The sequence below is a fragment of the Rhodobacter aestuarii genome (assembly GCF_900156655.1).
In the GTDB taxonomy this organism is placed as follows: Bacteria; Pseudomonadota; Alphaproteobacteria; order Rhodobacterales; family Rhodobacteraceae; genus Rhodobacter; species Rhodobacter aestuarii.
In genome coordinates, this window is record NZ_FTOG01000001.1 from 565310 (window position 1) to 620380 (window position 55071).

The 55071-nt window shown below is 60.8% G+C and carries 55 protein-coding genes (1 of these 55 running past the window's edge); 35 read left to right on the plus strand and 20 right to left on the minus strand.

What is annotated here, in order from left to right:
- From aroB to BW967_RS02610, 3 genes are all read left to right on the plus strand, one after another.
- Positions 1-531, plus strand: partial view of a 3-dehydroquinate synthase gene (aroB, locus tag BW967_RS02600; protein WP_076483448.1) — the final stretch only. Its footprint begins 576 nt before the window's first position; only the last 531 of its 1107 coding nucleotides appear in the window; the start codon falls outside the window, past its left edge; its stop codon occupies positions 529-531.
- Positions 532-551: 20 nt separating this feature from the next.
- Positions 552-1535: a tRNA dihydrouridine(20/20a) synthase DusA gene (dusA, locus tag BW967_RS02605; protein ID WP_076483601.1), complete on the plus strand. Its 984-nt coding sequence runs from the start codon at positions 552-554 to the stop codon at positions 1533-1535.
- Positions 1536-1606: 71 nt separating this feature from the next.
- On the plus strand, positions 1607-2410 hold the full coding sequence (locus BW967_RS02610) for a sulfite exporter TauE/SafE family protein (RefSeq protein WP_076483449.1): 804 nt from the start codon (positions 1607-1609) through the stop codon (positions 2408-2410).
- Between the two features lie 33 nt (positions 2411-2443).
- Here BW967_RS02610 and mazG read toward each other — a convergent pair whose 3' ends face one another.
- A complete protein-coding gene (gene mazG, locus BW967_RS02615) occupies positions 2444-3274 on the minus strand; it encodes a nucleoside triphosphate pyrophosphohydrolase (RefSeq protein ID WP_083951866.1) in 831 nt (276 codons plus the stop codon).
- 60 nt (positions 3275-3334) lie between these two features.
- Here mazG and BW967_RS02620 point away from each other — a divergent pair, with 60 nt between their 5' ends.
- The 10 genes from BW967_RS02620 (at position 3335) to BW967_RS02665 (ending at position 10886) form a co-directional block, all read left to right on the plus strand.
- Positions 3335-4498, plus strand: a complete 1164-nt coding sequence (locus BW967_RS02620; protein WP_076483450.1) for a M20 aminoacylase family protein — start codon at positions 3335-3337, stop codon at positions 4496-4498.
- 218 nt (positions 4499-4716) lie between these two features.
- Positions 4717-5055, plus strand: a complete 339-nt coding sequence (yajC, locus tag BW967_RS02625; RefSeq protein ID WP_076483451.1) for a preprotein translocase subunit YajC — start codon at positions 4717-4719, stop codon at positions 5053-5055.
- Positions 5056-5075: 20 nt separating this feature from the next.
- The gene (secD, locus tag BW967_RS02630) at positions 5076-6743 is read left to right on the plus strand and encodes a protein translocase subunit SecD (RefSeq protein WP_076483452.1); all 1668 of its coding nucleotides are present in this window, start codon (positions 5076-5078) and stop codon (positions 6741-6743) included.
- Between the two features lie 10 nt (positions 6744-6753).
- The gene (gene secF / locus BW967_RS02635) at positions 6754-7737 is read left to right on the plus strand and encodes a protein translocase subunit SecF (protein WP_076483453.1); all 984 of its coding nucleotides are present in this window, start codon (positions 6754-6756) and stop codon (positions 7735-7737) included.
- Entirely contained in the window at positions 7724-8098 is a 375-nt protein-coding gene (locus tag BW967_RS02640) for an Mth938-like domain-containing protein (protein ID WP_076483454.1), read from the plus strand. Before secF ends, BW967_RS02640 begins: the two co-directional genes overlap by 14 nt.
- Positions 8095-8739, plus strand: a complete 645-nt coding sequence (ccmA, locus tag BW967_RS02645; protein WP_076483455.1) for a heme ABC exporter ATP-binding protein CcmA — start codon at positions 8095-8097, stop codon at positions 8737-8739. The genes BW967_RS02640 and ccmA overlap by 4 nt, the downstream gene beginning before the upstream one ends.
- The gene (gene ccmB, locus BW967_RS02650; protein WP_076483456.1) at positions 8736-9392 is read left to right on the plus strand and encodes a heme exporter protein CcmB; all 657 of its coding nucleotides are present in this window, start codon (positions 8736-8738) and stop codon (positions 9390-9392) included. The genes ccmA and ccmB overlap by 4 nt, the downstream gene beginning before the upstream one ends.
- 87 nt (positions 9393-9479) lie before the next feature.
- Positions 9480-10208: a heme ABC transporter permease gene (locus BW967_RS02655; RefSeq protein ID WP_076483457.1), complete on the plus strand. Its 729-nt coding sequence runs from the start codon at positions 9480-9482 to the stop codon at positions 10206-10208.
- Positions 10205-10363, plus strand: a complete 159-nt coding sequence (gene ccmD / locus BW967_RS02660; protein ID WP_083951868.1) for a heme exporter protein CcmD — start codon at positions 10205-10207, stop codon at positions 10361-10363. Before BW967_RS02655 ends, ccmD begins: the two co-directional genes overlap by 4 nt.
- Complete coding sequence (locus BW967_RS02665; protein WP_083951870.1) at positions 10356-10886, plus strand: DsbE family thiol:disulfide interchange protein; 531 nt, start codon at positions 10356-10358, stop codon at positions 10884-10886. Before ccmD ends, BW967_RS02665 begins: the two co-directional genes overlap by 8 nt.
- Before the next feature lie 67 nt (positions 10887-10953).
- Here BW967_RS02665 and BW967_RS02670 read toward each other — a convergent pair whose 3' ends face one another.
- Together BW967_RS02670 and hpt are read right to left on the minus strand one after the other, a co-directional pair.
- On the minus strand, positions 10954-11133 hold the full coding sequence (locus BW967_RS02670) for a hypothetical protein (RefSeq protein ID WP_076483459.1): 180 nt from the start codon (positions 11131-11133) through the stop codon (positions 10954-10956).
- Positions 11130-11678, minus strand: a complete 549-nt coding sequence (gene hpt / locus BW967_RS02675) for a hypoxanthine phosphoribosyltransferase (protein WP_076483604.1) — start codon at positions 11676-11678, stop codon at positions 11130-11132. Before hpt ends, BW967_RS02670 begins: the two co-directional genes overlap by 4 nt.
- 90 nt (positions 11679-11768) lie before the next feature.
- Between hpt and BW967_RS02680 the strand changes: the two genes are divergently transcribed.
- Positions 11769-12233 (plus strand): type II toxin-antitoxin system RatA family toxin, encoded by a 465-nt coding sequence (locus BW967_RS02680; RefSeq protein WP_076483460.1) that lies wholly within the window; start codon positions 11769-11771, stop codon positions 12231-12233.
- Positions 12234-12306: 73 nt separating this feature from the next.
- Here the strand turns inward: BW967_RS02680 and BW967_RS02685 are convergent, their stop codons facing one another.
- The 4 genes from BW967_RS02685 to BW967_RS02700 all read right to left on the minus strand — a co-directional run bounded on the left by BW967_RS02685 (position 12307) and on the right by BW967_RS02700 (position 15845).
- Complete coding sequence (locus BW967_RS02685; protein WP_076483461.1) at positions 12307-13485, minus strand: ammonium transporter; 1179 nt, start codon at positions 13483-13485, stop codon at positions 12307-12309.
- A gap of 155 nt (positions 13486-13640) precedes the next feature.
- Positions 13641-14108: a CinA family protein gene (locus tag BW967_RS02690; RefSeq protein ID WP_076483462.1), complete on the minus strand. Its 468-nt coding sequence runs from the start codon at positions 14106-14108 to the stop codon at positions 13641-13643.
- Positions 14105-14704: a phosphatidylglycerophosphatase A family protein gene (locus BW967_RS02695; RefSeq protein ID WP_076483463.1), complete on the minus strand. Its 600-nt coding sequence runs from the start codon at positions 14702-14704 to the stop codon at positions 14105-14107. The genes BW967_RS02690 and BW967_RS02695 overlap by 4 nt, the downstream gene beginning before the upstream one ends.
- A gap of 1 nt (position 14705) precedes the next feature.
- Positions 14706-15845 (minus strand): bifunctional 2-C-methyl-D-erythritol 4-phosphate cytidylyltransferase/2-C-methyl-D-erythritol 2,4-cyclodiphosphate synthase, encoded by a 1140-nt coding sequence (locus BW967_RS02700; RefSeq protein WP_076483464.1) that lies wholly within the window; start codon positions 15843-15845, stop codon positions 14706-14708.
- Between the two features lie 204 nt (positions 15846-16049).
- Between BW967_RS02700 and dusB the strand changes: the two genes are divergently transcribed.
- The 9 genes from dusB to hflX all read left to right on the plus strand — a co-directional run bounded on the left by dusB (position 16050) and on the right by hflX (position 27872).
- Complete coding sequence (gene dusB, locus BW967_RS02705) at positions 16050-17024, plus strand: tRNA dihydrouridine synthase DusB (protein ID WP_076483465.1); 975 nt, start codon at positions 16050-16052, stop codon at positions 17022-17024.
- The gene (locus BW967_RS02710) at positions 17021-18088 is read left to right on the plus strand and encodes a two-component system sensor histidine kinase NtrB (protein ID WP_076483466.1); all 1068 of its coding nucleotides are present in this window, start codon (positions 17021-17023) and stop codon (positions 18086-18088) included. The genes dusB and BW967_RS02710 overlap by 4 nt, the downstream gene beginning before the upstream one ends.
- A gap of 3 nt (positions 18089-18091) precedes the next feature.
- Positions 18092-19465 carry a response regulator gene (locus BW967_RS02715; protein WP_076483467.1) on the plus strand — a complete coding sequence of 458 codons (1374 nt, stop codon included), beginning with the start codon at positions 18092-18094 and terminating at the stop codon, positions 19463-19465.
- 67 nt (positions 19466-19532) lie between these two features.
- Positions 19533-21797, plus strand: a complete 2265-nt coding sequence (locus BW967_RS02720) for a sensor histidine kinase NtrY-like (RefSeq protein ID WP_108188551.1) — start codon at positions 19533-19535, stop codon at positions 21795-21797.
- The gene (gene ntrX, locus BW967_RS02725) at positions 21794-23218 is read left to right on the plus strand and encodes a nitrogen assimilation response regulator NtrX (protein WP_076483468.1); all 1425 of its coding nucleotides are present in this window, start codon (positions 21794-21796) and stop codon (positions 23216-23218) included. The genes BW967_RS02720 and ntrX overlap by 4 nt, the downstream gene beginning before the upstream one ends.
- 75 nt (positions 23219-23293) lie before the next feature.
- Positions 23294-24670, plus strand: coding sequence for a Trk system potassium transporter TrkA (gene trkA, locus BW967_RS02730; protein ID WP_076483469.1), 1377 nt, complete (start codon positions 23294-23296; stop codon positions 24668-24670).
- A gap of 6 nt (positions 24671-24676) precedes the next feature.
- Positions 24677-26203: a potassium transporter TrkG gene (locus BW967_RS02735; protein ID WP_083951872.1), complete on the plus strand. Its 1527-nt coding sequence runs from the start codon at positions 24677-24679 to the stop codon at positions 26201-26203.
- A 155-nt stretch (positions 26204-26358) separates the two neighbouring features.
- Positions 26359-26592, plus strand: a complete 234-nt coding sequence (gene hfq, locus BW967_RS02740; protein WP_013067525.1) for an RNA chaperone Hfq — start codon at positions 26359-26361, stop codon at positions 26590-26592.
- Positions 26589-27872, plus strand: coding sequence for a GTPase HflX (gene hflX / locus BW967_RS02745; protein WP_076483470.1), 1284 nt, complete (start codon positions 26589-26591; stop codon positions 27870-27872). Before hfq ends, hflX begins: the two co-directional genes overlap by 4 nt.
- Before the next feature lie 53 nt (positions 27873-27925).
- Here the strand turns inward: hflX and BW967_RS02750 are convergent, their stop codons facing one another.
- Positions 27926-30400: a penicillin acylase family protein gene (locus BW967_RS02750; protein ID WP_076483471.1), complete on the minus strand. Its 2475-nt coding sequence runs from the start codon at positions 30398-30400 to the stop codon at positions 27926-27928.
- A gap of 101 nt (positions 30401-30501) precedes the next feature.
- Between BW967_RS02750 and BW967_RS02755 the strand changes: the two genes are divergently transcribed.
- The gene (locus BW967_RS02755) at positions 30502-31374 is read left to right on the plus strand and encodes an NAD(P)-dependent oxidoreductase (protein WP_076483472.1); all 873 of its coding nucleotides are present in this window, start codon (positions 30502-30504) and stop codon (positions 31372-31374) included.
- Positions 31375-31436: 62 nt separating this feature from the next.
- Here BW967_RS02755 and ssb read toward each other — a convergent pair whose 3' ends face one another.
- Positions 31437-31964 carry a single-stranded DNA-binding protein gene (gene ssb, locus BW967_RS02760; RefSeq protein ID WP_076483473.1) on the minus strand — a complete coding sequence of 176 codons (528 nt, stop codon included), beginning with the start codon at positions 31962-31964 and terminating at the stop codon, positions 31437-31439.
- A gap of 172 nt (positions 31965-32136) precedes the next feature.
- On the opposite strand from ssb, the gene BW967_RS02765 reads away from it, so the two are divergent.
- The gene (locus tag BW967_RS02765; RefSeq protein WP_076483474.1) at positions 32137-32754 is read left to right on the plus strand and encodes a lytic transglycosylase domain-containing protein; all 618 of its coding nucleotides are present in this window, start codon (positions 32137-32139) and stop codon (positions 32752-32754) included.
- 81 nt (positions 32755-32835) lie between these two features.
- Here BW967_RS02765 and BW967_RS02770 read toward each other — a convergent pair whose 3' ends face one another.
- Positions 32836-33393, minus strand: a complete 558-nt coding sequence (locus BW967_RS02770; RefSeq protein ID WP_076483475.1) for a lipid-binding SYLF domain-containing protein — start codon at positions 33391-33393, stop codon at positions 32836-32838.
- 106 nt (positions 33394-33499) lie between these two features.
- Positions 33500-34498, minus strand: a complete 999-nt coding sequence (gene hemB, locus BW967_RS02775) for a porphobilinogen synthase (protein ID WP_076483476.1) — start codon at positions 34496-34498, stop codon at positions 33500-33502.
- Between hemB and BW967_RS02780 the strand changes: the two genes are divergently transcribed.
- From BW967_RS02780 to BW967_RS02810, 6 genes are all read left to right on the plus strand, one after another.
- Positions 34488-35162 carry a component of SufBCD complex gene (locus tag BW967_RS02780; protein ID WP_308811414.1) on the plus strand — a complete coding sequence of 225 codons (675 nt, stop codon included), beginning with the start codon at positions 34488-34490 and terminating at the stop codon, positions 35160-35162. The genes hemB and BW967_RS02780 overlap by 11 nt on opposite strands.
- Before the next feature lie 53 nt (positions 35163-35215).
- Entirely contained in the window at positions 35216-38653 is a 3438-nt protein-coding gene (gene mfd / locus BW967_RS02785; RefSeq protein WP_076483477.1) for a transcription-repair coupling factor, read from the plus strand.
- Between the two features lie 273 nt (positions 38654-38926).
- The gene (locus tag BW967_RS02795; RefSeq protein WP_076483479.1) at positions 38927-39928 is read left to right on the plus strand and encodes an ABC transporter substrate-binding protein; all 1002 of its coding nucleotides are present in this window, start codon (positions 38927-38929) and stop codon (positions 39926-39928) included.
- Positions 39929-40005: 77 nt separating this feature from the next.
- Positions 40006-40917, plus strand: coding sequence for an ABC transporter permease (locus BW967_RS02800; RefSeq protein ID WP_076483480.1), 912 nt, complete (start codon positions 40006-40008; stop codon positions 40915-40917).
- The gene (locus BW967_RS02805) at positions 40910-42010 is read left to right on the plus strand and encodes a quaternary amine ABC transporter ATP-binding protein (protein ID WP_076483481.1); all 1101 of its coding nucleotides are present in this window, start codon (positions 40910-40912) and stop codon (positions 42008-42010) included. Before BW967_RS02800 ends, BW967_RS02805 begins: the two co-directional genes overlap by 8 nt.
- A 3-nt stretch (positions 42011-42013) precedes the next feature.
- Positions 42014-42391, plus strand: a complete 378-nt coding sequence (locus BW967_RS02810; RefSeq protein ID WP_076483482.1) for a helix-turn-helix domain-containing protein — start codon at positions 42014-42016, stop codon at positions 42389-42391.
- 83 nt (positions 42392-42474) lie between these two features.
- Here BW967_RS02810 and BW967_RS02815 read toward each other — a convergent pair whose 3' ends face one another.
- Genes BW967_RS02815 through BW967_RS02825 form a run of 3 tightly spaced genes read right to left on the minus strand, consistent with a single transcriptional unit; the run spans position 42475 to position 45886 of the window.
- Positions 42475-43698: a multidrug effflux MFS transporter gene (locus BW967_RS02815; RefSeq protein WP_076483483.1), complete on the minus strand. Its 1224-nt coding sequence runs from the start codon at positions 43696-43698 to the stop codon at positions 42475-42477.
- Positions 43699-43727: 29 nt separating this feature from the next.
- Positions 43728-44354 carry a DsbA family oxidoreductase gene (locus tag BW967_RS02820; RefSeq protein WP_076483484.1) on the minus strand — a complete coding sequence of 209 codons (627 nt, stop codon included), beginning with the start codon at positions 44352-44354 and terminating at the stop codon, positions 43728-43730.
- On the minus strand, positions 44351-45886 hold the full coding sequence (locus tag BW967_RS02825) for a class I adenylate-forming enzyme family protein (RefSeq protein WP_076483485.1): 1536 nt from the start codon (positions 45884-45886) through the stop codon (positions 44351-44353). The genes BW967_RS02820 and BW967_RS02825 overlap by 4 nt, the downstream gene beginning before the upstream one ends.
- A 46-nt stretch (positions 45887-45932) precedes the next feature.
- Here BW967_RS02825 and BW967_RS02830 point away from each other — a divergent pair, with 46 nt between their 5' ends.
- Positions 45933-46556 (plus strand): helix-turn-helix domain-containing protein, encoded by a 624-nt coding sequence (locus tag BW967_RS02830; RefSeq protein WP_076483608.1) that lies wholly within the window; start codon positions 45933-45935, stop codon positions 46554-46556.
- Between the two features lie 43 nt (positions 46557-46599).
- Here BW967_RS02830 and BW967_RS02835 read toward each other — a convergent pair whose 3' ends face one another.
- The 3 genes from BW967_RS02835 to BW967_RS02845 form a co-directional block, all read right to left on the minus strand.
- Complete coding sequence (locus BW967_RS02835; protein WP_076483486.1) at positions 46600-46917, minus strand: hypothetical protein; 318 nt, start codon at positions 46915-46917, stop codon at positions 46600-46602.
- 95 nt (positions 46918-47012) lie between these two features.
- On the minus strand, positions 47013-47129 hold the full coding sequence (locus tag BW967_RS02840) for a lipoprotein (protein ID WP_076483487.1): 117 nt from the start codon (positions 47127-47129) through the stop codon (positions 47013-47015).
- Positions 47126-48976 (minus strand): extracellular solute-binding protein, encoded by a 1851-nt coding sequence (locus BW967_RS02845; protein WP_175610410.1) that lies wholly within the window; start codon positions 48974-48976, stop codon positions 47126-47128. The genes BW967_RS02840 and BW967_RS02845 overlap by 4 nt, the downstream gene beginning before the upstream one ends.
- Before the next feature lie 269 nt (positions 48977-49245).
- Here BW967_RS02845 and BW967_RS02850 point away from each other — a divergent pair, with 269 nt between their 5' ends.
- Entirely contained in the window at positions 49246-50019 is a 774-nt protein-coding gene (locus BW967_RS02850) for a 3-hydroxybutyrate dehydrogenase (RefSeq protein WP_076483489.1), read from the plus strand.
- Positions 50020-50073: 54 nt separating this feature from the next.
- On the opposite strand, the gene BW967_RS02855 is transcribed toward BW967_RS02850, so the two are convergent.
- The 3 genes from BW967_RS02855 to BW967_RS02865 all read right to left on the minus strand — a co-directional run bounded on the left by BW967_RS02855 (position 50074) and on the right by BW967_RS02865 (position 52703).
- Complete coding sequence (locus tag BW967_RS02855; RefSeq protein ID WP_083951874.1) at positions 50074-50823, minus strand: DUF502 domain-containing protein; 750 nt, start codon at positions 50821-50823, stop codon at positions 50074-50076.
- 66 nt (positions 50824-50889) lie between these two features.
- A complete protein-coding gene (locus BW967_RS02860; RefSeq protein WP_076483490.1) occupies positions 50890-51810 on the minus strand; it encodes a pseudouridine-5'-phosphate glycosidase in 921 nt (306 codons plus the stop codon).
- Entirely contained in the window at positions 51807-52703 is an 897-nt protein-coding gene (locus BW967_RS02865) for a PfkB family carbohydrate kinase (RefSeq protein ID WP_076483609.1), read from the minus strand. Before BW967_RS02865 ends, BW967_RS02860 begins: the two co-directional genes overlap by 4 nt.
- 285 nt (positions 52704-52988) lie before the next feature.
- Between BW967_RS02865 and rpsB the strand changes: the two genes are divergently transcribed.
- Positions 52989-53750 (plus strand): 30S ribosomal protein S2, encoded by a 762-nt coding sequence (gene rpsB / locus BW967_RS02870; RefSeq protein ID WP_076483491.1) that lies wholly within the window; start codon positions 52989-52991, stop codon positions 53748-53750.
- A gap of 97 nt (positions 53751-53847) precedes the next feature.
- The gene (gene tsf, locus BW967_RS02875; protein WP_076483492.1) at positions 53848-54756 is read left to right on the plus strand and encodes a translation elongation factor Ts; all 909 of its coding nucleotides are present in this window, start codon (positions 53848-53850) and stop codon (positions 54754-54756) included.
- The last annotated feature ends 315 nt before the right edge of the window (positions 54757-55071 follow it).

Here is a 55071-nt window from a genome sequence, read left to right on the forward strand (position 1 = left end):
GATGCCGCTTTCTTTGAATGGCTGGAAGAAAACGGGCCCAAGCTTGCCGCAGGCGATAAAGCCGCGCGGCTCTATGCGGTGAAACGCTCGGTCGAGATGAAGGCCGAGATCGTCGCGCGCGATGAAACCGAAGAAGGCGACCGCGCGCTGTTGAACCTTGGCCACACGTTTTGCCACGCGCTTGAAGCCGCCACGGGCTATGGCCAACGGCTTTTGCATGGCGAGGGCGTGGCGATTGGCTGTGCGCTGGCCTTTGAGCTTTCGCAACGGCTGGGGCTATGCAGCCAAGAGGCCCCCTCGCGCGTGCGCGCCCATTTGCGCAACATGAAGATGAAGGTCGATCTTGCTGATATCGAAGGCGAATTGCCCGATGCGGATGGGCTGATTGACTTGATGGCACAAGACAAAAAAGTGCTGGATGGCAAGCTGCGCTTCATCTTGGCGCGGGGCATTGGTGCGGCCTTTGTCATCGCCGAAGTGCCGCGCGACGTGCTGCATAAAGTGCTGTCCGAAGCACTCGCCCAGCGCTGAACCAGCTTAAGGACGCGATGATGAGCACCGATCTGCGCGAAAGTGCCCGCCTCTCTGTGGCGCCGATGATGGATTGGACGGATCGGCATTGCCGGATGTTTCATCGCACCATTTCGCGCCAAGCGCTTCTTTATACCGAAATGGTCACGGCGCCGGCGGTGATCCATGGTAAGCGCGCGCAGCTTTTGGACTATAGCCCCGAAGAACATCCCGTTGCGCTGCAACTTGGTGGCTCGGACCCGGCAGAATTGGGCGAAGCGACGCGGATTGCCGCCGATTGGGGCTATGATGAGATCAACCTCAATGTCGGCTGCCCGTCGGACCGCGTGCAATCGGGGGCCTTTGGCGCGGTTTTGATGAAAACGCCCGATCTGGTGGCGCGCTGCGTGGAAGAAATGATCAAGGCCTCCCCGGTGGAGGTCACGGTGAAATGCCGCATCGCGGTGGATGACCAAGTGGCCGAAGAGGTTCTGCCCGCGTTTTTACGCAAAGTCTCTGCCGTGGGGGTGACGCGCTTCACGCTGCATGCGCGCAAAGCTTGGTTGCAGGGGCTGAGCCCCAAGGAAAACCGCGAAATTCCCCCGCTTGATTACCCGCTAGTGCATGCGATGAAGCGGGAGTTTCCGCATCTGCACCTCAGCCTCAATGGCGGGGTCGCCAATCTGGCACAGGTGCAAGAGCATCTGGCCGCGGGCATGGATGGGGTGATGGTGGGCCGCGCCGCTTATGGCGAGCCGATGGATGTTTTGGGCGGGGCCGATGCCGCGCTTTGGGGGCAGGGCGCGGAGCGCTCGCCTTTTGACGTGGCTGAAGAGATGAAACCTTATATCGCGGCGCATCTTGCGCGCGGCGGGCGGCTGCATCAAATCACCCGGCATATGCTGGGGCTGTTCCACGGTCGCCCCGGTGCGCGCGGCTGGCGGCGTGTTTTGTCGGAAGGGGCAACCCGCGACGGGGCCGGTTTGGCGCTTTACGATCAGGCCTTGGCGCAGCTTCAGCGCTAAGATGCTGCGTTGAGATACGGCGCGCCGGGGCAGAGGAGGCCAAGGCGCGGCGGCAGGAGGGGGAGACCGGAATGACGCTTGCGTTTCTGGGGCTGGTGCTGGTTGCGGTCGGCGCCTTTGCCGGGTTGATGGCCGGGCTTTTGGGGGTTGGCGGCGGCATCGTGCTGGTGCCCGCGTTCTTTTACCTGTTTGAGGGGCTGGGTTACGGTGGGGACAACCTGATGCAGGTTTGTCTCGCCACCTCGCTTGCGACCATCATCCTGACCTCGGTGCGCTCGGTGCTGGCGCATCACCGCCGCGGCGCGGTGGATATGCAGATCCTGCGCGATTGGGCGCCGCCAATTGCACTTGGGGCCGTGGTGGGCGTGGGGGTGGTGGATCACCTCTCCACTCACAGCCTGCAAGTGATCTTTGGGGTGATGGTGCTCGCCATTGCGGGCTATATGGGCTTTGGCAAGCCCGATTGGCGGCTCTCGGATAAGCTCCCGGGCTGCCGGTTTCGGCTCAGTTTCGGGCCGCTGATGGGCTTTGTCTCGGTGCTGTTGGGGATTGGCGGCGGCTCAATCGGTACGCCGATGCTCACCTTGCATGGCGTGCCCATTCACCGTGCCGTCGCCACTTCGGCGGGCTTTGGGGCGACCATCGCGCTGCCCTCTGCGGTGGCGTTTTTGTTCACCCCCGTGCCCGATGCGCCCCCCTACACGGTGGGGGCGATCAACCTGCCTGCCTTTGGCATCGTGATTGTGATGACGCTGATCACCGCGCCGATGGGGGCCGCTTTGGCGCATCGGCTTGACCCCAAAAAACTGCGCGCGGTCTTTGTGGGGTTCTTGGCGCTGGTGGCGCTCAATATGCTGCGCAAGGCCTTGTTTTAAAAGGGCCGGGCGCCTTGCCCGGACCAAGAGGCGTTACAGCCCCGCGCGTTTGGACGCGTTCCAAAGCCCATCCATCTCTTCCAGATCGCTTTGATCGGGGCTCTTGCCCGCTTTTGCCAGTTCCGCCTCGATAAACTCAAACCGGCGGGTGAATTTGGCATTGGCGGCGCGCAAGCAGGCTTCAGCATCCAGCCCCAAATGGCGGCCCAAATTCACCATCACAAAGAGCAGATCGCCATATTCCTCGGCGGTTTCCTCGGGGCCCAATTCGTCGCGCGCTTCCACCAGTTCATGCGCCTCTTCAACGATCTTTTCGACCACTTCCTTGGTGGAGGGCCAATCGAACCCGACCCGCGCCGCGCGCTTTTGCAATTTCAACGCACGGGTGAGCGCGGGCAGGCCCATCGCTACGCCATCCAGCACACCTTTTTCGGCCTTGGCTGCGCGTTCGGCAGATTTGATTTTCTCCCAATCTTCCGTCTGTTGCGCGGCGCTCTTGTCGCGGGTGTCATCCCCAAACACATGCGGATGACGCGCGATCATTTTGGCCGAAATGGCCCGCAAGACGCCGCCCAGATCGAAATGCCCCGCCTCTTCGGCCATTTGCGCGTGGTAGACGACTTGCAGGGCCAAATCGCCCAATTCGCCCTCCAACTCGCCCCAAGCGCCGCGTTCAATCGCATCGGCGACCTCATAGGCCTCTTCAATCGTATAGGGCGCGATCGAGGCGAAATCTTGCTCGATATCCCAAGGGCAGCCGGTGTCGCGGTCGCGCAGGCAGGCCATGATCGCCGCCAAGCGGCGCATTTGGTCGCCCAAGTCACCACGGTCATCAAACAGGATCGGATCGGTCGGTTTCACCATTGCCTCTTGCCTCTTTCAGGGTCATCTACTCCTAACCCTCACAACAAACCCGAGTCCACTATGCCCGTGATCAACCGCATTGCCGCTCTTGCCCCCGAAATGAAAGAATGGCGGCATTGGCTGCACCGCCACCCCGAATTGGAGTTTGACCTGCCGCAAACCGCCGCCTTCGTGGCAGAGCGTCTGCGCGCGATGGGGGTGGATGAAATCCATGAAGGGATTGCGACCTCTGGCATCGTGGCGCTGATCAAAGGGCGGCAAGACGGCCCCACCATCGGGCTGCGCGCCGATATGGATGCCCTGCCGATCACCGAGGCGACCGGGGTCGATTATGCCTCTGAACATGAAGGCAAAATGCACGCCTGCGGCCATGATGGCCACACCACCATGCTCTTGGGCGCGGCGAAATACTTGGCCGAGACGCGCAATTTTGCGGGCACGGTCGCGCTGCTCTTTCAACCCGCCGAAGAAGATGGCGGCGGTGGCGAGGTGATGGTGCAAGAAGGCGTGATGGAGCGCTTTGCCATCAAAGAGGTTTACGGCATCCACAATGCGCCGAACCTGCCCTTGGGCCATTTCCACACCACGCAAGGCCCGCTGATGGCGGCGGTGGATACCGCTTGGGTGACTGTGACGGGGCTCGGGGGCCATGGGGCTACGCCGCATGAATGCGTCGACCCGATTCCGGCGATCACCGCGATGGTGGGATCGCTGCAAACCATCGTGTCGCGTAACCTGTTCCCGCTTGATGAATTGGTTGTGTCGGTGACGCAAATCCATGTTGGCTCGGCCAACAATATCATCCCCGAAAGCGGCTGGTTCTGCGCCACGATCCGTTCTTTCACCCCCGAAGTGCGCGCGATGGTGGAAAAACGCTTTCATGAGATCGTCGAGGGCACGGCGGCGGCCTTTGGCGTGAAGGTCGAGATCACCTATGACAAGGGCTATCCGCCCACTGTGAACGATGCCGAACGTGCCCGCTTTGCCGCCGACGTGGCGCGGGAAATCTCGGGCCCCGATGCGGTGCTCGACGATGCGGGCCGTGAAATGGGGGCAGAGGACTTCTCTTATATGCTCGAGGCGCGTCCCGGCGCTTACCTCTTCATGGGCACTGGCCCCGGCGCCGGGCTGCATCACCCGGCCTTTGATTTCAACGATGAAGCCGCGCCGGTGGGGGCGAGCTTCTTTGCGCGGCTTGTGGAGCGCGCGCTGCCAGCAAGCTAAGGCTAAGGCTCAAGCTAAGGCGAGCAAGCTGAGGTCAATGCGCTGACGAGGAAGGGGGGCGGTGCCCCCCTTTTTCTTTCTCTCTGACACCCCCGTGATCTGGCGGCAGCGCGGGCCTGATTGCCTTGCCAAGGCCAAGGGCCGCCGCTAGGGTGCGCGCCGACACTGGGGGGAAGTGCAAAACCCCCTGCCCAAGGCCCCAAAGAGAGGACCAAGATATGTTCGTGACCCCCGCCTATGCTCAGGAAGCCGGTGCCCAAATGGGTGGCTTTGCCGCCATTGGCCAGTTCCTGCCGCTGATCCTGATCTTCGTGATCATGTATTTCCTGCTGATCCGTCCGCAGCAAAAGAAAGCCAAAGAGCACAAGCAAATGGTCGAGGCGCTGCGCCGCGGTGACAGCGTGCTGACGCAAGGCGGCATCATCGGCAAAGTGACCCATGTGCGTGAAGATGGCGAAGTCGAAGTCGAAATCGCGCAAGGCGTGAAGGTGCGTGTGCTTAAGCAAACCATTCTTCAAGTGCTCTCGAAAACCGAGCCGGCTTCGAACGACAACTGATCCCAAGAGGCCGCGCCGCCATGTTGCAAATCTCGCTTTGGAAGCGTCTCGTCATTCTTTTGCTGTGCCTTGCAGCTTTGGTTTCGGCGGCGCCCAACCTCTTTTACAATCGCGTCGAGGGCCATAACGACGCTGTCATGGCCTTCGAGAAAACCGGTGCGCTGACCGAAGAACAGGTCGCCGCGCGTGCTGCTTGGCCCGATTGGCTGCCCTCGGGGCTGGTCAACCTTGGCCTCGATCTGCGCGGCGGGGCGCATTTGCTGGCCGAAGTGCATCTGGACGAGGTCTATAAAGGCCGGATGGATGCGCTTTGGCCCGAAGCCCGGCGCACTTTGGCGGCGGAACGGGCCACCATTGGTTCGATCCGCCGTGTGCCCTCGCCGCAAGACGAGCTGCGCATTCAAATCGGCAACCCCGATCAAATCGCCAAAGCCGTGGAAGTGGCGCGCACGCTGACGAGCCCGGTGATGGGGCTTACGGGCGTGGGCCAATCGGATTACGAAGTGACGGGGGAGGGCGATACGCTCACCTTCCGGCTTTCGGAAGCGGAGAAAACCGCCACTGATGACCGCACGATGGCGCAATCGCTTGAAATCGTGCGCCGCCGTGTGGATGCCGCAGGCACCCGCGAACCCACGATCATGCGCCAAGGCACCGACCGCATCTTGATTGAGGTGCCGGGCATTGGTTCGGCGCAAGAGTTGAAAGATCTGATCGGCACCACCGCGAAGCTGACCTTCCACCAAGTTTACGGCCCGCCGATCTCCAACCCCGACGCGAACCCCGGTGCGAGCCGGATGCTTTTGCCCTCGGCAGAGCGCGAGGGGATTTATTACATCATGGATGATGTGCCGGTGGTGACAGGCGACGATCTGACCGACGCCCGCCCCGACACCGACCAAAATGGCTATCCCGCCGTCGCCTTCCGCTTTAATCCGACGGGCGCGCGCGCCTTTGGCGATTACACCGCCAGCCATATCGGCGAGCCCTTCGCGATTGTGCTCGATGGCAAGGTGATTTCCGCGCCGACGATTCAAGCCCATATCGCGGGCGGCTCTGGCATCATCACCGGGAACTTCTCGGTCGAAGAGGCCACGAACCTTGCGCTGCTGTTGCGCGCGGGGGCATTGCCCGCTGGCATGACCTTCTTGGAAGAACGCACCGTCGGCCCGGAACTGGGCGCCGATAGCATCGAGGCGGGGAAGAAAGCCGCGATGGTGGGCTTTGGGCTCGTGGTGATCTGGATGATCGCTTCTTACGGGCTTTTTGGGGTCTTTGCCGCGATTGCGCTCACCATGAACGTGATCATGGTCTTTGGCTTCATGTCGGCGGTGGGCGCGACGCTCACCATGCCCGGTATCGCCGGGATCGTGCTGACCATGGGCACGGCGGTCGATGCCAACGTGCTGGTTTACGAACGGATCCGCGAGGAATTGCGCTCGGCCAAATCGGCGGCCCGCGCGATTGAGCTTGGCTACGAAAAGGCGATGTCGGCAATTATCGACGCCAACGTCACCACCTTCTTGACCGGCGTGATCTTGTTCGTGCTCGGCGCGGGCCCCGTGCGCGGCTTTGCCGTGACGCTGATTGTGGGCATTGCCACCTCGGTCTTTACCGCGATCTTCGTCACCCGCCTGATGGTGGTGACATGGTATGCGCGCAAGCGCCCGAAAACCCTGACCGTGTGAGGAACGACCCATGGCTTTCCGTCTTAAACTCGTTCCCGATCATACCAATATCGACTTCTTCCGCTGGCAGTGGCTGACCTTCGGGATTTCTGGTGTCGCGGTGGTTGCCGCGCTGATCATCACGCTGATCATGGGGCTCAACTTCGGGATCGACTTCCGCGGTGGCACCACGATCCGCACCGAATCCACCCAAGCGCTGGATGTGGGCGTTTATCGCCAAGCGATGGCCCCGCTCAATCTTGGCGATGTGTCGATCACTCAAGTCTTTGATCCGACCTTTCGCGAAGATCAGCATGTCGCCTCGATCCGCATTCAGGCGCAAGAGGGCCAAGATGCGATCGCGCCCGAGCAAATGGCCGCGATTGAAAGCGCCCTGCAAGAGGTTGATCCGGCTGTCAAATTCGTCTCGACCGAATCCGTTGGCCCGAAAGTATCGGGCGAGTTGATCTGGACCGCGATCTGGTCGGTTCTGGCGGGCACGGCGGCGATTGTGGTCTATGTTTGGCTGCGGTTCGAATGGCAATATTCGGTCGGCGCGCTCGTCGCCCTTGTCCATGATGTGGGGCTAACGATTGGCCTTTTCTCGCTCTTCCAGATCAAGTTCGATTTGGCCATCATCGCCGCACTGCTGACGATTTTGGGCTATTCGATCAACGACACAGTGGTGGTGTTCGACCGGTTGCGCGAAAACCTGATCAAATACAAAACCATGCCGCTCAAGGACGTGATGAACCTATCGGCCAACGAAACGCTGAGCCGCACGGTGATGACCTCTGGCACCACGCTGATCGCGCTGATTTCGCTTTTGGTTTTGGGCGGCGATGTGATCCGGGGCTTTGTCTTTGCCATGACATGGGGCGTGGTCGTGGGGACCTATTCCTCGATCTATGTTGCGAAAAACATCGTGCTGTTCCTTGGGCTTGACCGCAACAAGACCCCCAAAGATCCGGCGGCGAAGTTCTTCACCGAGGGTGCGCAAGATGCAAATCCGTGAGTCTTCCTTCGGCGGCGCCCTGCCGGTGGATGGCTACGGGCCGGGCTTTTTCCGCGTCGGCGGGCAGGTGCATGAAGGTGGGCTGTTGATCCAAGCCGAGGGCGGGCAAAGCTGGGCGGGCTTGGATGACCGGGCACCCCTGCTTGCGCTGTCTGGCAAGGTCGATGTGTTGTTCGTGGGCATGGGCGCAGAAATCGCGCTTTTGCCGCGCGACTTTGTGGCGGAACTCGAAGCGGTTGGGGTGTTTTGCGAGGCGATGGCCACGCCCTCTGCCGCGCGCAGCTATAATGTGCTGTTGTCCGAGGGCCGCCGGGTCGCTGCCGCGCTTTTGCCCATGCCGGGCGCGGTGCCCACCGCATGAGCCTTTTGTCGGTTGAAAACCTCACCGTCAGCCGGGGCGGCTTGGCCGTGCTGGAAGGGGTGACGTTTTCGCTGCAAGCGGGGCGCGCGCTGGTGCTGCGCGGCCCGAACGGGATAGGCAAAACCACGCTTTTACGCACTTTGGCCGGGCTGCAACCGCCGCTGGCGGGCTCTGTCTCAATGCCCGGCGAGGCGATGGCCTATGCGGCCCATGCCGACGGGCTGAAGGCCACGCTTTCCGTGCGCGAAAACCTCGCCTTTTGGGCCGCGATCTATGAGACCCAAACCGTTGAGCAAGCGCTCGATCAAATGAACCTGCGCGGGCTTGAGGGGCGGGCGGCGCATAGTCTCTCTGCCGGGCAAAAGCGCCGCTTGGGGCTGGCGCGGCTTTTGGTGACGGGCCGCCCGATTTGGGTGCTCGATGAGCCAACCGTGTCGCTCGATGCCGCCTCGGTCGCGCTTTTTGCCTCTGCCGTGCGGGCGCATTTGGACACCGGCGGCGCGGCGCTAATGGCAACGCATATCGACTTGGGGCTGGAAGAGGCGGAGGTTCTGGACCTTGCCCCCTTCAAAGCGCGCCCGCCGGAAGAGGGCGGGCATAAAGGCGCGTTTGACCATGATTTTGACGGAGCCTTCCTGTGATTGCGCTCCTGATGCGAGACTTGCGGCTGGCGATCCGCGCGGGCGGTGGCTTTGGGCTTGGGCTCGCGTTTTTCCTGATTGTCGTCACGCTGGTGCCCTTTGGCGTGGGGCCAGAAGGCGCGATCCTGTCGCGCATCGCAGCGGGGATTTTGTGGCTCGGCGCGTTGCTTGCCTGCCTGCTCTCGCTCGACCGGATCTTTGCGCTCGATTTTGAAGATGGCTCGCTCGATCTTTTGGCGACCGCGCCGATCCCGCTCGAAGCGGTCGTCACGATGAAAGCGCTTGCGCATTGGATCACCACCGGCCTGCCGCTGGTTCTGGCCGCGCCGCTCTTTGCCGTGCTGCTGCACCTGCCGACGCCTGCTTACTTTTGGCTTGAGGTGTCGCTGTTGCTGGGGACGCCCGCGCTTTCGGTGCTGGGCACCTTTGGCGCAGCGCTGACGGTGGGGCTCAAGCGCGGGGGGCTGCTGCTGTCGCTCTTGGTTCTGCCGCTTTATGTGCCGACCTTGATCTTTGGGGCGGAACTGGTGCGTCGTGGCGGCGAGGGGATGGCCGTGCAAGTACCGCTTGCCATGCTTGCGGGCATCACCGCGGCCACCATTGCGCTTGTGCCTTTTGCCTCGGCGGCTGCGATCCGGGTCAATTTAAGGTGAGACTTATTCTAACTTGATGCGCGTCAAACCGGCGGCTGGCATTTCATGGCAAGCCCGGTGAAGATGCGAGAGGGAGGACGCCAGAAAATGTCGATCTGGGAATATGCAAACCCGGTCAAGTTCATGAAGACCTCGGGCTTTTTGCTGCCGTGGCTGGTGGGCTTGACGGTGCTGACGCTGGTGCCGGGGCTCGTTTGGGGCTTTTTCTTCACGCCTTTGGCTGCCGAATTTGGCGCCACGGTGAAGGTGATCTATGTTCATGTGCCCGCAGCGACCTTTGCGATCAATATCTGGGTAATGATGCTGGTCACCTCGCTCATCTGGCTCATTCGTCGCCACCATGTCAGCGCACTTGCCGCCAAGGCCGCCGCGCCGATTGGCATGGTGATGACGCTGATCGCGCTCATCACCGGGGCGTTTTGGGGCCAGCCGATGTGGGGCACATGGTGGGAATGGGACCCGCGTCTGACCTCTTTCTTGATCTTGTTCCTGTTTTACCTCGGCTACATGGCGCTTTGGGAAGCGATCGAGAACCCCGATACCGCGGCGGATCTGACGGGCGTTTTGTGCCTTGTGGGTTCGGTCTTTGCGCTGCTGTCCCGTTACGCGGCGATGTTTTGGAACCAAGGCTTGCACCAAGGTTCGACGCTCAGCCTCGATAAAGAAGAACATATCGCCGATGTCTTCTGGCAGCCCTTGGTGCTGACGATTGTGGGCTTTGGGCTCTTGTTCGTGACGCTGCTTTTGCTGCGCACGCGCACGGAAATTCGCGCCCGGCGGTTGAGCGCGCTGGAGCAACGGGAGCGCATGGCATGATGTTCGATTTCGGCAAATATACCGTCACGATCCTTGGCTCTTGGGGCGTGACTTTGGCGCTGCTGGCGGGGCTGATTATGCTCACGCTGGTCAAGGGGGCCCGGGTGAAACGCGCGCTTGCCGCGCAAGAAGAACGGATGAAGAAAAATGGCTAAGCCACTGATGTTCTTGCCGCTTGTGGTGATTGCGGGATTTGTGGGCGCGGCCTTTATCTCGATGGAGACGCAAGACCCGAACGCCATGCCCACGGCCCTTGCAGGCAAAGAGGCGCCCGCCGTGACGGCGGCAGCACTTGGCGCAAACCCCACCTTTGAGGATGCCGATCTGCGCGATGGCACGATCAAGCTGGTGAACTATTGGGCTTCGTGGTGCGCGCCGTGCCGGGTGGAACACCCCAACCTGATCAAACTGCGCGACGAGGGCGTGACGATCTTGGGCGTGAACTGGAAGGACAAGCCCGATCAGGCGCTTGTCTTCCTAGACGAGCTTGGCAACCCGTTTGCGAAGCTGGGCCAAGACCCGGCCAATAAGATGGGCCTCGATTGGGGCGTTGCGGGCGTGCCAGAGACCTTTGTGGTCGATGGCGAGGGCCGGATTGTCACCCGTATCGCCGGGCCGCTCACCGATAAAGTGCTCGAAGAGCAGGTCGCACCGCTCTTGGCGGGTGAGGGTGAATAAGGTTTAGGGCTAAACCATTATTCTTCACCGCTCTGATCACAGCCCTTCACGCAATTTTTTGAAAGGCTTAGAGCCGGGGCACCCTTGGTTGGCGTTCCAGCGTTGCCCAATCGGGCCAGAGCCCTGCCGCCTCAAGCCCCCAAATCGCCAGCACAGCGGCTAAAACCGCTGCGCCGATTTTCACTTGGCGCAAGGATGGCGGGTGATGCGCCCATTTTGCCATCCGCATCAGCCACAGCGGGTTCATTTTGCCTCGTCCAAGAACCGCACCGTGCCGATGAAGGGCAGGTTGCGGTGGTTTTGCGCGTAATCGAGCCCATAGCCCACCACGAACTCGTCGGGGATTTCGAAGCCGGTCCAATCGGCCTTCACATCCACTTCGCGGCGCGAGGGTTTGTCGAGCATGGCACAGCATTTGATGCGCCGGGGCGAACGCGCGCGCAGCATCTCCATCACTTTGGAAATCGTGTGCCCGGTATCGACGATGTCTTCCACCACCAGCACATCGCGCCCACCGATATTGCCGCGCAGGTCCTTCATCACCCGCACTTCGCGGGTGGAGGTGGTGTCATTGCCATAAGAGGAGGCTTCGAGGAAATCGACCTCGCAGGGCACGCCAATTTCGCGAATGAGGTCGGCAATGAATACGAACGAGCCACGCAACAGCCCAACCACCACCAAACGGTCGGTGTCTTGGAACGCCTCGGTGATTTCGGCCCCCAAAGCTTCGACCCGAGCGGCGATGGCCTTGGCGGAAATCATCTGGTCAATCTCGTAGCCCGGTTGCGTCATCGCCTTTCGCTCCATTGGTGCGGCCATCAGACCCTTGCATTTGCCTCGCTTTATCGCAAGAACGTGGCCGGGAAAAGGGAGACGGACGGCATGCCGCAGCATTCGGAAAAACGCACCATGCCTTATTCGGCGGCGCAGATGTATGCGCTGGTGGCCGATGTGGCGCGCTACCCGGAGTTTTTGCCGTGGAATTCCGCCGCCCGCATCCGCTCGCGCAAGCCCGGCCCGGAAGCGGGGACCGAGGTGATGGAAGCGGATCTGATCATATCGTTCAAAGTGTTTCGCGAACGCTTTGGCTCACGCGTGGTGCTGACGCCGGAAAAACACCGGGTCGACACCCGCTACCTAGATGGCCCGTTCAAATATATGCACAGCTGGTGGCAGTTCGAAGACCGTCCCGAAGGCGGCTGCAAGGTCGATTTCTTTGTCGATTTTGAGTTCAAGAACGCGCTTTTGCAAAGTGTGATCGGGATCGTGTTTGACCAAGCGATGCGGCTGATTGTGCAAGCCTTTGAAGACCGCGCCAAGGCGCTTTACGGGGTGAACCGAGGCTAAGCCTCGTGTGTTCTTGCGATGAAAAAGGCCGCCCATTGAGGCGGCCTTTTCGTTTGAATGCGATGGCTTACAATCAAGAGTTGAGATCGTAAGCGCGCTCGCCATGGGTGGCGAGGTCTAGCCCGTTGGTCTCGCTTTCTTTGTCGACCCGCATCGGGAAGACGAGCGCGACCCCCTTGGCCAAAACGTAGGTCAGCAGCAGCGTATAGAGGCCCACAATCGCCAGCGCGCCCAATTGCGCGGTGAAGGTAGTGGCACCAAAAACGGCGACCATGATCGTGCCGAAAATGCCGCCCACGCCGTGCACGGCGAACACGTCCAAGGAGTCATCCAGCTTCAGCCGCTCGCGGATCAATATCACCGCCTCTTGGCACAGCGCACCGGCGATGAGGCCAATCACAACCGCCTGCCAGGGGCTCACATAGCCAGACGCGGGGGTGACAGAGGCGAGACCGGCGATCGAGCCTGTGACGATGCCCACAAGCGAGGCGCGGCCAAATTTGATCCGCTCCCACATCATCCAGCTGAACGAGGCCGCGGCAGCGGAAAGATGCGTTGCGGTGATCGCCATTGCCGCGGTGCCATCGGCGGCCAGTTCAGAGCCACCGTTGAAGCCAAACCAACCGACCCACAAAAGCCCGGCCCCAATCGCAACCATGCCGGGGTTATGCGGCGGGGTGTGGCGGTTTTTGCGCGGCCCGATCATCACTGCCAAAAGGAGTGCGGCCAAAGCGGCAGTTTCATGGACAACGATGCCGCCCGCAAAGTCGCGCGTGCCGGTTTCGCCCCAGATGCCGCCATCGGCCATGAAGCCGCCGCCCCAGATCCAATGGGTGACAGGCGCGTAGACCAAGAGCATCCAGAGCGCCGAGAACACCATGACCCAAGCGAAATTCACCCGCTCGACAAAGGCGCCAATGATCAGCGCGGGGGTGATGATCGCAAAGGTCATTTGGAAGGCGAAGAACAGCACCTCGGGCAGGGTGCCTTTCAGCGTGCTGGCATCGACGCCCAGCAGCATGAATTTTGACAGCCCGCCCCAAAGCCCGTTCGCTTCGCCAAAGGCGATGGAATAGCCCGCCAAAAGCCACAAAAGGCTCATCACGGCGGCCAAGGCGAAGCACTGCATGAAGATGGAGAGCACGTTGCGCGCCCGCACCAGCCCGCCATAAAACAGCGCCAACCCCGGCAATGTCATCAACAGCACAAGCGCGGTGGCCATGCTGACCCAGGCGGTATCTGCGCCATTCATCGCGAATCCTCCTTTTTCACGTCTTGGCGGCGAGACCATGCCAAGAGTGCCAAGGAAAGGCGCAAAAACGCGCAAGGTGCGCTCAAGGATCGGGCAACTTATGAATGCCCGCTAAATGGGCGCAATCTGGGCATGAAGCTTGCGTTCTGGGCGGTTTATGAAAGCGCGCGTAGCAGCAAGCCCAGCGCATGATCGCGCGATTTTGCGCGCACGGTGCCCCGGCCAAGGGCGCCAAACTCCTGCGTTTCAACGTGAGTCGGCGCGCCTTTTTGCGCCAGCCCAAAGCACACGCGGCCCTCTGGCTTGAACTCTGAACCGCCGGGGCCAGCGATGCCGGTGATGGAAACGGCAAGATCGGCATGGCTGTGTGCCAGTGCGCCTTCGGCCATTTCGCGGGCAATTTCTTCAGAGACCGCCCCAAAAGCATCGAGCGTGGCTTGCGCCACGCCCAACATCTCGACCTTGGCTGCGTTCGAATAGGTGACGAACCCACGGTCCACCACCGCCGAAGAGCCGGGCACATCGGTGAGCGCCACCGCCACCATTCCACCGGTGCAGCTTTCGGCGGTGGCAATGCGCCACCCTTTGCCCCGCGCCAGCGCGAGGATCTGATCTACGCTCATTCCTGACCGGTGAAGGGCAGGGCGGGCATATCGGGCAGCATCGCCACGAGTTGCGCCCAAAGCGTCGGCCAGTAGTCTTGGCCAAGGTGGTAGACGAGCGCGGTGATCAGCGTGAAGCCGCCCGCATAAACGCCGGCCCAGATGTCATCCATCATCACGCCCATGGCGCCGCCTTTTTTGTCGGCACGGCCAATCACGCCGGGCTTGAAGATGTCAAAGAAGCGGAACCAGAAGAAGGCCGCGAGCGGGCCGGGCCAAACCATTTCGGTGTGGAAGTAGTAGAAGGCCGAGGCTGGGAAGGCGAGCGCGACCCACATGCCGGCGACCTCGTCGATCACCACTTCTTTGGGGTCATCATGCGGGCGGCCGCGCAATTCTTGTTCGAGCGCCCAAAGGCCAATGATGAAGGCCAAAACAGCGGCCAAATAAAGCGCGGGCAGGCCCGCAAATTTCACCAAGCCCCAACCGGCGACGGCGGCAACCGCCGAGCCCCAAGTGCCCGGTGCGGGCACAAGTTTGCCCACAAAGGCAAAGGTGGTAATGGCTTGAAGCACATGGATTGGAACTTCACGTTTAGTCATTTCATGGGGAGGCATTTCAGACTCCTATCAAGGTGACGGTGGCAATAGAGGCGATACCCTCTTCGCGGCCGGTGAACCCAAGCCGTTCGGAGGTGGTGGCCTTGACCGAAACACGGTCGGCCGGGACGTTCATGATGCGGGCCAGTTCTTGCGCCATCGCAATGGCATGGGGCCCAACTTTCGGGCGTTCGCAGATCAGCGTGACATCGGCATTGCCGATGCGAAAGCCCTTCTCGCGCGCGAGGTTTGCGGCATGTTCAAGGAAAATCCAGCTCGCCGCGCCCTTCCACTGCGGGTCGGACGGCGGGAAATGGCGGCCAATGTCGCCCTCGGCCATCGCGCCATAAATCGCATCGGTCAGTGCATGCATGCCGACATCGGCGTCTGAATGGCCCAAAAGCGCCTTGTCATGCGGGATTGAGACCCCGCACAGGATCACATGATCCCCTTCGGTAAAGGCATGCACATCGTAGCCATTGCCGAGCCGCACATCCATTTGAGAGCCTTTCTTTTCGCGCAAGATCGCCTCGGCGCGGGCAAAATCTTCCGCATAGGTGATCTTGAGATTGTCTTCGTGGCCGGGAACGATCGCAACGGCCATGCCCGCCGCGCGCGCCACTTCCACATCATCAGCCGCATTGCCCGGATGGGCGCGATGCGCGGCCAAAATCTCGGGGAAGCGGAAGCCTTGGGGCGTTTGTGCGCGGTAAAGCCCTTCGCGGTCTTGCGTGCCCGCAACAAGACCCTGTTCACCGCGCCAAAGCGCATCCGTCACCGGCAGCGCGGGCGCGGCACCGGGATGGGTGTCGAGCGCATCAAGCACCGCCTGTTGCACCTTTTGCGGAATGAGCGGGCGTGCGCCATCATGAATCAACACGCGCGTGACATCTGACCCCTCAAGCGTTTCAAGCGCGTTTTGCACGCTTTCCGCCCGACTTGCACCGCCCGCCACCAAAGTGGCCGCGCCGCCCAAAAGCTCGAGGCCGCGGATCATGTCATCGGGGTGCAGGACAACAATCACCCGGCCCAAATCGGCAAACGCCTCGACCGTATGCGCCAGCACCGGGCGGCCCGCGAGATCGCGCCACTGCTTTGGCAGACCCTCGCCCGCGCGGGTGCCACGCCCCGCCGCCACGATGATCACTGCAACGCTCATTTGGTCTCGCCCATCACATCCTTGTCAGACAAAGGCTTAGGCCAGTCTGCGCGCGGGCGCAATGTACACTAAGCCGCATGCTGGCTGGTCAAATTTTAAGCGCATGCTGTTTTTTGACGCCTTTGTGAGGCCAAGCGCTCGTCTTCTAATTGTGATTCCCAGATCAAGCCGCTAATTCCTTGAGCAAATGCTACAGGAACACTCGTGACAATCTCTCTCGACTGCATTCGTCTGGACCCTCCGGTGCTTTTGGCGCCGATGGCAGGGATCACGGATCTGCCGTTTCGGCGGATGGTGGCGCGTTTTGGCGCGGGTCTTGTGGTGTCTGAAATGGTCGCCTCGGGCGAAATGCTGACCGCGAAACCTTCGGTGCGGGCGAAAGCGCGGATCGAATTGGGGCTGGATATGCCCTCGTCGGTGCAGTTGGCCGGGCGTGAGGCGCAGCCGATGGCGGAAGCCGCGAAGATCGTTGCCGATATGGGCGCGAAGATCATCGACATCAACATGGGCTGCCCGGCGAAAAAGGTGACGGGCGGGGCCTCTGGCGCGGCGCTGATGCGCGACCCGGACCATGCGCTTCGGTTGATTGAGGCGGTGGTGGGCGCGGTCGATCTGCCGGTCACGCTGAAAATGCGCCTTGGCTGGGATGTCGATCAGATCAACGCGCCGCAGATCGCCCAGCGGGCCGAGGCGGCAGGCGTGCGGATGATTGTCATTCATGGCCGCACCCGGATGCAGTTTTATAATGGCCGCGCCGATTGGGGGGCGATTGCTTCGGTCTCCACGGCTGTCAGCGTGCCGGTTGTGGCCAATGGCGATATCACTTGCCCGGAAACGGCGCGTGCGGCGCTCAAACGCTCCAGCGCGGCGGGGGTGATGGTGGGGCGTGGCGCACAGGGCGCGCCGTGGCGGCTTGCACAAATTGGCGCGGCGCTTTACGGCGCCCCGGCTCCGGTTCTGCCGCATGGGGAAGAACTTGTTGACATGATATCAGAGCATTACGAGGCGATGTTGAGCTTTTACGGGCAAGATGTCGGGCTGCGGCTCGCGCGCAAACATCTGCGCTGGTATGCCGAGGCCGCGGGCGCGCCGCTGGTGCCCGAGATGATGCGCGCCGAAACGCCCGAAGCCGCTTTGGCCTTGGTGCGGGCGGCTTTTAGCGAAAGGCAGGCGGCATGACGCTTCCCCCTCCCGGCATTATCTGGACCTCGCTGCCGCTGCCTGCGCTGATGATTGATGGCGCCGATAAGGTGATCGAGATCAACCCGGCGGCAGAGCTGTTTTTGAACCTGTCTGCCCGCGCCCTCAAAGGTCATGTCCTGGGCGAACGGCTCGCTATTGCTGCGCCTTTGGAAGAGATTTTCGCCCGTGTGCGCAAAAACCGCTCGGCGCTTTTCGTCAATGACGTGGATCTGACCACGGGCGAACGCGCGCCGGTGCAATGTAACCTGCAAGTCGCCCCGGTGGGTGATGACCCGGAAACCGTGCTGTTGCTGATTTCGCCGCGCGAAATTGCCGACCGTTTGGGCCGGGCGAGCATGGTAAAATCGGCGGCGCGTTCGGCGATTGGCATGGCCGAGATGCTCGCGCATGAGATCAAAAACCCGCTCGCAGGCATTGCCGGCGCGGCGCAGCTTTTGTCGATGAACCTTTCGGGCGATGATCTGGAACTGACCGATCTGATCGTGGATGAAACGCGCCGCGTGGTGAAACTGCTCGAACAAGTTGAGCAATTTGGCAATGTGCGCCCGCCGGAAATGAAGGCGGTCAACATTCATGATGTGCTTGACCGCGCGCGCAAATCGGCGGCTGTCGGCTTTGGCGTGCATATGCTGATCATCGAGGATTATGACCCCTCGCTGCCGCCGACGATGGGTGATGCCGATCAGCTGACCCAAGTGTTTTTGAACCTTGTGAAAAACGCGGCGGAGGCTGCGAAAGAGCAAGGCACGATCCGGCTGCGCACCTTCTATGACTATTCGCTGCGCCTGCGTGGGCCGGATGGCAATGGCCAGCGGCTCCCGTTGCAGATCGAAGTGATTGACGATGGCCCGGGCATTCCGCCCGATATTGCGAATGCGCTTTTTGAGCCTTTCGTTTCCGGGCGCGAAAATGGCACCGGCCTCGGCCTTGCCCTCGTGTCCAAAATTATTTCCGAGCACAATGGCTGGATCAACGTCGACAGCGTTCCCGGCCGTACCGTTTTCCGCGTTTCCCTACCCGTCGCCCCCAAGGAGCTTTAAGACATGGATGGCACCGTTCTCGTCGCCGACGACGACCGCACGATCCGCACCGTTCTGACGCAAGCGCTGACCCGCGCCGGCTGCAAGGTCCATGCCACGGCCTCTTTGATGACGCTGATGCGTTGGGTGGAGGAAGGCAAAGGCGATCTGGTGATTTCAGATGTGATGATGCCCGATGGCAATGGTCTGGAGGCTTTGCCGCGCATTGCCCAAGAACGCCCCGGCCTGCCGGTTATTGTGATCTCGGCGCAAAACACCATCATGACGGCAATTCAAGCCGCCGAGGCCGATGCTTATGACTATCTGCCGAAACCGTTTGACCTGCCCGATCTGATGAAACGCGCCGCGCGGGCGCTCGAACTCAAGCGCCGCGCGCAGGTGGTGCCGAAAGTGGTGGAGCCGACCCGGCCCGAAAATTCGGATCTGCCTTTGGTTGGTCGCACCGCTTCGATGCAGGCACTTTATCGGCTTGTTGCGCGGGTGATGAATGCCGATCTGCCGGTGATGATCATGGGGGAATCGGGTACCGGGAAATCGCTCATTGCGCGCGCGATCCATGACTTTTCAGACCGCCGCACGCTTCCTTTCGTGGTGGCGCAAGCCGCCGACCTTGCGGGCGCCGATGGCCCCTCAAGCCTGATTTCCCGCGTCAAAGGCGGCTCGCTCGTTTTTGACGAGGTGGGGGATTACGACGATGAAACCCAAGGCCGGATCGTGCGGATGCTCGATGCGCTGCCCGATCCCGCGCCGCGGATCATGGCCACCACGCAAGTGGACCTTGCCGCGCAGATGGAGGCGGGCAAGTTCCGCCAAGACCTGTTCTACCGTTTGGGCGGTGTGACGCTCGCGGTGCCCGCGCTGCGCGAGCGGGTGGAGGATATTCCGCTTTTGACCGATCACTTCTTGAGCCGGTGCGAGCGGGATGGGCTTGGCCTGCGCCGCTTCTCCAATGATGCGATGGCTCTGGTGCGCGCCTATGCGTGGCCCGGCAACGTGCGCCAGCTTGAAAACACCGTGCGCCGCTTGGTGGTGACCGCAACGGAAGAAGAAATCACCCGGGCCGAGGTGGAATTTGTGCTCGGCAACCAGCCCGCGATTGAGCCTTTGCGCTCGGGCGGCGAGGGCGAGAAGCTTTCCGCCTCGATCGCGCGGCATCTGCGGCGCTACTTCGATTTGCATGGCGGGAACCTGCCGCCGCCGGGCCTCTATGATCGGATTTTGGCTGAAATGGAGGCCCCGCTCATTGAAATCTCGCTTGATGCGACGGGCGGAAACCAAGCCAGATGTGCGGATTTGCTGGGGATCAACCGCAATACCTTGCGTAAAAAGATCACCGATCTGGATATACAGGTGACACGGCGTCGCAAGCTGATGTAAATAGGTCACAGGTAATTGTGGCAAATCCGTCTCATAGGATTCGCCACGGCTTGGGACCGGGGGCTTCGTGCACAGCGCGTTGAAAAGCACCGCTTGGGAGCGGTTAGCGCGGCTACGGCGGCAGCGTCGCTTACAGAACGGCTTTGTTCTGGGGGTCGCTGTGCTGGGGCCGGTGCTGGCGCTGGTGACCTTCGTGGTTTTGGGGCCGCTGGGGCAGGGGGCCGATAGCACCGCGCTGCGGCTGACGCTGCTGGCGGACTTCATCTATTTCTTGCTTCTGGGCGGGCTGATCGTGGTTCGGCTCGCGCAGATTGTGGCGGCGCGGCGCGCGCGCGCCACCGGGTCGCGGCTCACGCTGCGGCTGACCGGGATGTTTGCGGGCATTGCGCTTGTGCCCACCATTTTGGTGGCTTTGTTTGCGGGCTTGACGGTGAATGTGGGCCTTGAGGGCTGGTTCTCCGACCGGGTGCGCACCGTGGTGGGGACATCGCTTTCGGCAGCGGAAGCCTATCAAGACGAACACCGCCGTGATTTGGTGCAGGACGCGCAAGCGCTTGCGGGCTTTTTGAACCTGCGCCGTCAGGCGGCGACCTTTGCCACCGATGGTGATTTGCGCGAATGGCTGGTTGCCGGGCAGCAAGGCATCCAGCGCGGGCTGAAAGAGGCCTATGTGATTGATGGTTCTGCGCAAATTGTGGCGCGGGGGGATCGGTCTTACCTCTTTGATTTTGAAACGCCGCCCGCAGAAAAGATCGTTGCGGCGGGTAAAGGCGGCACCGAGCTGATCGAAGATTGGCCGAACTCCGAATTTCGTGCGTTGGTGCGGCTTGATGCGTTTGTTGACCGCTATCTTTACGTCTCGCGCACGGTGGATGGTAAAATCCTGTCGCTCTTGGATGATACGCGCGAAACCGTGGCGCTTTATCAACAGCTTGAGGCGTCCCGCGGGCGGCTCTTGTTTGAGTTTGGCCTTGTTTACATTGGCTTTGCGCTGATCTTGATCTTGGCCGCCGTTTGGGCGGGGCTGTGGTTTGCCGAGCGGCTTTCGCGCCCGATTGGGCGTTTGGCGGCCGCCGCCGAACGGGTGGGCACGGGCGATCTGGATGCGCAGGTGTTGGAAGAAGAAGGCGATGATGAAATCGCCACTTTGGGCCAATCCTTCAACCGGATGACGCGGCAATTGAAGCATCAGCGCGAAGAATTGGTCGAATCGCATCGTGAAACCGACGAGCAGCGGCGGATGTTTGATTCCGTTTTGTCATCGGTCACCTCGGGGGTGATTGGGCTTGATGCAGAGGGGCGGATCGACTTCCTCAACCCTTCCGCGACGCGGCTTTTGATGTTGCAGCCCAGCAGCGACACCGATCGCCCGCTGGAAGAGGCGGTGCCAGAGTTCGCATATCTTTTCAATCGCTTGCGGGACGGTTTTCATACTGTCGTGCAAGAGGAAGTGCGGGTATCTCGGGCCGGGCGGTTGGAAAGCCTGCTTGTGCGAATGGCCGAGCGGCGGCGGGAAACGGGCGCACGCGAAGGCTTTGTGGTGGCCTTTGACGATGTGACGGACCTTGTTTCTGCCCAGCGGATGGCGGCTTGGGGGGATGTGGCGCGGCGTATTGCGCATGAAATCAAAAACCCGCTCACGCCGATCCAGCTTTCTGCAGAACGGATCAAACGCAAATTCTCCAAACAGATCGAAGCCGATCAGGTGGAGGCGCTCGACAATCTGACCGGGGTGATCATTCGCCAGACCGATGATCTGCGCCGCATTGTTGATGAATTCTCGCGTTTTGCGCGGATGCCCGAACCCGACCGGCGCGACCATGATATTGTGCAGCTCGCCCGTGATGCGGTGTTGCTGCAAGACGGTGCGCTGCATGGGGCCAAGCTGACCGCTAATCTGCCCAAAGGGCCAGAAGTGGTGGAGTTGGACGCGACGATGATCAGCCAAGCGCTTGTGAACCTTATCAAAAACGCAGGCGAGGCGATTGAGAGTTTGCAAGAGAAAGGCGCGCCGGAAGGCTGGGCGCCAGAAGTGCGCGTCGCGCTCACCGCCCATGAAGAGATGATCGAGATCACCATTGCCGACAATGGCATTGGTCTGCCGCCCGACCGGGCGCGGCTTTTTGAGCCCTATGTGACCACCCGCGCCAAGGGCACCGGGCTTGGGCTGTCGATCGTCAAGAAAATCATCGAAGAGCACGGCGGCACGTTGGCGCTGACCGATGCCCCCGCATTCACCCCCGAGGCCCATCGGGGAGCCATGGCCGAGATTCGGCTGCCACGCGCGCGCGCAGGTCTGCGTGCCATCAAGGACAGTGAGCCTTCCCCATGAGTGACATCCTGATTGTTGATGACGAAAAAGACATTCGCGACCTGATCGCGGATATTTTGGGGGATGAAGGGTTTTCCACCCGCACCGCCGCCAATTCTGAAGATTGCATGGCGCAGATCAATGCCGAGGCGCCTGCGCTGATGATCCTCGATATCTGGCTCAAAGACAGCCAGATGGATGGGATCGACATCCTCAAAACGGTGAAGCGCGACAACCCCGATGTTCCGATCATCATCATCTCGGGGCATGGCAATATTGAAATCGCGGTCGCCGCGATCAAGCAAGGCGCTTACGATTATATCGCCAAGCCCTTTAACATTGACCAATTGATGGTGGTGATTTCGCGCGCGATGGAAACCTCCCGTCTGCGGCGCGAAAACTCCACGCTCCGGCGGCGCGATCTGCATTCGGGCGATATGATCGGCCATTCGGTCGCCTTCAAACGGCTCAAAGATCAACTGGAAAAGGTCACCAAATCGAACGGGCGGGTGATGCTGACGGGCGAGCCGGGCTCGGGCAAAGAATCGGCGGCGCGGTATATTCACCAGCATTCCACCCGCGCGGCGGCGCCCTTTGTGACGGTGAATTCCGCCACCATCGCCCCCGAGCGGATGGAAGAGGTGCTGTTTGGCCGTGAAACCGCCGAACGTGGCGTTGAAAAGGGGCTTCTGGAGCAAGCCCATGGTGGGGTGATCTATTTCGACGAAGTGGCAGAGATGCCCACCGGCACGCAGGCGAAAATTCTGCGCGTGCTGACCGAGCAGCAATTCACCCGGCTTGGTGGCTCGGACAAAGTGCGCGTTGATCTGCGGGTGATTTCTTCGACCACGCGCAACCTGTCCAGTGAGATTGCGGCGGGCCGCTTCCGCCAAGAGCTTTATGATCGGCTGAATGTGGTGCCGATTGCGGTGCCAAGCTTGGCCGAGCGGCGCGAAGATGTGCCGGTTTTGGCGGAGCATTTCATCGAAGTGTTCAACCGCACGCAGGGTCTGAGTGCGCGTGAAATCTCGGAAGAGGCGGCGGCCACGCTGCAAACCATGGATTGGCCCGGCAACATCCGCCAATTGCGCAACGTGATCGAACGCGTGTTGATTTTGGGCGAAGGCACCGGGCCGATTGAGGCGAAGGAATTCACCGCAGGCGCCAGCACGCCCGAGGAAGGGCGGATTGTGCTTGGCGGGCAATTGGCCTCGCTGCCGTTGCGTGAGGCGCGGGAGTTGTTTGAGCGCGAATATCTGCTGACGCAAATCAACCGTTTTGGCGGCAATATCTCGCGCACGGCGGCTTTTGTCGGCATGGAACGCTCGGCGCTGCATCGTAAGCTCAAATCGCTTGGCGTGGTCACCGGCGCGAAGGGCGCCGCGCGCGGCGGGCAGGACGAGGGCGAAGACGATCTGGACACCGTCGAGGACGCGGGCTGAGCGCCCAATCGGGGGCCGATTGACCGTTTCGTTTCTGCGGCTTAGAACGAAGGCCAGAAAGACGGAGGTCGGGCGATGAAGGTGATCATCTGCGGTGCGGGGCAGGTGGGCTGGCAGATTGCCCGCCATCTGGCCGGGGAACGCAACGATGTGACCGTGATCGACACGAACCCCGAGTTGGTGCGCCGTGCCTCTGACCTGCTCGACGTGCAAGGGGTGGTGGGGTTTGCTTCGCACCCCGATGTGCTGGACCGCGCGGGCGCGCGCGATTGCGATTTGATCATTGCCGCCACCTATTCGGACGAGGTGAACATGGTCACCTGTCAGGTCGCGCAATCGGTTTTTGGCATCACCCGCAAGATCGCCCGTCTGCGTGCGCAAACCTATATGGCGCCGCAATATGCCGATCTGTACCGCCGCGACCATCTGCCGATCGACGTGATCATCAGCCCCGAACGCGAGGTGGCGGATGCCGCGATCCAGCGGCTTTTGGCGCCCGCGACCTTTGACACGGAAAGCTTCCTCAATGGCGCGGTGCAGCTTTTGGGCATCGCGCTTGAGGAAGAATGCCCGGTGCTCGACACGCCTTTGCGGCAGTTGAACGACCTCTTCCCAACGCTTGGGGCGATGGTGGTGGGCGTGCGCCGTGAAGGGCGTTTGTTCGCGCCAGAGGCGGGCGATCAGCTTTTCGCGGGCGATCAGATCTACGTCTTTACTCTTTCCAAAGACATCAACCGCACCTTGGAAATCTTTGGAAAGGCAACAAAAAAACAAGAACGCATCACCATCATCGGTGGCGGGATCGTGGGGCTTGGCGTGGCCAAAGCGCTTGAGGCCCGCTCCGACCGGGTGCGGGTCAAGATCATCGAGCGCGACCGGAAAACCGCCGAAGAGGCGGCGGACGCGCTTGAGCGCACCATTGTGTTGCACGGCGACGGCATGGGCACCGAGATGATGGACGAGGCCAATGTGGCGCGGGCGGATGCGGTTTTGGCGGTCACCGATGACGACAAAACCAATATCTTGGCCGCCGTGCGTGCCAAGCAATTTGGCTGTAAAATGGCGATCTCGCTCGTCAACGACCCGACGCTGGTGCCCTTGATGGCGCCTTTGGATATTGACGCCTATATCAACCCGCGCGCGATCACCGTTTCTTCGATTTTGCGCCATATCCGGCACGGTAAGGTGCGCGGCGTCTACTCAATTGGCGATGCCGAGGCCGAGGTGATTGAAGCGGTGGTGCTGTCCACCTCGCCCATCGCCGGGCGCGCTGTGCGCGAGATTGAATTCCCCGAAGGCGTGCTGTTGGGCGCGCTGCGCAAAGGCGATATGGTGATGAAACCTACGGGGGACACCAAGGTGGAGGAAAACGACGTGATCGTTCTCTTCGCGCTTTCGCATGACATCCCAGAGGTGGAGCGGCTGTTGCAGGTCTCCATCGATTTCTTCTAAGCGCCGATGCTGCGGCTCTTCACCCAGCTTCCGCTTTTTGTGCAGCTGATGCTGCTGGCCTCGGTTTCGATGCTGGTGCCGGCGGGCTATGGGGTGATTGAACACCAATCGCGGGTGGCCCGGGTGTTCTTTCAGTCGTCTTTGCTTTTTACGATGATCTCGCTGGTGGTTGGGCTGGCGGCGGCGGCGAACCCAAAGCAAAACCGCGAACGCTCGCTTTTGCTGACGCTGTTTTTTGCGTTCTTGGGGCTGCCGTTGATGCTGGCCGTGCCCTTTGCCGAAGCGATTCAAAACACCGGGCTTTTGAATGCTTGGTGGGAGATGGTGTCGAGCTTTTCGACCACCGGGGCCACGCTTTACGCGCCCGAACGGCTGCCCGTCAGCCTGCACCTTTGGCGCGCGCTGGTGGGCTGGATGGGCGGCTTTTTCATCTTGGTGATGGCGATTGCGGTGTTGGCCCCTTTGCGCATCGGCGGGTTTGAGATTTTCTTTGCGGGTGGCTTTGGCCAGCAAAGCGGCGTTGCGCCCTCGTTCATTCGCGATGGTGTGGCCGAACCAAGCGAGCGGATCGCGCATTACATCCGCGTTTTGGGCCCGGCCTATGCGGCGCTGACCGTCGTGCTTTGGGGCGCGCTGATTTTGGCGGGCGATCCCGCGGAACTGGCGCTGATCCACGCGTTTTCAACGCTTTCCACCTCGGGCATTACCAGTTTGAACCATACGGGCGATGCGCCCTCGGGGCTGTTGGGAGAGGCGTTGATCTTCCTCTTTCTCATTCCCGCGCTGTCGCGGCGGCTTTGGCCCGGCGGCGGCGAATTGCGCGCGACCGAGAAACTGCGCGATGACCCCGAACTGCTGTTGGCGGTGGCGCTGATCGTTTTGGTGACGCTGTTCTTGTTTGCGCGCCACTGGATCGCGGCTTTGGATATTGAAAGCTCAAAACAAGCGCTGCCCGCGATTTTGCGCTCGCTTTGGGGGAGCTTGTTCACGGCGCTGTCGTTCCTCACCACCACGGGCTTTGAAAGCTCAAGCTGGAATGATGCGCGCTCTTGGTCTGGCCTTGGCACGCCGGGTGTGATTTTGGCGGGGCTTACCATCACCGGCGGCGGCATTGCCACCACGGCGGGCGGCGTGCGTTTGCTCCGCGTCTATGCGCTGTTCCGCCTTGGCCAGCGGGAGTTGGAAAAGCTTGTCCATCCGCAATCGGTCGCGGGGGGCGGGCAGGTGGCGCGGCGGTTGCGCCGCGAGGGTGCCTATATCGCATGGATCTTTTTCATGCTGTTCGCGCTTTCCATCGCCGGGGTCATGCTGGCCGTCACCGCCTATGACAATGAGTTTGAACCCGCGCTGGTTTTGTCGATTGCGGCGCTGTCCAACACCGGGCAATTGGCCTCGGTCGCGGTGGATCAACCGATTGACTGGGCGCTTTTGGGCGCTGAACCAAAAGTGATGCTGGCCTTGGCAATGGTGCTGGGGCGGCTTGAAACGCTCGCAATTATTGCTCTCTTCAATCCTGATTTTTGGCGTAACTAACCTAAAGTTGCGGCAAAGATGAGCAATTTTCTGGCATTTGCCCCTTTCGCCTCCAATTCGTGCTGGAAACTGCCGCGCGCTTGGGCATACTGGCGGCAGGGGACTAAGCGCCCCGCTCGACAGGACATGCAAGACAAGAAAAAGGCATAATAAAAATGGCTGCCGACAAACAGAACCTTCAGGACGCATTTCTCAATCACGTTCGCAAGACCAAGGTTCCGGTCACGATTTTCCTTATCAATGGTGTGAAACTGCAAGGCGTCATCACCTGGTTCGACAATTTCTGCGTGCTGCTGCGCCGCGATGGCCAATCGCAGCTGGTTTATAAACACGCGATTTCGACCATCATGCCCGGCTCGCCCATCTCTCTTTACGAGGGCGAAGACTGAGCGATTTCATCCTTTCGAAGGAACGGCCCACGCGGGTCTGGGTGCTGCACCCGGACCTGAAAGCCGTTGATGCGCGCCGCATGCCCGATTTGCGGTTGGCTGAGGCGGTGTCGCTTGCGGCCGCTTTGCCGGATCTAGAGATCATCGGCCATGAAGTGGTGCGCCTACCCAAACCCCATGCCGGGCATTTGTTTGGCACGGGCAAATTGGCGGAGTTGAAAGAGCGGCTGCATGATGCCGAGATCGACCTTGTTTTGGTCGATGGCCCCGTGACGCCAATTCAGCAACGCAACCTCGAAAAAGCTTGGAATGTGAAGCTGCTCGACCGCACCGGGCTGATCTTGGAGATTTTTGCCGACCGGGCCCGCACGCGCGAAGGTGTGTTGCAGGTGGAACTGGCGGCGCTGAGCTATCAGCGCACGCGGCTGGTGCGCGCTTGGACCCACCTTGAGCGGCAACGCGGCGGGTTTGGCTTTGTGGGCGGGCCGGGGGAAACCCAGATTGAGGCCGACCGTCGGGCAATTGACGATCAGGTCATCCGGCTGAAGCGCCAGCTTTCCAAGGTCGTGAAAACCCGCGAATTGCACCGCGCCGCGCGGCGCAAAGTGCCGTTCCCGATTGTTGCGCTGGTGGGCTACACGAACGCAGGAAAATCGACGCTTTTCAACCGGATGACCGGGGCCGACGTGATGGCGAAAGACATGCTTTTTGCCACGCTCGACCCGACCATGCGGGGCGTTGAGCTGCCCTCGGGGCGACGCGTGATCATGTCTGACACGGTGGGCTTTATCTCGGATCTGCCGCATGAGTTGGTGGCGGCCTTCCGCGCAACGCTGGAAGAGGTGCTGGAAGCCGATCTGATCTTGCATGTGCGCGACATTTCCCACCCCGAGACCGAGGAACAGGCCGAGGATGTGGGCGAGATTTTGGAAAGCCTTGGTGTGGCCGAAGATGTGGCGCTGATCGAGGTTTGGAACAAGATCGACGCATTGTCAGAGGAAACGCGGGCGAGCCTTTTGGCCACCGATGCGCGGCGCGAAGATGTGCAATCGGTCTCGGCCCTGTCGGGCGAGGGGATCGAGGCGCTTTGTGCCGCGATTGAAGAGCGGTTGGGCGAAGAACGCCTGTCGGAAACGCTTGATCTGCCCTTTAGCCAAGGCCGCGCCCATGCGTGGCTTCATGCCCAAGGCGTGGTGCGCGAGGAGCGCCAAGGCAAAGAGGGCTGGCATCTGGACGTGAGCTGGACCGCCACGCAAAAAGCGCGTTACGAGCGGTTATAGGCTGAAAAAACTTCAAGAAAACAAATCTCTAGGCGCTGCTTTTGAAGCGGCGCCTAGTCGTTTTCTGCCTTGGGTTCAAGCCGAGTAATGCCCGAGGCCGCTGCGCGCGCAAGCTCCGGGTCAAGCGACATCGGCACATATTCCCCGCGCCGCCAGCGGTCTGCCAGATCGTCGTAATGGCTTGAAAGCGGATGACCCGATTGCCCGGTCGAGATCACGAAAACCGAACTGTCCGGGTCGGCAAAGTCATAAACACCGCGATAGCCCGCGCCATGCACATTGGCGTAAAGGTCGGGCCCGGTGCCGCGCGTCACGCCCCGGTTGAGGGTGAAATCCCCCCCCGAGGTGGATTGGCGGATATTCATGATCCAGCCCAAAAGCGTGGAATTGCCAAGCGCGGCGTGTTTATGCACCGCCTCATGCGCGTCGCCCCAGCGCCAGCTTTCAATCTGGGGGCCGTATTTCTCGCTCAACCCCAAAAGCGCCGCGTCCAAAGAGATGCGCGCAATATCGGAGCAGGTTTCACGCGGGGCGGATTGCAACACGTCACACCAGCGCGCCGCGCCATCGGTGTTGCGCAAAACGCGCTCCAAAAAGAGTGGTTGCAGATGGGTGTATTTGGCGGCGAGTTCGGGGCCAAGTTCATCGCGCAGCACGCGGCTTTGGAACTCGCGCATCCACGCGGCATAGATCAGTGGCTCGGGCAGATGCTCGTTCATATCGCCATCCCACGCCGCCAGCAGTTCCAGAGCGCGTTGGCGGAACCGTTCGGGCGTGCCTTCGGGCGCGGGCTGGCCGGTGAACCACAGATCGGCGCCGACGAGCGGCAAGAGGCCCCGCGCGGCTGGCGAGACGGTATCAAGCTGCGCGGCAATGAAGCTTTCGCGCGAATGCACCTCCCGCTCGCCCATCAGCCGGGTGAGCCGGGTTACACGCTCGGTATCGCCCCAATCAAAGCTGACATGTTCAGGAAAGGCGCGGTCGGTCACCTTGTTATTGGTGTTGATGACAATGCCACCCGCTGGGTTTTCAACGCGCGGGTTGAGCGCATAGGGCAGCCGCCCTTGCCAGCGCGAGGCCGCAAGCCAGCCGGGGGTCGGCATCCGTCCTTGGGTCGGGTGGTTCGTCGCGCGCCGGGGCAGGGCACCGAGCGTCACCATGCCGACCGTTTCTTGATCGGCGAGCGTCAGGTTCATGGAAGGCGCCAAGAAGCCCTCGCCCGCCGCGATGGCCTGCGTCACGTTTTGCGATTGCATGATCTCAAGCGCGGCACTGATTGAGGTATCGGCAGGCGACAGCGCCGACCAGCCAAGGCTCATCACATGGCCCGGCGGCGTGACGGTGCCCAGATCAAAATGGCCCGCAGGCAGCACGGGGCCGTTCTCGCTCCAGCGCAGGGTGAGGGTGATCGGCGTTTGATCTTTGACCTCGACAATCACCTTGCGGGTGCGGAATTCGGCCCAACTCGAAGGGGTCCGGTAGCGCTCTGGGTTTGCCGGATCAAGCTCTTCGACAAAGACATCTTGGTCATCGGCGTAAGAGGCGCTGACGCCCCAACCGAGATGCGGGCTGCGGCCCGAAAGGACCAAAGGCACACCCGGAATCGTGGCGCCAATCACCCCGCCGGAAGAGAGTTCAAGCCGGGCCAGATACCAAAGCGAGGGGGCCGAAAGCGCCACATGCGGGTCGTTGGCCATCAAGGCGCCACCCGCCGCCGAACGGGATGGCGCGGCGGCATAGGCATTGGACGCAGTGGCAAAAATTGCGGGGCCAAAGGGAGATAGCGGGCCTTCTTCATCTGCTTTGGCGCTGCGGGTTTCGGGCACGGCACTGGGAAAAAGGGTGGCGTAATCGGGCAGCGCCATCACGCCGGTACCCGGCACATCGGGCATCAGATCTTCCGCCCAGCCTTGGCCAAGGAGTGATAGCCTTGCTCGTAGAACTTCGGTTTCCACCTGCGTTGCGCCCTGCGCCGCCATCAGCTTCAAGATCGCGATGGAATCGGCGGGCGTCCAATAGGGGATCGGCGCATCGAACAAAAAGAATTCCGGCGCGCCACGGCCAAGGGCCTGATCATTGACCGTTTCAACCCAAGCGTTGACGCCACGCGCATAAGCCTCAAGCGCCGATCTGGCAGCCGGGCTTTGCGCGGATACCGAGGCCATCGCCGCGCCGTAAAGATCAAGCCGCCGCATCAGCTCATCGGTTTTGAGCGTTTCGGGGCCGAAGACCTCGCTCAGCCGCCCCTGCACGGTGCGGCGCAGCATCGTCATTTGCCACAGCCGATCTTGGGCATGGGCCAGCCCCAAAGCAAAGAACACATCGGCATCGGTTTGCCCAAAGATATGCGGCACGTTTTCGGTAGTGCGCACAATCTCAACCGGGGCGGAAAGCCCCTCAACTGCGTAGGTCGCGTTGTAATCGGGCAGCGAGCGGGCGGCAAAATACCAAACCCCCGTCACCCCCACCACAAAGGCGGCCAGCGCAAAGGTTACAAGGCGAACCATCCAGCGAAAGAAGCGATACATCGAAACCCTTTCGAAGGCGCGGCGTTGACGGGGCAGGCGCAGGCGTTACTAAGTCAGGGCAGGCAAAGTTTCAACGCGCAAACGCGCGCAAGGAGGCACGGATGGCGAAGCTGGCATTTTTGGGCTTGGGGGTGATGGGGTATCCGATGGCGGGCCATCTGGTCGCCAAGGGCCATGCGGTCACGGTCTATAACCGCACCGCCGCCAAGGCCGATGCTTGGGTCGCGCAATATGGTGGCGCGATGGCGGCCACGCCCGCGGCCGCAGCGACGGGGGCCGATTTCGTGATGGCCTGCGTTGGCAATGATGATGATCTGCGCGCGGTCTGTTTGGGCGAGACGGGCGCTTTTGAAGGCATGGAAGAGGGCGCGATCTTTGTTGATCACACCACCGTTTCGGCCAAGGTCACGCGGGAGCTTGCGCAAGCGGCGGATGCTCTGGGCTTGGGCTTTGTCGATGCGCCGGTTTCTGGCGGGCAAGCGGGCGCGGAAAATGGCGTGCTGTCGGTGATGTGCGGCGGGGCTGAGGCGCATTATGCAGCCGCCGAGCCGGTGATTGCGGCTTATGCCAAAATTTGCCGTCGTCTGGGCGAAAGCGGTGCCGGGCAAATGGCGAAGATGTGCAACCAGATTGCTATTGCCGGGCTGGTGCAGGGGCTCTCTGAATCTTTGCATTTCGCCGAAAAGGCGGGGCTCTCGATCCCGGAACTGGTGGAGGTGATCTCGCAAGGGGCGGCGGGCAGCTGGCAAATGGTGAACCGCGCCGAGACGATGGCGGCAAACAAATTCGACTTTGGCTTTGCGGTGGATTGGATGCGCAAGGATCTGGGCATCTGTTTGGAAACCGCGAATGAAACCGGGGCAAGCTTGCCGGTCACGGCGCTGGTCGATCAATTCTATAAAGATGTGCAGAAGATGGGCGGCAATCGCTGGGATACTTCGAGCCTGATCGCGCGGCTGCGCAAGCTTGATTAAAGGACGGGAGCGCTGCCCCCTGATCCGCTAAAAACAAAGGGGGCCGCGTGGCCCCCTTTTTCTTAGAACGGGATGTCGTCGTCGAAATCCGACCGGCCACCGCCCGAAGGCGCGCCGCCGCCACCTTGGTTGCCGCCGCCATAGCCGCCGGGGCCATCGTCATACCCGCCGCCGTAGCCGCCACCGCCTTGGTTGCCACCGCCGTAGCCACCGCTACCACCGCCCGCGCCGCCGCCGTTCGGACCATCTAGCATGGTGAGGGTGCCGTCATAGCCTTGCAAAACGACTTCGGTCGAATACCGATCTTGGCCGCTTTGATCTTGCCATTTCCGGGTTTGAAGCTTGCCCTCAATATAGACCTTGGAGCCTTTGCGCAGATATTGCTCCGCGATGCGCACCAAACCCTCTTGGAAGACGGCTACGCTGTGCCATTCGGTGCGCTCTTTACGTTCGCCCGATTGCTTGTCGCGCCAGGTTTCCGAGGTGGCAATGCGTAGGTTGCAAACCTTGTTTCCATTGGAAAAAGTTCGCACTTCCGGGTCGCGCCCGAGGTTGCCCACCAAAATAACCTTGTTTACGGACCCTGCCATAACACTCCCTCGTGCGATTCCGATTTGGCAGACAACTTACCCAAGGGCGGGCGCGAGAGAAAGGGGCGCTCGGCAAAAGCTTGCACGCCTTCGCGGGCCTTAAGCAAAGCTCTGGGCAAAACGGCCAATCTTTTCTATAGTGCGGGCGTTTTGGGTACCTGTGGACGGTCGGATGAAGACAAAAGCCGTGACGATTGGGCTGGGGCTTATGCTGGCGCTTGCGCCGGTGGCTGCCGATGTGGCGCGGGCCGATGGGCTGGTGCTTGGGCGGAAATCCACGAAATCTCAGTCTCTTGTGCGTGCGAGCCAGTTCGCGCTTTTGGATGGGCGGCTCTCTGGGCAATATTCCAATTCCACGCGGCTGCGCCCCGATGCGCCCAAGGGCGGCGATGAGGCGGCTTCAACCCCGCGTTATTCGGGCCGCTATAAGGGCGAATATCTGGGCCATGCGAAAGCGGCAGCGGCGCGGCATGGGATTCCGGAAGATTTGTTCTTGCGTCTTGTGCAGCAAGAAAGCGGCTGGAACCCCGGCGCAGTCTCGCCCAAAGGGGCGCGGGGCTTGGCGCAGTTGATGCCCGGTACGGCGGCGAAACTTGGGGTGGATGCGGCAGATCCGGTGCAAAACCTTGAGGGCGGCGCACGCTATTTGCGGATGATGTATGACCGCTTTGGCAATTGGCGGCTGGCGCTTGCGGCCTATAACGCCGGGCCCGAGGCGGTGGAAAAACATGGCGGGGTACCGCCTTACACCGAGACGAAGAATTACGTTCGGATCATCTACGGCAGCTAAGGCGAAACTTAGCTTTGTGTTGCAAGGAATTGAAAAGGCGCGGAAAATACCCGCGCCTTATGCGTTTTGAGGGCGTTGTGATCAGGGCAGAATGCGGGTGTATTTCGTGCCCGCAAGCGAGGCGCCGACGATCAGCCCCGATTGCCCAAAGACCTGAACCACCACCGGCGCGAGCGTCGTCGTGGTATCGGTGCCAATCGCGGCGCCATGATCGGGCAGCGCATAGCGCGCATCGGCGCCCAGTTCCCAACCATCGGCGCGGCGGAAATCAGCCAAGGCTTTTTCGGTCATGAAGAACAGCGCATGGGCATATTGCTGCGCGCCGATCTGGAAGCCAAAACTGGCCGAAGCGGCGGAGTAATAATCCACCGTCACATTGTTGATGCGCAGCGCGCCACGGCCAAAGGCACCGCCGACGCCAAAGCCTGCTTCGGTCATCAGCGGCATGTAGAGCACGCCCACCGATTTATCGAGCAATTGCTGCGACGAGGTGAAGTTGCGCAGCATGTAAGAACGCGTCGCATCCACGCGGGCGTCGATCTTTGCCGCGCCATTCGAGCCCACGCCATTGCCGCAAGCCGCCAGCCCAAGGCTTGCGCCGCCTGCCAAAAGAAGGGTTCGTCTGGAAAGATCTGTCATCTGCTCGCTCCGTTAGGGGCCGGGTTTTCTCCGGTTCGCGCAAGACTTTAGCGCAGCCCCGCCCGCTTGTCATGCCCAAGGGGCGTGGGGGCTGCGCTTTGCGCGTTCAACCGCCGATAAGCTTGGCGGCTTTCGGCGCGAAATAGGTCAGCACCCCGTCACAGCCTGCGCGACGGAAGCCGATCAGGCTTTCCAGCATCACTTTGTCATGATCGAGCCAGCCGTTTTGCACCGCCGCCATCAGCATCGCATATTCACCCGAGACCTGATAGGCGAAGGTCGGCACTTGGAACTCGTCCTTCACGCGGCGGACGATGTCGAGATAAGGCATGCCGGGCTTGACCATCACCATATCGGCCCCCTCGGCAATATCGCGCGCCACGTTGCGAAGCGCCTCATCCGAATTGCCCGGGTTCATCTGATAGGTTTTCTTATCGCCCTTGAGCGCGCCCGAAGCGCCCACCGCATCGCGGAACGGGCCATAAAAGGCAGAGGCATATTTCGCGGCATAAGACAGGATCGTGATATCCTTGTGGCCAGCCGCTTCCATCGCCTCACGGATCTGGCCCACGCGGCCATCCATCATATCGGACGGGCCCAGAATATCGGCCCCGGCCTCAGCTTGGGCGAGCGCCATTTTCACAAGCGCTTCAACGGTTTCGTCGTTGATGATGATGCCATCGCGGACAAGGCCGTCATGGCCATTGGCGTTATAGGGGTCCAGCGCGATATCGGTCATGATCGCGACTTCGGGCACCGCCGCTTTCATCGCTGCAATCACCCGGTTGACGAAGTTGTCGCCTTGCCAAGCCATTTCGCAGGTTTCGGTTTTCACCGCCGGATCGGTGTAGGGAAACAGGCAAATCGCCGGAATACCAAGCTCGGCCGCTTCTTCGGCGGCCTTAATCGCGCCCTCCATCGTGCGGCGCACAACCCCCGGCATCGAGGCGATTTCCACATCTGCGCCGGGCACATCGGTAATGAAAATCGGCCAGATTAGGTCTTTGACGGAAAGCCGGGTTTCCTGTGCCAAATCGCGCAAAGCGGCGGTGCTGCGCATCCGGCGCATGCGATTGGTGGGGAAGGGCGGGGTGATGAGCGTCATGGCATTCTCCTTCTTACACTTTCGGTGCCACGGATTACCCGCCTTCTCAAGCCCCTCGAATGTCGCGGCCCGCTTGCATGCCGCGCGCGAATGCGCGAAACCGGGGGCAGAACAAGAAGCGAGCCTGCCGTTGAATATCCTGGAAACGATCTTCGAACTGATCGACATGCGGTCATTTTCGAACCTGTGGTACTGGATTGCCTTGGCCGTGGTCTGGTCGACCACGTCGCATTGGGTGCTGGGGGTGCCGTTTGATCTGGTGGTGCAGGCGCGCCGCAAGGGCGGGCAAGCCGGGCAGGATATGCTGGTGCTGACGGGGATCAACACGCGCCGGTTGCTGCGCATCGGGCGCGAGGCGGGGGTGGTGTTGAGCCTCGGCGCCTCGTTCCTGCTCAGCCTGATCGTGATGCTGGGTTTTGGCTATGGGTTCGAATTTGCCCAAGCCGTGGCGCTGATCGCGCTGCCGCTCACCGTTGTAGGGGCGATGAGCCTGCGCACCGCCGCGCAGATTGAGCCGGTTCTGGCTCGTGCACCCGAGCCCGAGGAAGTGGCGGCGCTTTTGGCGCGCCATCGGGTGGCGGTGCAGGCGGTGGGGCTTGTTGCGATCACCGTCACCGCGCTTTGGGGCATGTTCCAGAACATGCAGCTATCTGTTCTACGTTAAACTATCTGCGCGCCGGTCCGAGGGGCCGGGGCGGAGCCCGACTGGGAATGGTTATGGAACATTTTCTTCTTTCCGGTGCGCCCGAGGGCTATGACGCCAAGCTGCTCGCCAAGGAATTGGCGCGCGGGCAAAGCGTGGTGCATGTGGCCCGCGATGATCGGCGGATGGAGGCGATGCGCGCCGCGCTCGCCTTTTTTGAGCCCTCCGCGGTGGTGCTGACCTTCCCGGCGTGGGATTGTTTGCCCTATGACCGGGTCTCGCCCAACCCCGATATTTCTGCCGCGCGGATGGCGACGCTCGCCGCTTTGGCCTCTGGCGCGGTGCCGGGGCCGTTTGTTTTGCTCACCACTTTGTCGGCGGCAACGCAGCGGATTCCGGCGCGCGATTTGGTAGCTGGGGCGAGCTTTTCGGCCCGTGTCGGGCAGCGAATTGATGAGAAGGCCCTCAAGCAATTCCTTGTTCGGATGGGATTTTCACCGGTTGGTACGGTTTCGGAACCCGGTGATTATGCGATCCGTGGCGGGATCATTGATATTTACCCGCCGGGCGAGTCTGGCCCGGTGCGGCTTGACCTTTTTGGCGATGTTCTGGATGGCGCGCGCCGGTTTGACCCGGTTAGCCAACGCACCACCGAGAAGCTGACCGCGATCGACCTTGCCCCGGTGAGCGAGGTGATTTTGGACGATGCCTCGATCACCCGGTTCCGGCAAAACTACCGCGTCGAATTTGGCGCCGGTGGGGCGGAAGACCCACTCTATGAGGCGGTGAGCGCCGGGCGCAAACATGCCGGGATGGAGCATTGGCTTGGCTTTTTCCACGAGCGGCTCGAGACGCTCTTCAGCTACCTGCCCGAGGCGACGGTGATGCTGGATGACCAGACCGAGCCGCAACGCCTTGTCCGCTGGGAGGGCATCGCCGATCAGTATGACACGCGGCGCGAGGCAATGACCCGGCGCGACCGGCTCGACACGGTTTATAAGCCCGCACCGCCGGATTTGCTCTACCTCGATAGCAAGGGCTGGGAGGCCGAACTGGCCGGGCACCGGGTGCTGAAATTGCAGGTGTTACCCGCGCCGCCGGGGCCCGGCATCTTGAATGCCGAGGCACGGATCGGGCGGAACTTTGCGCCGGAGCGTCAACTTGAAAATATAAACCTTTTCAGTGCACTGAAAGATCACATTCAGGCGCGTTTGAAGCTTGGCCCGGTGGTTTTGGCAAGCTGGTCCGAGGGGGCGCGCGAGCGTTTGAAGGGCCTTTTGGAAGACGAGGGCCTAAGTGGTAGCGTTCTTATAAACGATGCGCGCGGTATCAAAGGGCTGAGCCTTGCGGTCTGGGCATTGGATGCTGGGTTCGAGGCGGACGGGCTCACCGTGATCTCGGAACAAGATGTTCTGGGCGACCGGTTGGTGGCGAAACCGCGTAAGAAACGCAAGGCAGAGAACTTCCTGACAGAGGCGCAAAGCCTCAGCCCCGGCGATTTGGTGGTCCACGTCGATCACGGCGTGGGTCGCTATAAGGGGCTTGAGACGGTATCCGCCCTTGGCGCGCCGCATGAATGTGTGCTCTTGGAATATGCGGGCGGGGATCGGCTCTATCTTCCCGTTGAAAACATTGAACTTCTGAGCCGCTATGGCCATGAAGAAGGGCTTTTGGACAAGCTCGGCGGTGGCGCCTGGCAAGCGAAAAAGGCCAAACTCAAGGAACGTATTCGCCAAATTGCCGACCGGTTGATGCGGATCGCGGCAGAGCGGCTTTTGCGCGCGGCCCCTATGTTGGAAGCGCCGCATCATGAATGGGAGGCCTTCGCGGCCCGCTTCCCCTATACCGAAACCGAGGATCAGCTCTCCGCCATCGAAGATGTGGTCACCGACCTTGGCTCGGGCCGCCCGATGGACCGGTTGGTGGTGGGCGATGTGGGCTTTGGCAAGACCGAGGTGGCGATGCGCGCGGCCTTCATTGCCGCGATTTCGGGCTTACAGGTAGCCGTGATTGCCCCCACCACCCTGCTTGCCCGCCAACATTATAAGACCTTTGCCGAGAGGTTCCGGGGCACGCCGCTCACGGTGCGGCCGCTGTCTCGTTTTGTCTCCGCCAAGGAGGCGACCAAGACCCGCGAGGGGTTGGCCGAGGGCACGGTTGATATTGTTATAGGAACGCATGCGGTGCTGGCCAAAAGCGTAAAGTTCCGCAACCTTGGCTTGCTAGTCATTGATGAAGAACAACATTTTGGCGTTCAGCATAAAGAGCGGCTGAAAGAGATGCGCTCTGAAATCCATGTACTGACTCTCACCGCCACACCGATCCCGCGGACACTGCAACTCAGCCTGACTGGGGTGCGAGACCTCTCGATTATTGGCACACCGCCGGTCGATCGGCTGGCTATTCGCACTTATGTCAGCGAATTTGACGCCGTTACGATACGCGAAGCCTTGCTACGGGAACATTATCGGGGCGGTCAGAGCTTTTACGTTGTGCCAAGAATTTCCGATCTGGCGGAGGTGGAAGAGTTCCTGCGCAGCCACGTGCCCGAGGTCAGTTTCATCACCGCGCATGGTCAAATGGCGGCGGGTGAGCTGGATGACCGGATGAACGCCTTCTATGACGGCAAATATGACGTGCTTTTGGCCACGACCATCGTTGAATCCGGGCTCGATATCCCCACGGCGAACACAATGGTGGTGCACCGGGCGGATATGTTTGGCCTGTCACAGCTCTACCAAATCCGCGGCCGGGTGGGGCGGGCCAAATTGCGCGCCTATTGCTATCTGACCACCAAACCGCGCCTGCCGTTGACGCCACAGGCCACCAAGCGCCTGCGGCTTTTGGGCAGCCTCGACAGCCTTGGCGCAGGTTTCAATTTGGCAAGTCAGGATCTTGATCTGCGCGGCGCGGGCAACCTGCTGGGCGAGGAGCAATCGGGCCATATCAAGGAAGTCGGCTACGAGCTTTACCAAGCGATGTTGGAGGAAACGATCTCCAAGCTGAAATCGGGCGAGTTGACGGAAGCGGGGGATGATGGGGATTGGTCGCCACAAATCAACCTTGGCGTTCCTGTCATGATTCCAGAGGCTTATATACCCGATCTTGATGTGCGCTTGGGGCTTTACCGGCGCCTGTCGAGCCTGACCACCAAGGTCGAACTGGAGGGGTTTGCCGCAGAACTGATTGACCGTTTTGGCCCGCTGCCGAAAGAAGTGAACACGCTTTTGCTGGTGGTGCGGATCAAGGCGATGTGCAAGCGCGCGATGATTATGCGCATGGATGCCGGGCCCAAAGGCGCCACGGTGCAGTTCCATAATGACAAGTTTCCGAACCCGGCGGGGTTGGTGGAATTTCTCACCGATCAGCGCGGACTTGCCAAAATCAACGGCAACAAGGTCGTGCTTCAGCGCGATTGGAAAAGCGACGCCGAGCGGATCAAGGGCGCGTTTGCGATTGCCCGCGATCTGGCCGAGAAGGTGCGCGACGGCAAGAAGGCCGCGAAGGGCTAAACAGGCGGTTCCTTCGCGCGCCGAAGCCCGACGTAAGGTCAACCCTCATAGGGTTGCACCTCGGGGATGTATCATTTACGACTTTTATGTCGGTTTCGGCCGACCTTGTGAGCGTGCCTCTGCGCGCCTTGTGACCGGCCGCCCTTGTGGCCGGTTGTTTTGCGGCCCCGCGCCCCTTGGTGCTTGGGTGGGCCCAAAGAAATCAAACGGATTTCCGGCGCAAGCGGCGCGTCGGTCATCGTCGAGAACAGCCGCAAAGACAGGAGAAAGCCCATGACGAAGCGTTTCGCTTCTGCTTGGCTTGCCATGCCGCTCGCTGCTCTGGCCACTTCGGCCTGGGCCTCGGAGGAATGTGGCAACGTCAGTATCGCCGAAATGAACTGGGCCTCGGCGGGGGTCGCGGCACAGGTCGATAAAATCATTCTTGAACAGGGCTATGGCTGCTCGGTTGAGCTGGTGGCGGGTGACACCATGCCGACCTTTACCTCGATGAACGAGAAGGGCGAGCCGGATATGGCGCCCGAATTGTGGGTGAATGCTGTGCGCACGCCGCTGGATGCGGCTGTGGGTGAGGGCCGCTTGGTGATTGCGGCGGAAATTCTGGAAGACGGCGGCGTCGAAGGCTGGTGGATTCCGAAATATATTGCGGAAGCGCATCCGGAAATTGATAGCGTTCAGGCTGCGCTTGAACATCCTGAGTTGTTCCCTGCGCCGGAAGACCCCTCGGTCGGTGGCGTCTATAACTGCCCGTCGGGGTGGAACTGCCAGATTTCCACCGCGAACCTTTTTGCCGCGCTTGGGGCCGAGGACAAAGGCTTTGAGCTGATTGATACCGGCTCGGCTGCGGGGCTCGATGGCTCGATCGCCAATGCTTATGAGCGTGAGGCGGGGTGGCTTGGCTACTACTGGGCGCCGACCGCGATCTTGGGCAAATACGAGATGGTGCGTCTGTCCTTCGGCGTTGAAAACGACAAGGCCGAATGGGATGCCTGCACCGCAATTCCGGATTGCCCGGAGCCGAAAGTGAACTCCTATCCGGTGTCGGATGTGTTCACCGTCGTGACCAAGGAGTTTGCGGATAAAGCTGGCTTTGCAATGGATTACGTGGCGAAGCGTAAGTGGTCGAACGACACTGTCGGCAAGATCCTCGCGTGGATGGACGAAAACCAAGGCACCAACGAGGATGCGGCCTACCACTTCCTCGAAACCATGCCTGAGCTTTGGAAAACCTGGGTGCCGGAAGACGTTGCCCAGCGTGTTTCCGACGCGCTTTAAAAGCAGCTTGAGACTGTCGGCCGGGCCCTTGTTGGGGCCCGGCTGATCCTCCCAAAAGAAAAATAGAAAGGAACGGGATGGCCTCTGGTTGTTGGAGCTTACCCGATGCCCTGTGCCACTTTCCGTCGCTGGAAAGCAGCACATTGCGCACGATGCGCAAAACCGTTGACGGGGGGTTTCGTGACCTCGTCCGAACCTATTCCGACTGGATCGATGCCGCGACCGCGCCGCTGCAGGTGGCGCTGAACACGTTGGAAGATGCGTTCACCAACACGCCGTGGATCGTAGTGCTGGTGGTGCTTTTGGCGCTCGTTTGGGGCGCCTCGCGCGATTGGCGCATTGTGGTCGGCACCACGCTTGCGATGCTGATGATCGGCTGGATGGACCTGTGGGATGACACGATGGTCACGCTGGCCATGGTCTCGGTCTGCACCGCAATCGCGGTGGTGATCGGTCTGCCGATCGGCATTATCGCGGCCCGCTCGGACCGGATGCAAAAGATCGTCAACCCCGTGCTTGACGTGATGCAAACGCTGCCAAGCTTCGTTTACCTGATTCCGGTTGTGGTGATCTTTGGTATCGGCAAAGTGCCGGGCATGATCGCCGTGGTGATTTATGCCGTGCCGCCGATGATCCGCCTTACCAATTTGGGCATTCGCATGGTCGATGCCGAGGTACTCGAAGCGGCAGAGGCCTTTGGCTCTTCGGCGTGGCAAAAGCTGTGGAATGTGCAGTTGCCGCTCGCGCTGCCCGCGCTGATGACCGGGGTGAACCAAACCATCATGATGTCACTCTCGATGGTGGTTGTCGCCTCGATGGTGGGCGTGGGCGGTCTGGGTAAGAACGTGTTGCAAGCGATCAACAACCAGTTCTTCACGATGGGCTTCCTGAACGGCTTCGCGCTGGTGGCGATTGCGATCGTGTTTGACCGTGCCTCTCAGGCCTTTGGCCACCGTCTGCAAAAACACCGCGAGGTGCGCCATGACTGATCAAACCGTCACTATCGCGGAAGAGGACGACAGCGTCCCCGCCGGCCCCGGTATCGAAATCAAGAACCTTTACAAGATCTTCGGGCCCGATCCTAAACGCTGGATCGGCGAAGTGAAAAAGGGGATGAGCAAAGAGGAACTCAACCGAAAGCACGGCCATGTGCTGGGGTTGACGGATATTTCGCTCTCGATGCCGCCGGGCAAAATCACCGTGATCATGGGGCTTTCGGGCTCGGGCAAATCGACGCTCATTCGCCATGTGAACGGGCTGATCGCGCCCACGGCGGGCGAAATCATCTGCGACGATGCCGATGTTTGCCAAATGACCGAGCAAGAGCTGCGGCATTTCCGCCGGGCACGCACGGCGATGGTGTTCCAAAAGTTCGCGCTTTTGCCGCACCGCACCGTGCTCGAAAACACCTGCTACGGGCTCGATATTCAAGGCGTGCCGCGTGCCAAATCCGAACCTGAGGCGCGCCGTTGGATCGACCGTGTCGGGCTCAGGGGGTTTGAAGACAATTACCCCTCGCAGCTTTCGGGCGGGATGCAGCAACGCGTGGGGCTTGCGCGTGCGCTCACGACCGATGCCGATATCCTCTTGATGGACGAGGCGTTTTCTGCTCTGGATCCGCTGATCCGTCTGGATATGCAGGCGGTGCTGCTGGAGCTGCAGGAAGAGTTGCAGAAGACCATCGTCTTCATTACCCACGACCTTGACGAGGCGCTTCGCCTTGGCGATCGGATTGCGATCTTGCGAGATGGGCGGCTCGAACAGGTCGGTACAGGCCAGCAGATCGTGCAAAACCCTGCGAATGACTATGTCACGGCCTTCGTGCGCGAAGTGAACCGGGGCAGGGTGCTGCAAGCTGCCACAGTTGCACGGCCTCTTCCCGAGAGTAACCTTCCCGATATGAAGCTGTCTGGGAAACTTGTTCTCGAAGAGGCTGCCCGTCGGATGATTTCCGCCGGTGCATCTGAGGCTTTGGTGGTGGGGGCACGGAATAACCCGCGTGGCGTGCTGAATGTGTCGGACGTTCTGGCCGCTATGGTGCAACCCACCGAAACGACTTCTTCTCAACCGAAGGGAGGTTAGAGAATGGACGCGGAAGATCCCGATCATTGGTTTGACGAGGCGGTAGCCACGTTTGGGGACCGGTTGTCTGCGGCGCGTGATGCCGCAATGCACAGCCGCGCCTCGCTGGCCGAAAAACTGGGCGTGGCGCCCGATATCTATGACAGCTGGGAGGATGACTCGGCGATGCCGCGCGCCAACCAGATCCAGATGCTGTCGGGCATGCTGGGGGTGTCGCTCGCTTGGCTGCTGACAGGCGAAGGCCCGGGCATTCCGGCGCCGCATGATGCGGCCCAAGCCGAGGCAGAATTGGAACGTCTGACCGAAGACTTGCATGCGACGCAAGCCCGGATGGAACAACTTGAAGAGCGCGTCCGTCAGATGATGCTGCGCCTTGAGTGAGTTCTAAAAAGTTGCGTGTTTAAAATGCATTACGGCGCGGTCCTTAACTGGATCGCGCCGTTTTTCTTTCATGTCTGGTGCGCTTAGCTCGGGTCGTCAGTGTAACCCATAATCAGGAACGCCAGCCCCGAACAGGTGAGCGTCGCAATCACCAAAGGCAGCGGTGTGCCGTTGAACATCAGCCCAATCGGCACCGCAATCACCACAGCGCCGACGGTCGAAATCGCGGAGACGACCGAGGCCGTCATCCCCGCCAAATGCCCCATATGTTGCATCGCCAGCGCGTTCAGGTTGCCAAAGGTGATCCCCGCCATCATGAACACGGTGATCGACCAGAAAAACAGGAACACAAAGCCTGTGGGCGGGTTCACGGCCCCGGTCAGGATCAAGATCAGCATCGTGGCGGAAGAGCCCACTTGCAGCAAATAGGCCCCGCGCACGATCCGCTTCATGCCTAGCCGCATCACGAAAAACGCGTTGAACGCATTGCCGGTGCCAGCAATCACCGCCATCAGTGCAAACCAGCGTGGGAAGCTTTCGACCACGTCGAAAGCGGCAAAGATCTGCTGCGCACTCGAAAGCATGGCGAACATCTGCCCAAAGCCGAGCGTCAGCACCAAGATGTAAAGCCGCACCTCGCGGTTGCCCAAAACCTCTTTCGCCCCTGCAAGCAAATAGGTCGGGTGCAGCGGGCGGCGTTTGTCTTTCGCAAGCGTTTCGGGTTGGCGCAGGCTCAGCCATGTGAGGCCAATGATCGCAAATAGGATGAAGGCGTAAAAGACGCCGCGCCATCCGGCAAAACCGATGATCATCTGCCCGGCCGAGGGGGCGAGCGCGGGCACCAAAATGAAAACCATCATGATAAAGGCCGTGACCTTTGCCATTTCGCGCCCGGCAAACAAATCGCGCACTAAAGCCATCGGCACAATGCGCGGGGCGGCGGCGCCAAAACCTTGTAAAAACCGTGCCGCTAGAAGCACTTCGAGGCTTTGTGCCTGTGCGCCGATAAAGGCACCAATGATGAAAAACACCGCCCCAATCAGCAGCGTGGGCTTGCGGCCGATGGCATCCGAAAGCGGCCCTGTCAGGAAGGTGCCGACCCCCATACCCGCCACGAAAGCGGTCAGCACAAGTTGCGCTCGGTTCACCGCCTCGGGGCTAAGTGACTGCGCAATTTCGGGCAGCGCGGGCAGCATCGCATCAATGGAAAAGGCAACGGTGGCGGCCAAAAGCGCCATCATCGCGGTAAATTCCCAAACGGGCAGGCGGCGGATTTCGGTCTCCGCCGCGGGTGTTTTGTCAGTCATTTTGGGCCTTTCGGGCGGGCTGAGCCGGATCAGGCGGCGGAGATTTCGTCAATGACGTTTTGCCAGAATTCCGTACTCTGTGCACCCGTCACAACATGCTGATTGGCGATGATAAAGCTCGGCACGGCAGTAATACCACGTTCGCGGGCATGCGCTTCGCGGTTCGCCACGGTATCGGCATCGGCCTCTGTATCCAGCAGTCGTGCGATCACCGCACCATCAAGCCCGGCTTGGGTGGCGATGTCGCTTAGCACCTCGGGTGCGCCGATATCGCGCCCCTCGCGCCAATAGGCGCGCATCAGCGCCGCCATCACCGGGCTTTGCCGCCCCTCGATCCCCGCCCAATGCAATAGCCGCTGCGCATCGCGAGTGTTGGGCATGCGGGTGATTGCGGGCAGGTTCATCGCCACCCCCGTCGCCTGTGCAGCCTCGATTATCGGAACGTCCACGCGCTTCGCTTCGGCGGGGCCGAACCGCGCAATCAACCATGCGCCCCGGTCCATCCCGTCGGGCGGCAGACTTGGGTTGATTTCGAACGGATGCCATTCAATCGCAAAAGGATGATTGGGGCGTGTCTCTAGCGCGCGGTCCAGATAGGTTTTGCCAAGGTAACAAAACGGGCAAGTGGGATCGGCAAAAATATCAAGCGTGATCATTTGGTTGTGCCCCGTGGTTCAAGTTCTGGCCAGCTGTTGCGCAGGCTTTTGCGGTCGATCTTTCCATTGCGATTGTGCGGCAATTGGTCGAAATGTTGAAAGATCCGAGGTTGCTTGTAACGCGCCAGATGCGTGCTTGCATGGGCGGCCAAATCCTCGGCGCAGGCCGTGCCGGTATAGGCCAAGGCGATGAGCGATGTCTCTTCCGAGATCCGCAATTCCACCGCCGCAACCTCGCCCGCATCCGCGCAGGTGGTCATTGTGGCCTCCACTTCAAGCGGGCTGACGCGGAAGCCGCCCGCGTTCATCATATCATCATCGCGGCCCTGATAGGCGATCGCGCCTTCGGGCGTCATCCGCACCATGTCGCCGGTGCGGAACCATTGGCCATCTTCGGTGAATTTGGCGCGGGCTTCGGTCTCAGCGCTCACATAGGTCAGGAACAGGCCCGGGTCGCTGCGATGCACCGCCAATTCGCCGGGCGCGCCGCGCGGGACGGGCGCGCCATCCTCGCCCAATACGGCGATATGGCGGCCCGGTTGCGGCCAGCCCATCGCGCCTTCGGGGGCGGGATGGTCGGGGCAAGACGAGATGAAGGTCGAGCATTCCGACATGCCAAGCGCTTCATAAATCGCCGTGCCTGTTGCCTCTGCCCAATGGGCGCGGGTGAGCGCAGGCAGCGCTTCCCCCGCACTCAATCCGTGCCGCAATTTGGGCAGGTCGAGCTTTGGGTGTTGCTTCAACATCTGCCGGTAAACACCTGGCACGCCTGCAAAGATCGTCGCATCAAACCGCTTGAGCAACAATGGCAATGTAGCAGGTGCAACGCCATCGGCCGGGATCAGCGCTGTGGCCCCAACCGACCACGGATCCATCAATCCGGTGCCCAAAGTATAGGTCCAGTTGAAGGCGCCCGCGTGCAAAAGCCGATCAGTTTCGTCCAAACCATACCAGCCCGCATGCATCATCTGCCGCGCCCAAATTGCGCGATGCGCATGGGCCACCGCGCGGGCGGTTCCAGAGGTGCCGGAGGTGAAAACGATATAGGCGAGCTCATCGGGCGCGCCCATCCGATAATCGCACGGCGGCAGCGCCTCATAGCCACGCAGCTCCGCCTCGGGGATGATCTTGGTGGCGCGCGTGGGCAGCGCAATCCTTTCGCCGGCAATCACCGCCGCCGGGGTAATTTGCGCGGCCATCTTGGTGATCTCTTCTTCCGTCAACTGCGCCGAGGTCGGTACCGGTACGAGCCCCGCTGTGATTGCCCCCAAAAAGGCCACCGGAAATTCGGGCGTGTTGCCGAGCCGCAAAAGTACCCGGTTCCCAGGCTGAAGCCCCGCTTGCAACAGCCCCGTGCCTGCGCCGCGCACGGCAGCGGCAAGACGGCCGTAAGACCACCGCTCGGCCCCTGTGGGGCGCAAGATTTGCAGCGCAGATTTCTCGGCCAGCCGGTCGGCATGGGCCAGCACATGGGCTGCCATGTTGAAGGCAGCCGGCGGAGCGGGGAAAGAGGATACATGGACAGACAGCATGCCCCCTGCTACGCCGCGAGAGGATGTGTTGCAAGCGGAGGGCGCGATGGGAGAACGAGACGAGACACGGCTCATTCGTATCGCGCGCGAAAACGGGGCGGAGGAACGCGCCGAGCCGGTCGATTTGGGCCATCGGCTGCGGGAATTGCGCCGCGCGCGCGGCTGGACACTGGAGCGCGCTGCAAGCGCCACGGGGCTGGCCCGCTCGACCCTTTCCAAGATCGAAAACGGCCAGATGTCGCCCACCTATGATGTGCTGCGCAAGCTTGCCGAAGGGCTAGAAATCACGGTGCCGCAATTGTTTACCCCGCCCGCGCAGGCCGATGCTGCGGGCCGGATTTTGGTCACCAAGGCGGGCGAGGGGCTGACGCATCCGACCACGACCTATGAGCATGAATTGCTCGCCGCAGGGATCAAACCGAAGAAAATGCTGCCGTATCGCGCGCGCATACGTGCCCGCAGCTTTGAGGAATTCGCGGGGTGGGTGCGCCATGACGGCGAAGAATTTTTGCTGGTTTTGACCGGGATCGTGCGGCTTTTCACCGAATTTCATGAACCTGTCGACCTGCGCCGCGGTGACAGTGCTTATTACGATGCGACGATGGGCCACAATCTGATTTCGATCAGCACAGAGGATGCGACGGTGCTTTGGGTCACTTCGCTCGAATGAGGCATAAGCGCGCAAAACCAAAGCCTTGCGCGCCGATATTCATTTAACTGTCATCGCCAAAACGGGAATCATCGTCATATTCATCCTCGCCATCGGGGACGTATTTCTGACTCAGCGCGATCGAGTGATTGTCGTGGCGCGGGTCCATCACAACATCCGAGGGAAGCTCGCCCGTCAGCCACTCGCGAATTTCCGCGCGCGCCTCTTCGGGTTCTTGCTCGGTGATTTGCGTGATATAGGCGATGAAAGCGCGCTGATCGCCGTCAATTTCGTCAAGCTCGGCTTCTTCGGCCTCAGGCCAGCGGTCGATGATAGCCTCGTAAAACGCGGGCCAATTTTCCTGAACATGATGCCATTTCATGGCTCTCTCCTTGATCGCACGGCCTTCGGACAGACCGATCTTGCGCCGTAAAACGCGGCGTGAAAAGGGAAATCAGTGGGCGCGCTGCGCGGTTTCTAGAACCAGCTTTGCACCGTGCGCGCCACGCCCGAGACATCGTCACCGATGCCTGCAACGGTGTTGCATCCGGTGAGTGTGAGCGCCATTGCGGCCAAAAGGATCAATCTTTTCATTGCTCTGCCTCAATCCACCAAGCATCGGGCGTTACGCCCGGCCAATCTCCGTATAGCGGAACAACCGTGGGGCTGTGAAGGTTCCGCGTATGGGCCACGCGCGAAACCGGCGAAAACCAAACCGGAATGACATAGCGCCCGGCGGTCAAGACACGGTCGAGCGCGCGCACCGCTGCGGTGAAATCGTCCGTGTCGCGCGCATCGAGCATCGCGGCAATCATCGCCTCAGCGGCCGGGGAGTTCATGCCCATAAGATTGCGTGAACCGGGTTCTGTGACGCCTTGCGATCCCCAATAAAGATATTGCTCATTGCCTGGCGATAGCGAGGTTGCCACCCAAAACCATGTCATATCAAAGTCATAGCCATTTTTGCGGGCCTGAAATTGGGCATCATCCACCACTGTGATGGTTGGGAAGATGCCCAAGGGCCGCAACGCTTCCACATAGATATCAACGATGGTTTGCGCCTCTGAGCCTTGTGGCAGCACAATTTCAAAGGTGAAGGGGGTGCCTTCGCCGTTTTTCAGCACGCCTGCGGCATCCGCCTCCCAACCCGCCTCGGCCAACAGCTTTAACGCGGCGCGGGCATTGCGACGGTTTGATGGTGAACCATCAGATGCAGGGAATGCATAGCCTTCAACCGTTCCGGGAAAAAGTTCAGCCTTAAAGGGTTCTAGCAAAGCCGCGACTTTTTCGCTGGCTGGGCCGGGTTGCAGGGCGAGCGGTGAATTGCCAAAGTAAGAGGAAATGCGCGGTTCCACACCCCCTGTCAGCGTCGTGTTGATGAATTCAAAGTTGAAAGCGCGGATCAGTGCCTCGCGCACGCGCCAATCGGCAAAAATCGGTTTGCGCGTGTTCATCACCAGCCCCTTGATGCCCGAAGGCGTCGCGCGGGGAATTTCCTCTTTAACGACAAGGCCTTCGGTCATGGCCGGGAAGGTGTAATCGCGCGCCCATTTGACCGGGTTCCCTTCGCGATAAAGGTCCAGATCGCCGGCCTTAAACGCCTCAAACATCGCATTCGGGTCGCCAAAATAGTCCCATCGCAGCGTGTCGATGTTCTGTAGCCCTTGCGTCAGGGGCAGATCTTTGGCCCACCAATCGGCGTTGCGTTTAAGTGTGATCACACGGCCCATATCGACCCTGTCGATCACGTAAGGCCCAGACCCCACCGGGATCATCTGCGTTTCTGTTGCGAAATCATGGCCTTGCCACTGAGCTTTTTCCAGAACCGGGCGCAGCCCCATGATCAGCGCCAATTCCCGGTTTTGTTCAGAAAAGGTGATGCGCAGGCTCCGTTCGCCGGTTTGTTCGATTTTGGCGACTTTTCCCCACGCATTTTGGTAGCGCGGCGCGCCCGCGGTGCCGAGCGTTTCATATGACCAAATCACATCTTCGACCGTGACTGGGGCGCCATCGGAAAAGCGCGCCTCGGGGCGGAGCGTAAACTCGACCCAAGTCCGCTCGGGGTCTGTTGTCACGCTTTCGGCCAAAAGCCCGTAGAGCGTGAACGGCTCGTCATAGCTGCGCAGCATCAGCGACTCGGTCACATAGCTGGAAATGCCCTGCGCGGGCCGCCCGGCCAAAACCCAGGGGTTGAGCGAATCGAAGCTGCCGGTTTCGCCCATCCGCAAGGTGCCGCCCTTCGGCGCTTGCGGGTTGGCGTAGGGCAGATGGGCGAAACCTTCGGGCAAGGCAGGGGTGCCATACATGGCGATACCATGGGTGATTCCCGCGCCGGGACCGATTCCCTGCGCGGGCTCAGCCTGCGCGCCAAGGCTTGCGAGAATCGGTGATACGGCCAGAGTTAGCGCACTCAGCCGGTGGAAAAAGACTGATCCCCTCATCGCAACAATCCTTGTTTTCCTGTGTTTTCAGCGCTCAAGCTAACCTGACCCGGGGGCAGAGGCAAACTTTTCCCTTGGAACTGAGGCCCGGCAGGATTATAAAGGTCTCACTGCTCGATAGGTTTCTTGCCTGTATGAAACCTGCCTCATGACTTGACGCCCGCCTTGCGCGGGCGTCTTTTTTTATGCCTGAAGGCTGGCAAACCATTGCGCGACGCCGCGCCCGGGTTACTTCTTCCTCAACGGATTTTAGAAATGGGGAGAGAAGAATGAGCCTGAAGGGCAAGACAGCGATCATCACCGGGTCGAATTCCGGCATTGGTTTGGGGGTCGCACGCGAATTGGCGCGAGCGGGCGCGGATGTGGTGCTCAATTCCTTCACCGATCGCGAAGAGGATCATGCGCTCGCGGCCGAGATCGGCAAAGAGTTTGGCGTGACCGCGCGCTACATCAAGGCGGATATGTCGAAGGGCGCAGAGTGCCGCGCGCTGATCGAACAGGCCGGGCGCTGCGATATTTTGGTCAACAATGCGGGTATCCAACATGTTGCCGCTGTTGATGAATTTCCTATCGAGAAATGGGATGCGATTATTGCGATCAACCTGTCGTCCGCCTTTCACACCACCGCTGCCGCGCTGCCGATGATGCGCAAAGCGGGCTGGGGCCGGGTGGTCAATATCGCTTCGGCGCATGGGCTGACGGCATCGCCCTTTAAATCCGCCTATGTCGCGGCGAAACATGGGGTGGTGGGCTTTACCAAAACCGTTGCGCTGGAAACGGCGGAAGAGCCGATCACCTGCAATGCGATCTGCCCGGGCTATGTGCTGACGCCTTTGGTGGAGGCGCAGATCCCCGATCAGATGAAGGTGCACGACATGGATCGGGAGACGGTGATCCGTGAGGTGATGCTGACGCGCCAACCCTCGAAAGAATTCGCCACGGTCGAGCAATTGGGTGGCACCACGGTGTTTCTGTGCTCCGATGCGGCGGCGCAAATTACCGGCACGACGATCTCGGTCGATGGTGGCTGGACCGCACTTTAAGATCAAAAAAGGGGGCCGAAAGGCCCCCTGATTACTAAGCTGATCGCGCGGGCTTTAGGCCGCTTCTGTGTCTTTCGACGGCTTGATCACGATCTTCTTTTCTGTTTTCCAACCAAGGCGTTGCTCGACGATCTTCTTATCGCTCGGATAGACGAGCCCCGCCGAAATCACCAGCTTGGCGGCATCTTCCACGCTCATGTCGAGATAGGTGATTTCGCTTTCCGGCACGAAGAGCAAAAAGCCCGAGGTCGGGTTGGGCGTGGTCGGCAAAAACACGGAAACGAGTGGGTCGCCCTCATCTCCGGTCGCGGCCACCTCACCCTTGGCTTTCGACGACACAAAGGCAATCGCACGCAGCCCTTTGCGGGGGTATTCAATGATGCAGGCGCGGTCGAATTTGGTCTCCCCGGTGCTCAGCACGGTTTCCGCAATTTGCTTCACGCCATTGTAGATCGAGCGCACAATCGGCGTGCGGTCCACCAGCCCCTCGCCAAAACGAATGATGGCGCGGCCAATGAAGTTGCGGGCAAGGGCCCCGACAATCAGCGTGAAGAGCAAGAAGATCAGCACACCCACGCCACGCAGGTTGGTGCCAACGTAGGTTTCAGGTTGCAGATGCGCGGGAATGAAGGGCAGCACCCAGCCATCCACCATGCCTGCAATTGTCCACATCAGCCACAGCGTCAGCGCGATGGGGGCCAGCACCACAAGCCCGGTCAGAAAAGAGGCACGCAAGCCCGCCAAAAAGCCCTTTTTATGCGGGGGCAGGTCAGGCTGCGGAAGGGGTTCGTTCGGTTGGGTCATCTTTGATCCAAAAAAGGAGGGGCGCTGCCTATGAGTTAGGCAGCCGTTTGCGCAAACGCAATGCGCTCATCTGCGGGCATCGGCGATTTCACGCGCAATTGCGCTCGCCAGACGGGCATTGTTCAGAACAAGGGCAATATTCGCCGCCAAAGACCGTCCTTCGGTCAGCGCGTAAATCCGCGCGAGCAGGAAGGGCGTGACCTCTTTGGCCGCGATGCCTTGCGCGGTGGCTTCTGCCAGCGCGGCTTCAATCGCGGGCACAATCTCTTCGCGCGGGATTTCAGCCTCGGTTGGGATCGGGTTTGCCACCAATTGCCCGCCGTGCAAGCCAAGCTTGGCCCGCATGAGATGGGCGGCTGCAATCTCGGCGGCGCTGTCGGCGCGTAGCGGCGCTTTCAGCCCCGATTGGCGCGACCAAAAGGCGGGCAGTTCCTCTTGCCCATAGGCGATCACCGGCACGCCATTGGTTTCCAGCACTTCAAGCGTTTTGGGCAGGTCCAAAATCGCCTTCGCGCCCGCGGCCACCACGGTGACCGAGGTCAGGCCCAGTTCGGCCAGATCGGCAGAGATATCAAAGCTGTCTTCCGCGCCACGGTGCACGCCGCCAATCCCGCCCGTGGCAAAGACCGCAATCCCCGCCAGATGTGCGCAAATCATCGTTGCCGCGACGGTCGTGGCCCCGGTTTTGCCCGCCGCCAGACAAAACGCCAAATCGGCGCGCGAGAGCTTCATTGCATCGGGCGTTTGCGCCAGCTTTTCAAGCTCTTGCGGGGTGAGGCCAATGTGAATTTGTCCGCCCATAATGGCAATGGTCGCGGGCGTGGCGCCTGCCGCGCGCACCTCTGCCTCGACCTGTTTTGCGGTTTCATAGTTTTGCGGCCAAGGCATGCCGTGGGTGATGATCGTGCTTTCAAGGGCCACAACGGGCGCGCCAGTATCAAGCGCGGTGCGAACCTCGGGCGCGAAGGTGAGGGGGAGGGGCTTCATCTGTGTTTGTCTCCGGAAACGTAGCGGGCGGCGGCATCCAAGGCGCGGGAAAGCGCTTCGGGGCGTTCGGCCCCCTCGCGCTCGGCCACGATATGGGCTGCCATGAAAGTATCGCCAGCGCCTGTCACACGGGTGACAAGCACGGGTGGCGGGGTGGCGGTCAGCACGCCGTGATCTTTTTGACCATCGGCGGCCGCTTGGCTGCCATTGGTCACCAAAACACGCTGCGCGCCGCGCGCCAGAAGCGCCTCGGCTGCGGCTTCAGCGCCATCAAAATCTTGCTGGCACAAAATCCCCGCCTCTTCGCAATTGACGTAGAGCGTCGCGCCTTGGTGGGTGAGAAGCGGGGCCAAGCGATCCGCCTTGCCGGGGCTTGCGGGTGCGACGCGCAGATCGGCTTGCGCAAAAAGCGGCGAGCGCGCGATTTCGGCAAGCAAATGCTGGGTGAGGTTGCCATCCAGCGCGACAAGCCCCGCCCAAGGTGTGCCCATATCCCCCAAACGGCCATCCCCCAGTGGGCGGAGGATCTTGTCGCCTGCCGCCTCAAGGCTATGGGCATCGGCCACCGCCGCAATCAGCCCATTCGCCCCCTCAATCGCCATATAACGGTCTGTCGGAAGGTCATCTGAGCGGTAGAGGTAGCCGCAATCAATCCCCATCAGTTCTGCGGCATGGATCAGATCATCGCCCGGCGCATCACGGCCGATTGCCGTCAATATGGCGGGGCGCAGGCCAAAGCGGGTGAGCGTCATGGCAATATTCATCGCCACACCACCGGGAAGCCGGGTGATCCGGCCCGGCACATCAGAGCCTGCGCGCATGTGGTAGGGCGCACGGCCAATGATGTCCCACAAAACGGAGCCGATACAAAGAATGTCTGGATGCGTGGTCATGCCCTTTGGTGCGATGGATGCGCGCGCGGCGCAAGAGCGCATCTGGAGCTTGCCTTCCAAAACCCTTAAAGCGTGCCGCACGCGCCCGCTTCAAACTCTGCGAAACGCCTATTTCAAAGGAAAGTCGCGCAAATTGGGGCAGGGGGCTTGCCATAGCTTTGGCAATGCCCTAAAGGGCGCTCACTTCACAGGCGGAGGCGGGCCAGCGGCGGGAGACATCCCCGTTTGGTCCACCGGTTGGGGGCAACCCTGAATTCCTCCGCTCAGGCGCAAACCGGAAAGGAAATGGACATGGCGCTTCCTGATTTCTCGATGCGTCAGCTCTTGGAAGCTGGCGTTCACTATGGTCACCAAACCCAACGTTGGAACCCGCGTATGGCGGAGTTCATCTATGGCGACCGTAACGGCATCCACATCATCGACCTGACGCAAACCGTCCCGATGCTGGACGCCGCGCTCAACGTGGTGCGTGAAACCGTTGCCAAAGGCGGCCGTGTTCTGTTCGTTGGCACCAAGCGTCAGGCCTCGAAAGCCGTCGCCGAAGCCGCTGAAAAATGCGCGCAATACTACATGAACCACCGCTGGCTCGGTGGCACGCTGACCAACTGGAAAACCGTTTCCCAGTCGATCGCGCGTCTTAAGCACATTGACGAAGTGATGGCGTCGGGCGCCGAAGGCCTGACCAAGAAAGAGCGTCTGGGCATGGAACGCGAGCAGGCCAAACTGCAAGCGTCGCTCGGCGGCATCCGCGAAATGGGCGGCCTGCCGGACCTGCTCTTCGTCATCGACGTGAACAAAGAAGACCTCGCCATCGCCGAAGCGCAAAAGCTGGGCATCCCGGTTGTGGCCGTGGTTGACACCAACTGCTCGCCCAAAGGCGTGGATTACGTGATCCCGGGCAACGACGACGCGGCCCGCGCCATCGCGCTCTACTGCGACCTCGTTTCGCGCGCTGCCCTTGACGGCATGACCGCGCAAATGGGCGCTGCCGGTGTGGACCTTGGCGCGCTTGAAGAAGCGCCCGCCGAAGAAGCCGCCGAGGCCTGATTTTGCGCAGCGTGGGCCCGAAGCTCGGGCCCCGCGTCACGCAATTGACATCGGGCGGGGGTAACCCCGCCCTCACCCAATTCAGAGGAGAAATCCCATGGCGATCACCGCTGCGATGGTGAAAGAGCTGCGCGACACCACTGGCGCCGGCATGATGGATGCGAAAAAAGCGCTCACCGAGACCGACGGCAACATGGAAGCCGCGATCGACTGGCTGCGCACCAAAGGTCTGGCGAAAGCCGCCAAGAAAGCCGACCGTGTGGCCGCTGAAGGTCTTGTCGGTGTGGCCGTTTCGACCGGCCGTGGCGTTGCCATCGAGATCAACTCGGAAACCGACTTCGTTGCGAAAAACGACGATTTCCAAGCGCTCGTGCGCGATGTCGCCAAAGTGGCGCTGGAAACCGGTGAATCGGTCGAAGTGGTGAAAGCCGCTGCGCTCAATGGCAAAACCGTTGACGAAGTGATCGGCGAAGCGATCGCCCGTATCGGCGAAAACATGACCTTCCGCCGTCTGCACGTGCTCGAAGGCGACACCATCGTTTCCTACGTCCACAACGCTGCCGCGCCCGAAATGGGCAAAATCGGTGTGCTCGTGGCGCTGAAAGGCGATGCGGCGAAAGCGGCTGAAGTTGGCAAGCAAATCGCCATGCACATCGCCGCCACCGCGCCGATGGCGCTGGACGAGTCGAGCCTCGATCAAGACGTGGTTGCGCGCGAGCTGAAAGTGCAGACCGAAAAAGCGCTGGAAGAAAACGCCACCGCCGCGAAGCCGAAGCCCGAGCAAGTGATCCACAACAACATCATCCCGGGCCGGATGAAGAAATTCCTGGAAGAAGTGACCCTTCTGAACCAGAAATTCGTCATCAACCCGGACATCACCGTGGCGCAAGCCGCGACCGAAGCGGGTGTGGAAATCACCGGCTTTGCGCGTCTGGCCGTGGGTGAAGGCGTTGAGAAAAAAGAAGAAGACTTCGCCGCCGAAGTGGCGAAAATGGCTGGCGTGTAAGCCACAGCTTCTTCAAGGCAAAGGCGCCGCCCTTCGGGGCGGCGTTTTTCTTTGGCACAACGCCCAAATGTTTGCTGCGGGCTTTGTGAACCAAATTCCTGTCGGGAAATAAAAAACGACCCGGAACAGCGAATATAAGCTGCCCGGGCCGTTCCGGAAAACCGGTTTGAGTTTCGCCGGATCAATCTTCGACTACGCTCATGTTCCTGGCCGAAGCCACCACTCACGGAACTCCTACACTAAACCCAATTTTTGCTGCGCTGGCGAGTATGGAATACCATACCTTTACCATTTTGTCGCAGGTCGCGGATGGGC

Excerpts from the sequence above, each read along its gene's own strand:
- dusA (WP_076483601.1), top strand. The coding sequence starts at position 552 with ATGAGCACCGATCTGCGCGAAAGTGCCCGCCTCTCTGTGGCGCCGATG.
- BW967_RS02610 (WP_076483449.1), top strand. The coding sequence starts at position 1,607 with ATGACGCTTGCGTTTCTGGGGCTGGTGCTGGTTGCGGTCGGCGCCTTT.
- mazG (WP_083951866.1), bottom strand. The coding sequence starts at position 3,274 with ATGGTGAAACCGACCGATCCGATCCTGTTTGATGACCGTGGTGACTTG.
- BW967_RS02620 (WP_076483450.1), top strand. The coding sequence starts at position 3,335 with ATGCCCGTGATCAACCGCATTGCCGCTCTTGCCCCCGAAATGAAAGAA.
- yajC (WP_076483451.1), top strand. The coding sequence starts at position 4,717 with ATGTTCGTGACCCCCGCCTATGCTCAGGAAGCCGGTGCCCAAATGGGT.
- secD (WP_076483452.1), top strand. The coding sequence starts at position 5,076 with ATGTTGCAAATCTCGCTTTGGAAGCGTCTCGTCATTCTTTTGCTGTGC.
- secF (WP_076483453.1), top strand. The coding sequence starts at position 6,754 with ATGGCTTTCCGTCTTAAACTCGTTCCCGATCATACCAATATCGACTTC.
- BW967_RS02640 (WP_076483454.1), top strand. The coding sequence starts at position 7,724 with ATGCAAATCCGTGAGTCTTCCTTCGGCGGCGCCCTGCCGGTGGATGGC.
- ccmA (WP_076483455.1), top strand. The coding sequence starts at position 8,095 with ATGAGCCTTTTGTCGGTTGAAAACCTCACCGTCAGCCGGGGCGGCTTG.
- BW967_RS02655 (WP_076483457.1), top strand. The coding sequence starts at position 9,480 with ATGTCGATCTGGGAATATGCAAACCCGGTCAAGTTCATGAAGACCTCG.
- ccmD (WP_083951868.1), top strand. The coding sequence starts at position 10,205 with ATGATGTTCGATTTCGGCAAATATACCGTCACGATCCTTGGCTCTTGG.
- BW967_RS02665 (WP_083951870.1), top strand. The coding sequence starts at position 10,356 with ATGGCTAAGCCACTGATGTTCTTGCCGCTTGTGGTGATTGCGGGATTT.
- BW967_RS02670 (WP_076483459.1), bottom strand. The coding sequence starts at position 11,133 with ATGAACCCGCTGTGGCTGATGCGGATGGCAAAATGGGCGCATCACCCG.
- hpt (WP_076483604.1), bottom strand. The coding sequence starts at position 11,678 with ATGACGCAACCGGGCTACGAGATTGACCAGATGATTTCCGCCAAGGCC.
- BW967_RS02680 (WP_076483460.1), top strand. The coding sequence starts at position 11,769 with ATGCCGCAGCATTCGGAAAAACGCACCATGCCTTATTCGGCGGCGCAG.
- BW967_RS02685 (WP_076483461.1), bottom strand. The coding sequence starts at position 13,485 with ATGAATGGCGCAGATACCGCCTGGGTCAGCATGGCCACCGCGCTTGTG.
- BW967_RS02690 (WP_076483462.1), bottom strand. The coding sequence starts at position 14,108 with ATGAGCGTAGATCAGATCCTCGCGCTGGCGCGGGGCAAAGGGTGGCGC.
- BW967_RS02695 (WP_076483463.1), bottom strand. The coding sequence starts at position 14,704 with ATGCCTCCCCATGAAATGACTAAACGTGAAGTTCCAATCCATGTGCTT.
- BW967_RS02700 (WP_076483464.1), bottom strand. The coding sequence starts at position 15,845 with ATGAGCGTTGCAGTGATCATCGTGGCGGCGGGGCGTGGCACCCGCGCG.
- BW967_RS02710 (WP_076483466.1), top strand. The coding sequence starts at position 17,021 with ATGACGCTTCCCCCTCCCGGCATTATCTGGACCTCGCTGCCGCTGCCT.
- BW967_RS02715 (WP_076483467.1), top strand. The coding sequence starts at position 18,092 with ATGGATGGCACCGTTCTCGTCGCCGACGACGACCGCACGATCCGCACC.
- ntrX (WP_076483468.1), top strand. The coding sequence starts at position 21,794 with ATGAGTGACATCCTGATTGTTGATGACGAAAAAGACATTCGCGACCTG.
- trkA (WP_076483469.1), top strand. The coding sequence starts at position 23,294 with ATGAAGGTGATCATCTGCGGTGCGGGGCAGGTGGGCTGGCAGATTGCC.
- BW967_RS02735 (WP_083951872.1), top strand. The coding sequence starts at position 24,677 with ATGCTGCGGCTCTTCACCCAGCTTCCGCTTTTTGTGCAGCTGATGCTG.
- hfq (WP_013067525.1), top strand. The coding sequence starts at position 26,359 with ATGGCTGCCGACAAACAGAACCTTCAGGACGCATTTCTCAATCACGTT.
- BW967_RS02750 (WP_076483471.1), bottom strand. The coding sequence starts at position 30,400 with ATGTATCGCTTCTTTCGCTGGATGGTTCGCCTTGTAACCTTTGCGCTG.
- BW967_RS02755 (WP_076483472.1), top strand. The coding sequence starts at position 30,502 with ATGGCGAAGCTGGCATTTTTGGGCTTGGGGGTGATGGGGTATCCGATG.
- ssb (WP_076483473.1), bottom strand. The coding sequence starts at position 31,964 with ATGGCAGGGTCCGTAAACAAGGTTATTTTGGTGGGCAACCTCGGGCGC.
- BW967_RS02765 (WP_076483474.1), top strand. The coding sequence starts at position 32,137 with ATGAAGACAAAAGCCGTGACGATTGGGCTGGGGCTTATGCTGGCGCTT.
- BW967_RS02770 (WP_076483475.1), bottom strand. The coding sequence starts at position 33,393 with ATGACAGATCTTTCCAGACGAACCCTTCTTTTGGCAGGCGGCGCAAGC.
- BW967_RS02780 (WP_308811414.1), top strand. The coding sequence starts at position 34,488 with ATGAGCGTCATGGCATTCTCCTTCTTACACTTTCGGTGCCACGGATTA.
- hemB (WP_076483476.1), bottom strand. The coding sequence starts at position 34,498 with ATGACGCTCATCACCCCGCCCTTCCCCACCAATCGCATGCGCCGGATG.
- mfd (WP_076483477.1), top strand. The coding sequence starts at position 35,216 with ATGGAACATTTTCTTCTTTCCGGTGCGCCCGAGGGCTATGACGCCAAG.
- BW967_RS02795 (WP_076483479.1), top strand. The coding sequence starts at position 38,927 with ATGACGAAGCGTTTCGCTTCTGCTTGGCTTGCCATGCCGCTCGCTGCT.
- BW967_RS02800 (WP_076483480.1), top strand. The coding sequence starts at position 40,006 with ATGGCCTCTGGTTGTTGGAGCTTACCCGATGCCCTGTGCCACTTTCCG.
- BW967_RS02805 (WP_076483481.1), top strand. The coding sequence starts at position 40,910 with ATGACTGATCAAACCGTCACTATCGCGGAAGAGGACGACAGCGTCCCC.
- BW967_RS02810 (WP_076483482.1), top strand. The coding sequence starts at position 42,014 with ATGGACGCGGAAGATCCCGATCATTGGTTTGACGAGGCGGTAGCCACG.
- BW967_RS02815 (WP_076483483.1), bottom strand. The coding sequence starts at position 43,698 with ATGACTGACAAAACACCCGCGGCGGAGACCGAAATCCGCCGCCTGCCC.
- BW967_RS02820 (WP_076483484.1), bottom strand. The coding sequence starts at position 44,354 with ATGATCACGCTTGATATTTTTGCCGATCCCACTTGCCCGTTTTGTTAC.
- BW967_RS02825 (WP_076483485.1), bottom strand. The coding sequence starts at position 45,886 with ATGCTGTCTGTCCATGTATCCTCTTTCCCCGCTCCGCCGGCTGCCTTC.
- BW967_RS02830 (WP_076483608.1), top strand. The coding sequence starts at position 45,933 with ATGGGAGAACGAGACGAGACACGGCTCATTCGTATCGCGCGCGAAAAC.
- BW967_RS02835 (WP_076483486.1), bottom strand. The coding sequence starts at position 46,917 with ATGAAATGGCATCATGTTCAGGAAAATTGGCCCGCGTTTTACGAGGCT.
- BW967_RS02840 (WP_076483487.1), bottom strand. The coding sequence starts at position 47,129 with ATGAAAAGATTGATCCTTTTGGCCGCAATGGCGCTCACACTCACCGGA.
- BW967_RS02845 (WP_175610410.1), bottom strand. The coding sequence starts at position 48,976 with ATGAGGGGATCAGTCTTTTTCCACCGGCTGAGTGCGCTAACTCTGGCC.
- BW967_RS02850 (WP_076483489.1), top strand. The coding sequence starts at position 49,246 with ATGAGCCTGAAGGGCAAGACAGCGATCATCACCGGGTCGAATTCCGGC.
- BW967_RS02855 (WP_083951874.1), bottom strand. The coding sequence starts at position 50,823 with ATGACCCAACCGAACGAACCCCTTCCGCAGCCTGACCTGCCCCCGCAT.
- BW967_RS02860 (WP_076483490.1), bottom strand. The coding sequence starts at position 51,810 with ATGAAGCCCCTCCCCCTCACCTTCGCGCCCGAGGTTCGCACCGCGCTT.
- BW967_RS02865 (WP_076483609.1), bottom strand. The coding sequence starts at position 52,703 with ATGACCACGCATCCAGACATTCTTTGTATCGGCTCCGTTTTGTGGGAC.
- rpsB (WP_076483491.1), top strand. The coding sequence starts at position 52,989 with ATGGACATGGCGCTTCCTGATTTCTCGATGCGTCAGCTCTTGGAAGCT.
- tsf (WP_076483492.1), top strand. The coding sequence starts at position 53,848 with ATGGCGATCACCGCTGCGATGGTGAAAGAGCTGCGCGACACCACTGGC.